The sequence below is a fragment of the Polyangiaceae bacterium genome, assembly GCA_015075635.1.
Lineage (GTDB): Bacteria > Myxococcota_A > Polyangia > Polyangiales > Polyangiaceae > JADJKB01.
The window spans coordinates 3,139,540-3,193,970 of the sequence record JABTUA010000001.1 but is presented as its reverse complement, the minus strand read 5'-3'; the positions used below and the strand labels follow the sequence as shown (position 1 = coordinate 3,193,970).

The 54,431-nt window shown below is 71.1% G+C and carries 63 protein-coding genes, 2 tRNA genes and 3 pseudogenes (2 of these 68 only partly in view); 45 read left to right on the top strand and 23 right to left on the bottom strand.

Annotated elements, in window-relative coordinates; all coding sequences use genetic code 11:
* Positions 1-1,898: the 3' portion of a hypothetical protein gene (locus tag HS104_14560; protein ID MBE7481190.1), read on the top strand. Its footprint begins 307 nt before the window's first position; only the last 1,898 of its 2,205 coding nucleotides appear in the window; its start codon lies off the left edge, out of view; the stop codon is at positions 1,896-1,898.
* Between the two features lie 46 nt (positions 1,899-1,944).
* Here the strand turns inward: HS104_14560 and HS104_14555 are convergent, their stop codons facing one another.
* The 5 genes from HS104_14555 to HS104_14535 are packed head-to-tail and all read right to left on the bottom strand — an operon-like array spanning position 1,945 to position 4,753.
* A complete protein-coding gene (locus HS104_14555; protein MBE7481189.1) occupies positions 1,945-2,316 on the bottom strand; it encodes a hypothetical protein in 372 nt (123 codons plus the stop codon).
* Positions 2,317-2,354: 38 nt separating this feature from the next.
* On the bottom strand, positions 2,355-3,188 hold the full coding sequence (locus HS104_14550; protein ID MBE7481188.1) for a DUF4349 domain-containing protein: 834 nt from the start codon (positions 3,186-3,188) through the stop codon (positions 2,355-2,357).
* Between the two features lie 40 nt (positions 3,189-3,228).
* On the bottom strand, positions 3,229-4,011 hold the full coding sequence (locus HS104_14545) for an enoyl-CoA hydratase/isomerase family protein (protein MBE7481187.1): 783 nt from the start codon (positions 4,009-4,011) through the stop codon (positions 3,229-3,231).
* Positions 4,012-4,028: 17 nt separating this feature from the next.
* Positions 4,029-4,451: a hypothetical protein gene (locus tag HS104_14540; protein MBE7481186.1), complete on the bottom strand. Its 423-nt coding sequence runs from the start codon at positions 4,449-4,451 to the stop codon at positions 4,029-4,031.
* Positions 4,448-4,753 (bottom strand): hypothetical protein, encoded by a 306-nt coding sequence (locus tag HS104_14535; protein ID MBE7481185.1) that lies wholly within the window; start codon positions 4,751-4,753, stop codon positions 4,448-4,450. Before HS104_14535 ends, HS104_14540 begins: the two co-directional genes overlap by 4 nt.
* Before the next feature lie 44 nt (positions 4,754-4,797).
* Between HS104_14535 and amrA the strand changes: the two genes are divergently transcribed.
* The 13 genes and pseudogenes from amrA (at position 4,798) to HS104_14470 (ending at position 15,718) form a co-directional block, all read left to right on the top strand.
* A complete protein-coding gene (amrA, locus tag HS104_14530; GenBank protein ID MBE7481184.1) occupies positions 4,798-5,334 on the top strand; it encodes an AmmeMemoRadiSam system protein A in 537 nt (178 codons plus the stop codon).
* A gap of 59 nt (positions 5,335-5,393) precedes the next feature.
* Complete coding sequence (locus tag HS104_14525; GenBank protein MBE7481183.1) at positions 5,394-6,386, top strand: Spy/CpxP family protein refolding chaperone; 993 nt, start codon at positions 5,394-5,396, stop codon at positions 6,384-6,386.
* Positions 6,387-6,451: 65 nt separating this feature from the next.
* The gene (locus HS104_14520; protein MBE7481182.1) at positions 6,452-7,000 is read left to right on the top strand and encodes an RNA polymerase sigma factor; all 549 of its coding nucleotides are present in this window, start codon (positions 6,452-6,454) and stop codon (positions 6,998-7,000) included.
* Positions 6,987-7,253, top strand: coding sequence for a hypothetical protein (locus HS104_14515; GenBank protein ID MBE7481181.1), 267 nt, complete (start codon positions 6,987-6,989; stop codon positions 7,251-7,253). The genes HS104_14520 and HS104_14515 overlap by 14 nt, the downstream gene beginning before the upstream one ends.
* On the top strand, positions 7,250-7,663 hold the full coding sequence (locus HS104_14510) for a hypothetical protein (GenBank protein ID MBE7481180.1): 414 nt from the start codon (positions 7,250-7,252) through the stop codon (positions 7,661-7,663). The genes HS104_14515 and HS104_14510 overlap by 4 nt, the downstream gene beginning before the upstream one ends.
* Before the next feature lie 37 nt (positions 7,664-7,700).
* Positions 7,701-8,648 carry an efflux RND transporter periplasmic adaptor subunit gene (locus HS104_14505; GenBank protein MBE7481179.1) on the top strand — a complete coding sequence of 316 codons (948 nt, stop codon included), beginning with the start codon at positions 7,701-7,703 and terminating at the stop codon, positions 8,646-8,648.
* Positions 8,645-9,022, top strand: coding sequence for a hypothetical protein (locus tag HS104_14500; GenBank protein ID MBE7481178.1), 378 nt, complete (start codon positions 8,645-8,647; stop codon positions 9,020-9,022). The genes HS104_14505 and HS104_14500 overlap by 4 nt, the downstream gene beginning before the upstream one ends.
* Positions 9,019-9,792 carry an ABC transporter ATP-binding protein gene (locus HS104_14495; protein ID MBE7481177.1) on the top strand — a complete coding sequence of 258 codons (774 nt, stop codon included), beginning with the start codon at positions 9,019-9,021 and terminating at the stop codon, positions 9,790-9,792. Before HS104_14500 ends, HS104_14495 begins: the two co-directional genes overlap by 4 nt.
* Positions 9,789-10,995: pseudogene (locus HS104_14490) on the top strand (ABC transporter permease). Before HS104_14495 ends, HS104_14490 begins: the two are co-directional and overlap by 4 nt.
* Positions 10,988-12,484 carry a TolC family protein gene (locus HS104_14485; GenBank protein MBE7481176.1) on the top strand — a complete coding sequence of 499 codons (1,497 nt, stop codon included), beginning with the start codon at positions 10,988-10,990 and terminating at the stop codon, positions 12,482-12,484. Before HS104_14490 ends, HS104_14485 begins: the two are co-directional and overlap by 8 nt.
* 52 nt (positions 12,485-12,536) lie before the next feature.
* Positions 12,537-14,147, top strand: a complete 1,611-nt coding sequence (gene murJ / locus HS104_14480; GenBank protein MBE7481175.1) for a murein biosynthesis integral membrane protein MurJ — start codon at positions 12,537-12,539, stop codon at positions 14,145-14,147.
* 33 nt (positions 14,148-14,180) lie between these two features.
* On the top strand, positions 14,181-14,822 hold the full coding sequence (gene ysxC, locus HS104_14475; protein ID MBE7481174.1) for a ribosome biogenesis GTP-binding protein YsxC: 642 nt from the start codon (positions 14,181-14,183) through the stop codon (positions 14,820-14,822).
* A gap of 32 nt (positions 14,823-14,854) precedes the next feature.
* The gene (locus HS104_14470) at positions 14,855-15,718 is read left to right on the top strand and encodes an endonuclease/exonuclease/phosphatase family protein (protein MBE7481173.1); all 864 of its coding nucleotides are present in this window, start codon (positions 14,855-14,857) and stop codon (positions 15,716-15,718) included.
* Here HS104_14470 and HS104_14465 read toward each other — a convergent pair.
* Complete coding sequence (locus HS104_14465; GenBank protein ID MBE7481172.1) at positions 15,702-16,418, bottom strand: hypothetical protein; 717 nt, start codon at positions 16,416-16,418, stop codon at positions 15,702-15,704. The genes HS104_14470 and HS104_14465 overlap by 17 nt on opposite strands.
* Positions 16,419-16,565: 147 nt before the next feature.
* Here HS104_14465 and HS104_14460 point away from each other — a divergent pair.
* Positions 16,566-16,637 (top strand) — tRNA-Val (locus HS104_14460).
* A gap of 4 nt (positions 16,638-16,641) precedes the next feature.
* Here the strand turns inward: HS104_14460 and HS104_14455 are convergent.
* Genes HS104_14455 through tsaB form a run of 6 tightly spaced genes read right to left on the bottom strand, consistent with a single transcriptional unit; the run spans position 16,642 to position 20,627 of the window.
* Entirely contained in the window at positions 16,642-17,163 is a 522-nt protein-coding gene (locus tag HS104_14455) for a hypothetical protein (protein MBE7481171.1), read from the bottom strand.
* A gap of 18 nt (positions 17,164-17,181) precedes the next feature.
* A complete protein-coding gene (recO, locus tag HS104_14450; protein MBE7481170.1) occupies positions 17,182-17,892 on the bottom strand; it encodes a DNA repair protein RecO in 711 nt (236 codons plus the stop codon).
* A 23-nt stretch (positions 17,893-17,915) separates the two neighbouring features.
* Entirely contained in the window at positions 17,916-18,347 is a 432-nt protein-coding gene (locus HS104_14445) for a helix-turn-helix domain-containing protein (protein ID MBE7481169.1), read from the bottom strand.
* A gap of 14 nt (positions 18,348-18,361) precedes the next feature.
* On the bottom strand, positions 18,362-19,162 hold the full coding sequence (locus tag HS104_14440; protein MBE7481168.1) for a tetratricopeptide repeat protein: 801 nt from the start codon (positions 19,160-19,162) through the stop codon (positions 18,362-18,364).
* A gap of 53 nt (positions 19,163-19,215) precedes the next feature.
* Positions 19,216-19,923 (bottom strand): Crp/Fnr family transcriptional regulator, encoded by a 708-nt coding sequence (locus HS104_14435; GenBank protein ID MBE7481167.1) that lies wholly within the window; start codon positions 19,921-19,923, stop codon positions 19,216-19,218.
* 38 nt (positions 19,924-19,961) lie between these two features.
* Positions 19,962-20,627, bottom strand: coding sequence for a tRNA (adenosine(37)-N6)-threonylcarbamoyltransferase complex dimerization subunit type 1 TsaB (tsaB, locus tag HS104_14430; GenBank protein ID MBE7481166.1), 666 nt, complete (start codon positions 20,625-20,627; stop codon positions 19,962-19,964).
* Between the two features lie 51 nt (positions 20,628-20,678).
* Between tsaB and HS104_14425 the strand changes: the two genes are divergently transcribed.
* From HS104_14425 to HS104_14340, 18 genes are all read left to right on the top strand, one after another.
* Positions 20,679-22,289 (top strand): aminotransferase class V-fold PLP-dependent enzyme, encoded by a 1,611-nt coding sequence (locus HS104_14425; protein ID MBE7481165.1) that lies wholly within the window; start codon positions 20,679-20,681, stop codon positions 22,287-22,289.
* 15 nt (positions 22,290-22,304) lie between these two features.
* Positions 22,305-22,976, top strand: a complete 672-nt coding sequence (locus HS104_14420; GenBank protein MBE7481164.1) for a hypothetical protein — start codon at positions 22,305-22,307, stop codon at positions 22,974-22,976.
* A 68-nt stretch (positions 22,977-23,044) separates the two neighbouring features.
* Positions 23,045-24,976, top strand: a complete 1,932-nt coding sequence (locus HS104_14415) for a PAS domain S-box protein (protein MBE7481163.1) — start codon at positions 23,045-23,047, stop codon at positions 24,974-24,976.
* A 58-nt stretch (positions 24,977-25,034) separates the two neighbouring features.
* Positions 25,035-25,802, top strand: a complete 768-nt coding sequence (locus HS104_14410; protein MBE7481162.1) for a 1-acyl-sn-glycerol-3-phosphate acyltransferase — start codon at positions 25,035-25,037, stop codon at positions 25,800-25,802.
* A gap of 106 nt (positions 25,803-25,908) precedes the next feature.
* On the top strand, positions 25,909-26,088 hold the full coding sequence (locus tag HS104_14405) for a hypothetical protein (protein ID MBE7481161.1): 180 nt from the start codon (positions 25,909-25,911) through the stop codon (positions 26,086-26,088).
* A gap of 9 nt (positions 26,089-26,097) precedes the next feature.
* The gene (locus tag HS104_14400) at positions 26,098-26,697 is read left to right on the top strand and encodes a hypothetical protein (GenBank protein MBE7481160.1); all 600 of its coding nucleotides are present in this window, start codon (positions 26,098-26,100) and stop codon (positions 26,695-26,697) included.
* 158 nt (positions 26,698-26,855) lie between these two features.
* Positions 26,856-26,999: a hypothetical protein gene (locus tag HS104_14395; GenBank protein ID MBE7481159.1), complete on the top strand. Its 144-nt coding sequence runs from the start codon at positions 26,856-26,858 to the stop codon at positions 26,997-26,999.
* A gap of 366 nt (positions 27,000-27,365) precedes the next feature.
* Positions 27,366-27,731, top strand: coding sequence for a hypothetical protein (locus HS104_14390; protein MBE7481158.1), 366 nt, complete (start codon positions 27,366-27,368; stop codon positions 27,729-27,731).
* A complete protein-coding gene (locus HS104_14385) occupies positions 27,728-28,093 on the top strand; it encodes a hypothetical protein (protein MBE7481157.1) in 366 nt (121 codons plus the stop codon). Before HS104_14390 ends, HS104_14385 begins: the two co-directional genes overlap by 4 nt.
* A 167-nt stretch (positions 28,094-28,260) precedes the next feature.
* Entirely contained in the window at positions 28,261-28,611 is a 351-nt protein-coding gene (locus HS104_14380; GenBank protein MBE7481156.1) for a hypothetical protein, read from the top strand.
* Positions 28,608-29,579, top strand: a complete 972-nt coding sequence (locus tag HS104_14375; GenBank protein ID MBE7481155.1) for a hypothetical protein — start codon at positions 28,608-28,610, stop codon at positions 29,577-29,579. The genes HS104_14380 and HS104_14375 overlap by 4 nt, the downstream gene beginning before the upstream one ends.
* On the top strand, positions 29,579-30,850 hold the full coding sequence (locus tag HS104_14370) for a hypothetical protein (protein MBE7481154.1): 1,272 nt from the start codon (positions 29,579-29,581) through the stop codon (positions 30,848-30,850). Before HS104_14375 ends, HS104_14370 begins: the two co-directional genes overlap by 1 nt.
* Positions 30,851-31,291: 441 nt before the next feature.
* Positions 31,292-31,849, top strand: a complete 558-nt coding sequence (locus tag HS104_14365; GenBank protein MBE7481153.1) for a hypothetical protein — start codon at positions 31,292-31,294, stop codon at positions 31,847-31,849.
* The gene (gene terL, locus HS104_14360; GenBank protein ID MBE7481152.1) at positions 31,846-33,258 is read left to right on the top strand and encodes a phage terminase large subunit; all 1,413 of its coding nucleotides are present in this window, start codon (positions 31,846-31,848) and stop codon (positions 33,256-33,258) included. Before HS104_14365 ends, terL begins: the two co-directional genes overlap by 4 nt.
* 27 nt (positions 33,259-33,285) lie before the next feature.
* Positions 33,286-34,341: an HK97 family phage prohead protease gene (locus HS104_14355; protein MBE7481151.1), complete on the top strand. Its 1,056-nt coding sequence runs from the start codon at positions 33,286-33,288 to the stop codon at positions 34,339-34,341.
* Positions 34,342-34,365: 24 nt separating this feature from the next.
* Positions 34,366-34,995 (top strand): hypothetical protein, encoded by a 630-nt coding sequence (locus tag HS104_14350; protein ID MBE7481150.1) that lies wholly within the window; start codon positions 34,366-34,368, stop codon positions 34,993-34,995.
* 276 nt (positions 34,996-35,271) lie between these two features.
* The gene (locus HS104_14345) at positions 35,272-36,111 is read left to right on the top strand and encodes a hypothetical protein (GenBank protein ID MBE7481149.1); all 840 of its coding nucleotides are present in this window, start codon (positions 35,272-35,274) and stop codon (positions 36,109-36,111) included.
* A 136-nt stretch (positions 36,112-36,247) separates the two neighbouring features.
* Positions 36,248-36,682: a hypothetical protein gene (locus HS104_14340; GenBank protein ID MBE7481148.1), complete on the top strand. Its 435-nt coding sequence runs from the start codon at positions 36,248-36,250 to the stop codon at positions 36,680-36,682.
* 418 nt (positions 36,683-37,100) lie between these two features.
* On the opposite strand, the gene HS104_14335 is transcribed toward HS104_14340, so the two are convergent.
* Entirely contained in the window at positions 37,101-37,595 is a 495-nt protein-coding gene (locus tag HS104_14335; protein ID MBE7481147.1) for a hypothetical protein, read from the bottom strand.
* Positions 37,596-37,730: 135 nt separating this feature from the next.
* Between HS104_14335 and HS104_14330 the strand changes: the two genes are divergently transcribed.
* From HS104_14330 to HS104_14310, 5 genes are all read left to right on the top strand, one after another.
* Positions 37,731-37,895 (top strand): ribbon-helix-helix protein, CopG family, encoded by a 165-nt coding sequence (locus HS104_14330; GenBank protein ID MBE7481146.1) that lies wholly within the window; start codon positions 37,731-37,733, stop codon positions 37,893-37,895.
* Between the two features lie 66 nt (positions 37,896-37,961).
* Positions 37,962-38,354: a hypothetical protein gene (locus HS104_14325; protein ID MBE7481145.1), complete on the top strand. Its 393-nt coding sequence runs from the start codon at positions 37,962-37,964 to the stop codon at positions 38,352-38,354.
* Entirely contained in the window at positions 38,351-38,632 is a 282-nt protein-coding gene (locus HS104_14320; GenBank protein ID MBE7481144.1) for a hypothetical protein, read from the top strand. The genes HS104_14325 and HS104_14320 overlap by 4 nt, the downstream gene beginning before the upstream one ends.
* Entirely contained in the window at positions 38,629-38,826 is a 198-nt protein-coding gene (locus HS104_14315) for a hypothetical protein (GenBank protein ID MBE7481143.1), read from the top strand. Before HS104_14320 ends, HS104_14315 begins: the two co-directional genes overlap by 4 nt.
* On the top strand, positions 38,819-39,022 hold the full coding sequence (locus HS104_14310; GenBank protein MBE7481142.1) for a hypothetical protein: 204 nt from the start codon (positions 38,819-38,821) through the stop codon (positions 39,020-39,022). Before HS104_14315 ends, HS104_14310 begins: the two co-directional genes overlap by 8 nt.
* Before the next feature lie 9 nt (positions 39,023-39,031).
* On the opposite strand, the gene HS104_14305 is transcribed toward HS104_14310, so the two are convergent.
* The gene (locus HS104_14305; GenBank protein MBE7481141.1) at positions 39,032-39,178 is read right to left on the bottom strand and encodes a hypothetical protein; all 147 of its coding nucleotides are present in this window, start codon (positions 39,176-39,178) and stop codon (positions 39,032-39,034) included.
* Between HS104_14305 and HS104_14300 the strand changes: the two genes are divergently transcribed.
* Entirely contained in the window at positions 39,177-39,644 is a 468-nt protein-coding gene (locus HS104_14300) for a hypothetical protein (GenBank protein ID MBE7481140.1), read from the top strand. The genes HS104_14305 and HS104_14300 overlap by 2 nt on opposite strands.
* Positions 39,595-40,794: pseudogene (locus HS104_14295) on the top strand (site-specific integrase). Before HS104_14300 ends, HS104_14295 begins: the two are co-directional and overlap by 50 nt.
* A gap of 202 nt (positions 40,795-40,996) precedes the next feature.
* Here HS104_14295 and HS104_14290 read toward each other — a convergent pair.
* The 3 genes from HS104_14290 to HS104_14280 all read right to left on the bottom strand — a co-directional run bounded on the left by HS104_14290 (position 40,997) and on the right by HS104_14280 (position 42,505).
* Positions 40,997-41,074: transfer RNA gene (locus HS104_14290), tRNA-Pro, on the bottom strand.
* Between the two features lie 68 nt (positions 41,075-41,142).
* Positions 41,143-41,661 (bottom strand): hypothetical protein, encoded by a 519-nt coding sequence (locus tag HS104_14285; GenBank protein MBE7481139.1) that lies wholly within the window; start codon positions 41,659-41,661, stop codon positions 41,143-41,145.
* Positions 41,662-41,671: 10 nt separating this feature from the next.
* Positions 41,672-42,505, bottom strand: coding sequence for a PhnD/SsuA/transferrin family substrate-binding protein (locus HS104_14280; protein ID MBE7481138.1), 834 nt, complete (start codon positions 42,503-42,505; stop codon positions 41,672-41,674).
* A gap of 43 nt (positions 42,506-42,548) precedes the next feature.
* On the opposite strand from HS104_14280, the gene gorA reads away from it, so the two are divergent.
* Complete coding sequence (gorA, locus tag HS104_14275; GenBank protein ID MBE7481137.1) at positions 42,549-43,895, top strand: glutathione-disulfide reductase; 1,347 nt, start codon at positions 42,549-42,551, stop codon at positions 43,893-43,895.
* Between the two features lie 334 nt (positions 43,896-44,229).
* Positions 44,230-45,030, top strand: coding sequence for a dioxygenase (locus HS104_14270; GenBank protein ID MBE7481136.1), 801 nt, complete (start codon positions 44,230-44,232; stop codon positions 45,028-45,030).
* Here the strand turns inward: HS104_14270 and HS104_14265 are convergent.
* The gene (locus HS104_14265; protein ID MBE7481135.1) at positions 45,002-46,183 is read right to left on the bottom strand and encodes an MFS transporter; all 1,182 of its coding nucleotides are present in this window, start codon (positions 46,181-46,183) and stop codon (positions 45,002-45,004) included. The genes HS104_14270 and HS104_14265 overlap by 29 nt on opposite strands.
* Before the next feature lie 288 nt (positions 46,184-46,471).
* On the opposite strand from HS104_14265, the gene HS104_14260 reads away from it, so the two are divergent.
* The gene (locus HS104_14260; GenBank protein MBE7481134.1) at positions 46,472-49,168 is read left to right on the top strand and encodes a hypothetical protein; all 2,697 of its coding nucleotides are present in this window, start codon (positions 46,472-46,474) and stop codon (positions 49,166-49,168) included.
* 3 nt (positions 49,169-49,171) lie between these two features.
* Here the strand turns inward: HS104_14260 and HS104_14255 are convergent, their stop codons facing one another.
* From HS104_14255 to HS104_14235, 5 genes and pseudogenes are all read right to left on the bottom strand, one after another.
* The gene (locus HS104_14255) at positions 49,172-49,498 is read right to left on the bottom strand and encodes a hypothetical protein (GenBank protein ID MBE7481133.1); all 327 of its coding nucleotides are present in this window, start codon (positions 49,496-49,498) and stop codon (positions 49,172-49,174) included.
* Positions 49,499-49,501: 3 nt separating this feature from the next.
* The gene (locus tag HS104_14250; GenBank protein MBE7481132.1) at positions 49,502-50,095 is read right to left on the bottom strand and encodes a class I SAM-dependent methyltransferase; all 594 of its coding nucleotides are present in this window, start codon (positions 50,093-50,095) and stop codon (positions 49,502-49,504) included.
* Between the two features lie 116 nt (positions 50,096-50,211).
* Positions 50,212-50,961, bottom strand: a complete 750-nt coding sequence (gene sfsA, locus HS104_14245; GenBank protein MBE7481131.1) for a DNA/RNA nuclease SfsA — start codon at positions 50,959-50,961, stop codon at positions 50,212-50,214.
* On the bottom strand, positions 50,958-52,088 hold the full coding sequence (locus HS104_14240; GenBank protein ID MBE7481130.1) for a DTW domain-containing protein: 1,131 nt from the start codon (positions 52,086-52,088) through the stop codon (positions 50,958-50,960). Before HS104_14240 ends, sfsA begins: the two co-directional genes overlap by 4 nt.
* Positions 52,089-52,948: 860 nt before the next feature.
* Positions 52,949-53,836: pseudogene (locus tag HS104_14235) on the bottom strand (serine/threonine protein kinase).
* A gap of 85 nt (positions 53,837-53,921) precedes the next feature.
* Between HS104_14235 and HS104_14230 the strand changes: the two are divergent.
* Both HS104_14230 and HS104_14225 read left to right on the top strand, forming a co-directional pair.
* The gene (locus HS104_14230) at positions 53,922-54,323 is read left to right on the top strand and encodes a TerB family tellurite resistance protein (GenBank protein ID MBE7481129.1); all 402 of its coding nucleotides are present in this window, start codon (positions 53,922-53,924) and stop codon (positions 54,321-54,323) included.
* Positions 54,324-54,327: 4 nt separating this feature from the next.
* Positions 54,328-54,431, top strand: the 5' end (the start) of a protein-coding gene (locus tag HS104_14225) for a hypothetical protein (GenBank protein ID MBE7481128.1). Its footprint extends 331 nt past the window's final position; only the first 104 of its 435 coding nucleotides appear in the window; its start codon is at positions 54,328-54,330; its stop codon lies beyond the right edge, outside the window.

The following is a 54,431-nucleotide window of genomic DNA, read 5'->3' as shown; positions in this document are numbered from 1 at the left end:
CGCGGAGCTGGGACGAGGCCGTGGAGTGGAGCGCGAGCGCGCGCATCGTGGACGTCGATCCGGCGTCGCCCCTCAGCGGCAAGCGTTACCCGGCGCTCGCCAAGCCGTTGCCCACGCTGGGCGCTGTCGCGGTGATCCCGGTGCCCGGAGTGGTCTTGCCCCCCGGTGTGCGACATGCCGTCGTTCTGACCACCGGGGCGCGCACGCTGGAACGCGCGCCGCTCGTGCCTTCGCCGGCGCTCGACGCGATCTTGGCCGGGGCGCGCGTCACGCACGGCGAGCGGCTCTACGGGGAAGCCATCGACGAGCTCGTGGCGAGCGGCGCGCTCGCCGAGCGCGACGAGCTGGCGGGGCTCGCGGTGTTCCGCACTTCGGCCCGCGTGCGCGAGCTGCCCGAGCTCCGCGAGCGCCTGCGCGAGCTGCCGGAGCCCGAGCTGCTGCTCGGACCGAGCGCCGCGCCCTACACCGTGAAGGTGTTCGGCGTGGCGAGCCCGGTGACCCTGGGAGATTGGCTGGGAGAACCCGACAAGGACGAGCACGGACGCGAGTGGCCCGGGGGCGACAATCCGGGTGGCATCGCCCACGCCGAGATCGCGGTGATCGCCCACGGCGCCTTCGTGGCGCCGAGCTTCCTCGATCCGAAGTCGCGCCGCTTCGAGAAGGACGCGGGCGGGCACTACCTGCTCGCGGACGCGCACGCGACCATCCCCGTGACGCTGGTGATCCCCAAGCAGCCGGCGCCGCCCGGGGGCTACCCGGTGGTGGTGAACGGCCATGGCCTCTCCAACGATCGCGGCAGCATGCTCTCCGTGGCGAACGAGCTGTGCCGCGCGGGCTTCGCGGTGATCGGCATCGACGACGTGCTGCACGGCGCCCGCGGCGGCGTGCTGGACCAGAAGAACAACTACGCCGGCGGCTACAAGGGCCCCGACGGAATTCCGGACGAAAAACCGCTGCCGCTCAAGTTCTTCGCTGGCTTCTCGGACTTCGTCATCGTGCGCGACAATTTCCGCCAGACGGTGCTCGATCAAACCAGCCTGGTGCGCCTGATCCAGAGCTCGAAGCTGGATCTGTCGCCGCTCGCCGCGGCGGCCGGCGGCGTGACGCCGAAGCTGGACCCCGGGCGCATCTACTGGAGCGGCGGATCGCTGGGCGGGATCATGGGCACGATGACCCTGGCGGTGGAGCCGGAGATCCGCGGCGCGGCGCTCCAGGTCCCCGGCGCTTCGTTCGTGCAGCTCATCACCACCAGCTCCGCCAAGGTCGCGCCGCTGGTCACCACGATCGCGAGCGGGAGCTTCGGCATCCGGGGCGACGAGGTCCTCGACGAGTTCCACCCGGTGGGCACGCTCTTGGCCACGATCACCGAGGCCGGCGACCCCATCGGCTATGCGCCGCACGTGATGCGGGACTCGATCTCGGGGCGCGCCACGCCGGACGTGATGATCACCTACGCAGTCGGCGACGAGGTCTTGCCCAACATCGCCACCATCGCGCTGATGCGCGCGCTGGGCGTCGAGATCGCGACTCCGGCGCTGGTGGACGTGCCGGGCATCGCCACCCGAGCGAGCCCGGTGAGCCAGAACGTGGACGGCCACGCGGCGGTCGCGGTGCAATACGCCCCGGCGAACCACGGCCTGGGCTACGTGCGCTGGGACACCCGCGAGTTCTTGCCCGGCGTGCCGCTCGCCGGTGACCCGCGCTTTCCGCCGCTCCCCGCCGCGTTCCAGATCGAGATGCCGATCCGCGAGCACGCGAGCCAGCTCGCCGCGTTCTTCGCCAGCGCCAACGCTGGCATCGCCGTGGTGGAAGTGACGGCGCCGCCGCGCGCCGACTTCGACGGCGACGGCGTGCTGGACGCATTGGACGCCGACCCCACCAGCCCGAAGGAGCACTAGCCTCGACCCGAGCGGGCGTCGAGGTGCGCGAGTCGACTCGAGCAACCTAGGGCGTCGGCAAGTCGAGCTCGACGTCGTAGACCCAGCGCTCGCAGCGCGCGGGTCGCTCGATCTCGACGCTGGTGGACGCGCCGCCGCGCTCGGCGCGGAGCTCCCAGGTGCCGTGGGGCAGCGCCATGGTGGCGCAGGTGAAGAGCCGGCGCTCCCGGTCCCGGTCGCGGGCCAGCACCGGCTCGCCGCAGAGCTCTGCCCCGGTCAGCTCGTCCCGGAGGCGGACCGTCAAATAGCCCGGGCAGTCGTAGCTGATGACGGCGCCGGCCCCCATGACCGCCAGCGTGGCCCCCACCAGCCCGGCGTTGCAGCCCCCGAGCCCGAGGCCGAGGAGCGCGAGAAACGGGAGACGGGCGCGACCGGCCACTAGCTGGATGAGTCGCGCGGCGGGGCGCTCGGGATCGGTCAGGCCCGCGCGCGCTGGAGCCGGCGGAGCGCGAGTCGCCCCATCAGGTAGAGCGGCAAGAACACCAAGAGCGCGACCGGCAAAAGCACGCCGAGCAGGCGGATCCCACCGACCACGATCCCGGCGCCCACGTTGACCGCGTCGGCGGAGGCCCGCTTGGCGGCGCGGCCGAAGGCGCTGGGCGAGACGGCCAGCAGCGGCCGCTCTCCCTGGAAGGTGACCGTGACCGTCGACAACGCGATCTGGTGATCCAGCAGCCGCTTCTTGCCTTCGAGCTTCTCGATCTCGCCGCGCACGTCGGCCAGCTGCTTCTGCACGGCGAGCAGGTCCTCGACCCGGCTCGCGCCCTTGGCGATCTCGAGGTAGCGTTCTTCGAGCTGCTTCTGCGTCTTGATCCGCGCCTCGACGTCCACCCACTCGTCGGTCACGTCGCGACTCTGGATGCTCTCGCTGCCCACGTGCTTGCCCAGGCGGCGCAGGGCGTCCAGGGCCGCGTCGAGCCGGTCGCTCGAGACGCGCAACACGACCCGCACGCTGCCCGGCTCGGCGCCGTCGTCGCTGCGGGTCGAGAGCGCCTCGCTGGAGGCCAGATATCCGCCGTGCTCTTCGGCGATCTTGCCCGCTTCGCGCTGCGCGTCGGCGGGCGAGGCCACCGTCATGCCGAGCTCGGCGTTCCGGATCAGCTTGCGCACGACCTTGCTCGGATCGGCGCCGGGCTCGGCTGCCGCGGCGGCCGGGGCCGGAGGGGCCGCGCCGGCGTCCGCGCCCTTGCTGCAAGCGGCGGCGGACACGGCCAGGGCGAGGAGCGCGGGAAGCAGGACGAGTTTCTGCATGGCTCGCTCCCGACAACGCCGCCCGGGGGCGGGCCTTACATCAGCTCCCGACGAACACCGGCCTGCGCCCCTCGCGGAACGCCGCCACGGCCTCCCTCAGATCCGCCGTGGTGAAGTCCAGCGCCTGACAGGCCGCCTCGCGCTCGAGGGCCGCGTCGAGCGCGCCGAGCAGCGGGGCGGCCAGCGTCTCCTTCACCTGCGCCACCGCCACCGGCGCGGCGCTCGTCAGCTCGGCGGTGAGCTCGGCGACGCGCGCGTCGAGCTCGGCGCGGGGCACGGCGAGGTTCACCAGACCGATGCGCTCGGCCTCGCTGCCCGTGATCAGCCGGCCCGTCAGGAGCAGCTCCGCCGCCTTGGCGGGCCCGACCAGGCGCGGCAGGAGCAAGCTCGCGCCCATGCCCGGGTGCAGGCCGATGCGGACGAAGTTCGCGCCGAGCTTGGCTTCGCTCGCCGCGAGCCGGAGATCGCAGGCCATCGCCAGGCACAGGCCCGCGCCCACCGTCGCCCCGTGCAGCACGGCGACGCTGGGCACGGCGAGGCGGCTGACCGAGAGGAAGCTCGAGTAGAAGCCGACCATCTCGCGCCGGTTCTGCTCCGGAGACTTCTTGGAGTTCTCTTCGATCAGCGAGAAGTCACCGCCGGCGCAGAACGCGCGGCCTTCGCCCACGACCAGCACCACCCGCGGCTCGGCAGAGGCGTTCAGCGTGGCGACCGCTTCGCTCACCAGCCGCCCCATCTCCGCGGTCATCGCGTTCTGCTTGTCGGGACGAGCGAGCACGATGCGGGAGACCGGACCGACTTCGACGCGGACGGGTGAGCTCATGGTCCGGTCGTTATAGATCAGAGTTCCGGCGGTGGCGGCGCCGGCGGCGGGTAGACGCTGCCGGGCGGCGGGGGGTAGGTCGAGCTCGCCGGCGGCGCGGGCACTGCGTATCCCGCGAGCGGCGGCGCGGCGGGCGCGCCCGGCTCGGCGCACACGACGGTGACCGACTGCGGGGAGTAGATGTACGACGTCACCAGGTTCAGAAACGAGTGCAGAGGATCGGTCTCGGTCCGGACCTCGGCCCAGCCCGCCGGGCAGACGCGGTCCACCGGGTGCGGGCCGCTGGCCTCGATGAGCCCCCCGACCCAGCCGCTGTGCCAGCGGTGGTCGTATGCCTCCGGCGCCTGCGCCGGCGGATGTCCGGAGCGCACCACGGTGCGGAAGCAGCCGCTCAGCGAGAGCGCGCCGAGCACGAGCAGCGCACGCCGTAGCGCTATCACCGCTTCACCCCCCTGGCCTCGCAGATGATGGCGACCTTGCGCGGCGTGTAGATGCCGAGGGTGACGATGCTGACGGCCAAGGTGAACACGTCCTCGCCGATCCAGACCTCGTGGGCACGGGCGGTCGCGCAATGATCGCGCACGTCCAGCTCCGCTTCACCGACCGCGCCGATCAGGTAGAAGTGCGCCCACTTGGTCTTCTCTTCGCCGGCCGGGACGCTCGGATCTCGAAACGTCGCCGCGCAGCCCGTGGACAAGAGCAGCGCCGAGAGACCCAGGAAGGCGCGCAGACGTTGCGGCATGCTTGGGGAAACTACCACCGTTCCGTCGTGGCATACTCCTCGCCGTGAGCGCGCTCGAGGAGCTCAGTCGCGAGCTGCCGGCCCTGGCCCGGCGCGCGATCGCCCTGTACTTGGAGTCCGGGCACTGGCTCGAGGCCCGGCGCGCAGGCGCGCCCGCGGCGGGTGTGTTCGTCACGCTTCGCAACGCGGACGGCAGTCTGCGCGGCTGCATCGGGTCGATTGCGCCGGCGGAGCCCGACGTGTTCGCGGAGACGGCCCGGAGCGCGGTGCTCGCCGCCACGCGGGATCCCCGCTTCCCGCCGCTGCGGCCGGAGGAGCTCGCGTCCCTGTCCATCGAGGTCAGCGTGCTCGCCCCCGACGAGCCGGTCGAAGGGCTGGGTGACCTCGATCCCAAGCGCTACGGCGTGATCGTGCGGGATCGGCTCGGGCGCCGCGGGCTCCTGCTCCCCGACATCGAGGGGGTGGACGACCCGTCGACGCAGGTGGCCATCGCCCGGCAGAAGGCCGGTATCTCGGCCAACGAGCCGGTACTTTTGTCGCGCTTTCGCGTGACCAAGGCCCTGGAGCACCCCCGGTCGTAGGGGAGGCGCGATCTGCCGCGTCGAACTCGGCGACACGGAAATTCCCCGAGGTATCCCCGATGACGCACAAGACCCTTCGAAGCCACCTCTTCCTGAGCGGCGTGGCGCTGCTCGCGCTCGCCGCCTGCTCCCAGGAGGTGCCCACCGACAAGATCCCCGAGCCCGCCGAGCAGCAGGCACGAGAGCTCGTGCCCGAGGCGCCCACCGCCGAGGCGCCCAAGCCCGAGGCGCGCGGCCATTTCCGCAAGGGACCGCACGGCGGCCCCGCGTTCCTGCTGCACGCGGCGCTGAAGGAGCTCGAGCTCCGGCCCGACCAGAAGAAAACCGTGGAGGCCCTGGCCGCGGATCTGAAGTCGGCTCATCCCTTCGACTCCCCCGCTCACAAGGACTTCCAGAAGGCGCTCGCCGCCGGCGTGCGCGCGGGCAAGCTCGAGCCGAGCGCGCTCGCCCCGCACTACGCCGCCATCGAGAAGAGCGCGACCGAGACCAGCCAGAAGGTGCACGAGGCGCTGAACGAGCTGCACCGGACCTTGGACGCCGAGCAGCGCAAGGCGCTGGTCGCTGCGCTCGAAGCGCGCCTCGAGCATGGCCCGAAGCGCTTCGGCCCGCCGGATCCCGGCGACGCACCGCTCGGCGCTGCCTGTGCCGGTGATCCGGACGAGCAATGCGCGCACGGCGACGGGCCAAAGGGCAAGCGCGGCTTCCGCGGCCCCGGCGGCCCCGGCTTCGGTCTGCTGAAGGACCTCGACCTGAGCGAGACCCAACGCGAGAAGCTGCGTGCGGCGCGCGCGCAAGGAGAGCCAGAGCGCGGCGCCATGAAGCAGGAGATGCAGAAGAGGGGTGAGCACATGAAGCAGCTGCTCACCGCCTTCGCCACGGACAGCTTCGACGCCAAGGCGCTGATGGGCTCGGCGGACGTCGCGCGGCACGCGCGGCAGGGCGCCGAGGCTCGCGTCAAACACCTGGAGACGCTGCTCGGCGTGCTCGAGCCGAGCCAGCGCGACAAGCTCGCCACCCGGGTGGAAGCCGGCCCGGGCCGGCGGAAACACTGAGGAACGCGGCGGGCGGGAGCGCTGGTCGCCCCGCCCGCGCCTTTCGACGAGTATGACCCAGGACCGTGTCCGATCCCGATCTCAGCCTCGTGGCCCAGCGGGTCCGTGCCGGCGACCGCGCCGCGTTTCGGAGCCTGGTCGAGCACACGGCGGGGGATCTGTTTCGGCTCGCGGCGCGGCTCCTGGGCAACGGCGCCGACGCCGACGAGGTGCTTCAGGACGCTTACCTCAAGGTCTTTCGGGCGCTCTCCGACGGCCAGTTCGACGGTCGCTCAGCGGTCCGCACCTGGCTCTATCGGGTGGTCACCAACACCGCCTTGGACGCGTTACGGCGGCGGGCGGTGCGCCCAGCGGGGGACGATCGAGAGCTGGAGGCGGCCCGCATCGATCCTGGCGAGGGGGCGGAGGCGCACGTGGCGCTGTCCGAGCTGGGACGCTGGCTGGACGAGCTTCCGCCGGATCAACGCGCTGCGCTGGTACTGTGCAGCGTGGAGGGTCTGACCAATGCGGAGGCCGCGGCAGTGCTGGGCGTGAGCGAGGGCGCGGTGGAGCAGCGCCTGGTGCGGGCTCGAGCGGCGCTCCGACGCAGGCGAGGCAACGATGACGACCTCTGACGAACACGATGCGGCGCTCGCGCGCCTCGCGGAACGAACCGCGGCGCTCCGGCCACCGGGCGGCTTCACCGATCGGGTGATGGCCCGGGTCGAGCGCGAGACCAAGGAGCGCGAGCCGTGGGCGGCTCGCGGCGTGGTGCTCGGCCTGCTGGCGGCGGCCGCGGCGATCTCGATCTGGGTGTCGAGCGCGGCGCAGCGCGAGCTGGACGGCGAAGCGCTCTCGTCCTTCGACGTGGTGGAGCTCGAGCAATGAACCGGCAGAAGCTCGGCGCAGTCCTGGCGCTGGTCGCCGCCTTTGGCCTGGGCGCGGTGGCCGGCGGCTTCGGCACCAAGAGCTACCTCTTGCACCGCTTCGCCGAGCGTTTGCACGGGCCGCCCGGCAAGGCGCGCATGGGCTTCCGCATGGAGGCCATGGCGCGGGCGCTGGACCTGGACTCCGCACAGCGCGAGAAGGTGCAACAGATCCTGGACAAACACGAGGACGCGCGCCGCCGCGCCTTCGAGCGCTGCGAGCCCGAGCACCGGGCGCTGCGCGCGAAGATCGACGCCGAGATCCGCGAGGTCTTGACGGAGGAGCAGCGCGCCAAGCATGACAAGCTGCGCCGCCGCTACGGCGGACCACCCGGGGAGGGACCACCACCACCGCCGCCTCCGCCTCCCTGAGCCGTCCAGTCGTTCCCCGTTCCCCGAGGTCTTTCGCGTGCAAGCCCCCAACGCCACAGGTGATCCCCAAGTCCTCGCGCAGCTCGGCGTGGGCAAGAGCCGCAAGGTCAGGCGCTGGCTCTGGCGCGTGCTCGCCCTGCTCTTGGTGGGCGCCATCGTCGCCGGCGTGCTGATCTGGCGCGCCCGCACCAAGGGCGCCACGACCGAGAGCTTCGTGACCGCGCCCGTCGAGCTCGGCAGTCTGCGCGAGACCGTGACCGCAACCGGCACGCTTTCGCCGCTCGATGCGGTCGAGGTCGGGGCCGAGGTCACGGGCCGCGTGCTCAAGGTGCACGTGGACGTGAACGACCAGGTCAAGGTCGGGCAGGTGTTGGTCGAGATCGACCAGGAGCAGCTGAACGCCCGGGTCGAGGAGTCCCAGGCGCAGCTCAGCGCCGCCTCGTCGTCGGCGCGCAACGCGAGGGCCAGCGTGAAGGAGGCCGAGCTCAAGGCGCAGCGTATCCGCGAGCTGAACAAGCGCGGGCTGGCGTCGGCGCAGGAGCTGGAGACCGCGGAGGCCACCCTCGAGCGCGCCAAGGCCTCGGTCGGCAGCGCCTCCGCCCAGGTCACCGTGGCGCGCGCCGGCCTCAAGTCCGCCAAGACCAGCCAAGGCAAGGCGGTGATCAAGTCGCCGATCGACGGCATCGTGCTCGCGCGCAGCGTCGAGCCCGGTCAGACCGTGACCTCCGGCTTCCAGACGCCGGTCTTGTTCACCCTGGCCCGCGACATCACGCAGATGCAGCTCAAGGTGGACGTGGACGAAGCCGACGTGGGCAAGGTCAAGGACGGGCAGCCGGCGACCTTCGTCGTCGACGCCCACCCCGCCGCCAGTTTCGCTCGAAGGTGGTGCGGCTCAACAACCTGCCCAAGGCGGGCACCACGGTCATCACCTACGAGGGGTTGCTCACGGTGGACAACTCGGAACGCTTGCTGCGCCCGGGCATGACCGCGACGGCGACCATCGTCACGCAACAGGTCAAGGATGCGCTCACGGTGCCGAACGCGGCCTTGCGCTTCCGCCCGAAGAGCGCGGCGGCTGGCGGGACTTCCCGCGGCGCCGCGCTGCCGGTGCCGGGGCTCGGCGGTCCGACCCGGGGCTTCGGCCGCGGCGGCGGCGGCCGGCCTCGCGCGGCCGGCTCGGCCGAGGCGGGAACGGCGCCGCGTCCCAACCGGGATGGGGTGTACGTCGTCCGCGACGGCAAGCCGGTCCGCGTGGCCGTGGAGATCGGCGTCAGCGACGGCAAGCGCACGGAGGTGAAGTCCGCCGAGCTCAGCCAGGGCGCCGAGGTGATCACCGACATCGCGGAGACCAAGAAATGAGCGCCGCGCCCGAGCTCGGCGCGGACAACGCGGTCGTCGAGTTTCGCCAGGTCTTCAAGATCTACGGGGCTGGTGACACCGAGGTGCGGGCGCTGGACGGCGTGGACATGCGCATCGAGCGCGGAGAGTTCGTGGCCATCATGGGCTCGAGCGGCTCGGGGAAGTCCACGGCGATGAACATCATCGGCTGCCTCGACGCGCCGACCAGCGGGCAGTACCTGTTCCGAGGCGTGGACGTCGGCTCGCTCGAGCAGGATCAGCGCGCGCTCCTGCGCCGGCACTACGTCGGCTTCGTGTTCCAGGGCTACAACCTGCTGGCGCGGACCACCGCCCTCGAGAACGTCGAGCTGCCGCTGGTCTACCGCCGCGTGCCGATGCGCGAGCGCCACGAGAAGGCGATGGAGGCGCTCTCGGCGGTGGGGCTGGCGGATCGCGCGGACCACACGCCGGCGGAGCTCTCCGGCGGACAGCAGCAGCGCGTGGCCATCGCCCGCGCGCTGGTCTCGACCCCGTCGCTGCTCCTGGCCGACGAGCCCACCGGCAACCTCGACTCGTCGCGCAAGCACGAGATCATGGAGCTGCTCGTACGCCTGAACCAGGAGCGCGGCATCACCATCGCCATGGTCACCCACGAGCCGGACATGGGGCACTACGTGTCGCGGGTGGTGATGTTCAAGGACGGGCGTATCGTGGACCAGGGGCGCCCCGAGAACGTGGAGTACGCTGGGCCCATCTCCAAGCGACCACTGTCGCAGCGAGGCCAGACATGATCCGCATCACGCTGGTGATGGCGCTGCGTCAGATCCGCCGGAACACCCTGCGCTCGTTCCTGACCATGCTCGGCATCGTGATCGGCGTCGGCGCGGTGATCGCGCTGGTGACCATCGGCGAGGGGGCGACCGCGAAGGTCACCGCCGACATCAGCAAGCTCGGCAACAACCTCCTGATCGTGCAGCCCGGCGGCATGCGCCGCTCGAGCGGCTTCCAGAGCGCGGGTGGCTTCACCAAGGACGACGTGGAGGCCATCCGCCGCGACGTGCCCGGCGCGGAGAAGATCGCGCCGACCGCCGGCAAGCAGTCGCTGGCGGTCTGGGGCAATCGCAACTGGCGCACCAGCGTGACGGGCACCACGGCGGAGTACTTGGACGTTCGCGCCTACACGCTGGCCGATGGGCGCTCCTTCACCGAGGGCGAGATCAGCGCCGGACAGCCGCTGTGTCTGCTCGGCGCCTCGGTCAAGAAGGAGCTGTTCGGCACCGACGCGGCGGTCGGCGAGACCATCCGTGTGGACAAGCTGTCGTGCGAGGTGATCGGCGTGCTCGGCGCGAAGGGCCAGTCGGGCATGGGCCAGGACCAGGACGACGTGGTCCTGGTCCCGCTCCGAGCCGCGCAGCGCCGCCTGGTCGGTAGCAACGACGTCAGCTCGATCTTCATCACCGTCGCGGAGGACCGCAGCACGACCCGGGTGAAGGAGCAGATCGAGGAGCTGTTGCGCGAAAGGCGGCAGGTCGCGGCTGGCGCCGAGGACGACTTCAACGTGCGGGACATGGCGGAGATCGCCGAGACCGTGACCAGCGCCACCGGCGCGCTCACCGCCTCTGCTCGGCGCCATCGCGGCCGTGAGCCTGCTCGTCGGTGGCATCGGCATCATGAACATCATGCTGGTCAACGTCACCGAGCGTACGCGCGAGATCGGCATCCGTTTGGCCATCGGCGCCATGGCGCGCGAGGTGCTCCTGCAGTTCCTGGTCGAGGCGGTGGTGCTCAGCATGATCGGTGGCGTGTTCGGCATCGGCGCCGGGCTCCTGGGCTCCTGGGCCGCGACGCGCGCGCTCAAGGTCCCGTTCGTGGTCTCGCCCGACATCTTGCTCGTCGCGTTCCTGTTCTCCGCCGTGATCGGCGTGTTGTTCGGTTACCTCCCGGCGCACAAGGCTGCGCGGCTCAACCCCATCGAGGCCCTGCGTCATGAGTGAACCCCGGAATCGGCTGGCGACCATCCTCACCGTCTTGGCCCTCGGCGCGTTCGCCGCGCCGGGGCGCGCCCAGCCGGCGGGGGCCAGCCCCCGGCGCATCGACGTGAACACCGCCGTGGCCGAGGCGCTGGCGCAGAACCCCTCGCGCCAGGCCTCGGAGATCGACGTGGAGCGCGCGCGGCAGAACGTGCTGGCGGAGCAGGGCCGGTACTCCTACGTCTTTCAGGCCGACGCGGGCTTCACCTACCAGAAGAACCCTCGGCTCGGCGCCGGCGACACGGTCAGCTCCTCGACCTCGCGCACCTACACCGTGGGCTCGGCGCTCCGGCGGACCTGGCCAATGGGCACGAGCGCGGAGCTGCGCCTGCAAGGCGAGCGCTTCGAGAGCGAGAGCTCTGCCGCCGCGCTGGGCGGCGGCACCAGCACCGGGTACGGCGTCAGCGGCCGGGCGTCGCTCAGCCAGCCGCTCCTGCGCGGCGCGGGCACCCGGATCGGCGAGGCAGAGCTGCGCGCGCGCCCGCGTGAGCAAGAACTCGCGGACAAGTCCCGCGACCGCGTGAAGAGCGAGCTGGTGCGGGACGTCGTGCTCTCGTACTGGGAGCTCTGGTACACCGAGGAGGCGAGCCGCATCGAGCGCTCGGCCCTCGCCCTCGCCAAGCAGCAGGAGGCGGACGCGAAGGCCCGCGTCGAGCAGGGAGCCGCTGCGGAGACCGACGTGCTCACGTTCTCGACCCGGGTGGCCCAGCTCGAGGAGTCGGTGGTCGGCGCCGATCTGAACCAGCGCCAGCGCGCGCTCGCCTTGGCGCGGCTGATGGGCAACCCGGATCCGGATCGGGACCTCGGCGCCCTGGCGAGCGGTCCGCCCAAGGCCGGCCCGAGCGCCACGCGGGCCGACGTCGAGGCCGCGCTCAAGAGCGGCTCGGTGGAGCTCGCGGAGCTCGAAGCGCAGGTGAAGCTCGCGCGGACCCGCGCCGAGGTCGCTGGTGAGTCCACGCGCCCGCGCCTCGACCTCGAGGGGTACCTGGAGTCGCAGGGCGTGAGCGAGCGCGTCCCGCGGGCGGCAGCCCGCGCCGGGCAGCTCAACTGGGTGACGGCCCACGTCGGACTGGTGTTCGAGCTGCCCCTCGACGACTCGCGGCGCAACGCCGAGAAGCGCTCGGCGTTGCTCGCGGCCCGAGCCGCGGAGCACAACCTGAAGGCCACTCGAGACCGCATCACCGCGGAGGCGTCGCTGGCGGTGACCAACGAGAGCGCTGCCTCACGCCGCGTGACGCTGGCGGAGAGGACGCTGGCCGTCGCGGAGAAGGCCCACGCCGCCGAGAAGGCCCGCTTCGAGCTCGGCCAGTCGTTGCCCATCCAGGTCCAGCAGGCCGAGGACGAGCTCCGGCGCGCGCGCCTCCGGGTAGCGCGGGCGCGGGTGGATCTGGTGCAGGAGCAGACCCTCGTGCTGCACATGGCTGGTCGGCTGCTGGACCACTACCGGGTCTGACCAGCCCCTCAGACTTTGCCCGGCTCGGGTCCCTGGTGCTACTCGGCCTGGGATGGCCGGCGATGGGCCCAGCTCGGCCGAGGCGGAGCGCAAGAAGATCACCGGTCGCGCCGGCATCGTGGCCGCGGGCACGTTGTTCAGCCGGATCCTCGGGCTGGTGCGCGACCAAGTGCTGGCGGCGGTGTTCAGCCGCGCGGCCACCGACGCGTTCTTCGTCGCGTTCACCATCCCGAACGTGCTGCGCCAGCTCCTCGCAGAGGGTGCGGTCCAGAACGCCGTGCTACCGGTCCTGGCCAAGACTCGCGAGCAAGAGGGCGACGAGGCTGCGCGCCGCTTGTTCCGGGCCATGCGCGGCCTCTCGCTCCTGATCCTGACGGTCGTGACCATCGCCGGCGTCGTCCTGGCGCCCCAGCTGGTGGACCTGTTCGCCGCCGGCTTCCGCGCGCACGAGGGGCAATACGAGCGCACCGTGACGCTGACCCGCTGGGTATTCCCTTACATCTTCTTCATGGGGACGGCGGCCCTGGGCGTGGCGGCGCTCAACGTCAACCAGCGCTTCGTGGCGACCAGCTTCGCGCCCGCGCTCTTGAACGTCGCATTCGTGGTGTGCGCGCTCGCGTTGCCGGATCTGGTCGGCGCGAAGGGACACGATCGCACGCTGGCGCTCGCTGCCGGTGTGCTGCTCGGTGGCGCGCTCCAGGTCGTGGCGCAGTGGCCGAGCCTGCGCGCCATCGGCTACTTCACGGCGCCCAGTCTCGAGCTCGCGCTGCCCGGCGTGCGCGAGGCGCTCCGCCGCATGGGCCCGGTGCTGCTGGGCCTCGGGGTCTACTACGTGGACGTGGTGCTCGCGCGCCGCTTCCTCTCGGACCTCGGCGTCGGCGCCCAGAGCTACTTCGGCTGGGCGCTGCGTCTCTGCGACTTCCCGCAGGGCATCTTCGTGATGGCGCTCCAGAGCGCGACCTTGCCCAGCCTCGCGCTCCTGGTCGCGCGCGGCGATCGCGCGGAGGTGGCGAAGACCTTCGCGTACGGCATGAAGCTGGCGCTGTTCGTGGCGCTCCCCGCCAGCGTGCTATTCGTCGCGCTGGCGGAGCCGGTGGTGGCCTTGATCTTCCAGCGCGGGCAGTTCGACGCGGAGTCCACCCGCGAGACCGCCAAGGCCCTGGCCGCCCAGGGGCTCGGCATCTGGATGGTCGCCGCGGTGCGCCAGCTGGTGGGCGTCTACTACGCGCTCGGCGACACTCGCACGCCGGTAGTGGTGGCGGCGCTCGATCTCGCAGTGTTCGTGACGCTGGCGCTCTCGCTCAGGGGCTTGCTGGGGCACGTCGGCATCAGCCTGGCGGTGAGCGGCGCCAGCGCAGCGCAGATGCTCCTGCTCTGGTTCGGGCTCGGCAAGCGGCTCGGCGACACCCGGCTCGGGGAGATCGCCCGCTCTGCCGGCAAGACCCTGGTTGCGACGGCGCCGGCGGCGGCGGCCGGCCTGGGCGTGGCGAAGGCGCTGGCGGTGCCGCCCGGCGCAGGTGCGATCCGGAGCCTGGTCCCTGGTCTCGCCGCGGTGTGCGTCTACGGCGCGGTCTTCCTGATCGCGGCCTGGTTCGTCAAGAGCGACGAGCTCCGCGGCCTGGTTGCGAGCCTTCGCCGGAGGCGACGCGGTCAGGGAGCTTGATTTGTCGAGCCGAAGCGGCAAGCTCGGGCCGCCATGAGCCCCGCCGCCGACGAAGCACGCGTCAAGAGCGCAGAGTTCTCGGCCGCCGCAGCGGGGGTCGGCGAGCTGCCGCCGCCGCTCTCGGTCGAGGTGGCCTTCGCCGGGCGCTCGAACGTCGGCAAGAGCAGCCTGCTCAACTGCCTGATCTCGCGGCGCAACCTGGTGCGGGTCAGCGGCACGCCCGGCTGCACCCGCAAGATCGGCTTCTACGCTGCGGAGCTCGCCGACGGCGCCCGCGTGACGCTGGTGGATCTGCCCGGCTACGGCTTCGCGCGTCGGAGCAAGAGCGAACGCGACGCCTGGGCTCAGCTCATCGAAGGCTACCTGCTCGGGCGGGCGACGCTCCGGGTCGTGGTGGCGATCGTCGACGTGCGGCGGGGTCTCGAGCCGGACGACCGGGACCTGCTCGAGATGGTCGCGTCCAAGCCGCGGGTCTCGCGGCCGCCGCTGACGACGCTGGTCGTCGCGACGAAGCTGGACAAGCTGCCGCTCTCGAAGCAGAAGCTCGAGCTCGCGAAGGTGCGGAAGGCAGCCGGCCTGCCGGTGCTCGGGTTCTCCGCCGAGACGGCCTTCGGGCGCGACGAGCTGTGGCAGCGGATCCGCACGGCCGCGGGCATCGGCAAGTCCGCGGCTTGAATCGCTCGAGCCGAGTGCAACACTCGGAGGCGATGTCGCGCTGGCTCCTCCTGGTGACCGCGCTCGCGCTGGGCGCGAGCGGCTGCGCATCGCCGCCGCTCGCGCCGCGCTCCGCCGCGCCGGGTGCGCCGACCCTCTCCGTCGCGAGCTACAACGTCGAGGCTGGCCGACACGACGACCGGAGCGTGATCGAGGCCATCGGGGCGGGGGACGCGGACGTGGTCTGCCTGCAGGAGACCACGCCGGAGTTCGAGCCGGTGCTCAGGAGTCGCTACGGCGCGCGCTACCCCCACCAGCGCTACCAGCACAACGCCCCACGCTTCGGGCCCGGGGGTCTGGCGGTGCTGTCGCGCTTCCCGGTGGTCGACCGCGGCCATCGTCCTTCGCCCAACCGCTGGCACCCGGCCTGGCACGTCGAGATCGAGACCCCGAACGGCCCGATCCAGATCTTGCTGGTGCACCTGCGCGCCAAGATGGGCGGGCGCAGCAACGACCTCGCCGCGTTGCTCACCCTGCGCGGTGACCACCTGGACGAGATCCGGCACTTCATGCGCTGGACGTCGCCCGACGTGCCGACACTGGTGGTCGGCGACTTCAACGAGGAGAGCGATGGCGCGGCGATCCGCTGGCTCGAGGCTCGCGGCTTCCAGAACGCGCTGCCTTTGTTCCGGCCCGGCGCGCACACCTGGCGCTACCCCATGCTCGGCCTGGAGGTGCGCCAGCGGCTCGATCACATCCTGTTCGACCGCGGCTTTCTGCCCCTGGACGCGCGGGTACTCCCCCGCGGCTCCTCCGATCACCTGCCGGTGGTCGCGAGGTTTCAGGTGGCGACGCGCGATCCACGCTGGGCGTGGCGCGGCGCCCGGCGAGACGTCGCGCTCAGGGAGCTACCGTGAACGCCTCGGCCTCTTCCAGCTGCCGCCCGCAGTCGCCGTAGAGCGCGAACTTGTGCGGCGTGGCGGGGATCTCGAAGCGCCAGGCGGGACCGGCCTTGGCGCGGTAGTACTCGATGCGTGCCATGCGATTGCGCGGGGCGCCGTTCTTGATGGCGTGCGCCCACACCTCGGCGAAGCCGCAGCGTGGCGGCTCCGGCAGCGGATCGAGGAGCTGAGTCGGGCACGGGTAGTCCGTCACGTCCGGATCCGCCACCAACCCTTCTTTCTTCAGGTGCACGGTCTGCTTGCCGCAGTAGTGCCGGCGCGGCAAGGTCCCCGGCTCGCGTGCCGGCTGTGGTCCTTCGCCCTCCAAGCTCTGGAAGGTGTAACGCGCGCGACCGGAGACGTCGTTCAGGTCGATGGTGCCGTCGCTCTTCACGCCCTCGGCCCAGATGTTGCGCAGGAGGTTGCGACGGGTCACGGCCCGCGCGCCGCCGAGCGAGCCGACCACGTCCACGGCGTTGGGGAAGCCCACGATGCCGCCGGTGGTCGGGGGCGCCGGGGGCTCGGCGACCTCCGGGCGCGAGGCGCGCTTCGCCCAGAGCGAGAGCGCGACACTGAGGACGAAGGCGACCACCACGATCATCAGGCCCACCACGCGGTCGCGGCTGCGTCGGGCCTCGATCTCCGCGAGGAGCGCTCTCGTGTCCGGCTCGGTCATTTCGGGGGGCGTCCCTATATCATGAAGTCCCGCGCGGCTCCGCCAAGTGCCGCGCCCGCTTGCCCTTCCGGCCCGAGCGCGCTATCTACCGCGGCTCCTCGGGCCGAGCAGCTCGGGGTCGAGCCGGGCACCGAGCGTGGCCGGATCGGGCGCATAACTCAGCGGTAGAGTGCGTCCTTCACACGGACGAAGTCGCAGGTTCAATCCCTGCTGCGCCCACAAGTCAGCCGCCGAACAGCTCCGCGTGGACCTCGTCCAGGATGTCCTGGGACTCCGCACGCGGGATCTCGAACACGCTCGACAGCGCCTCGATGGCCGCCGCCTCGGCGTGGGCGACGTGGTCGTCCACGAAGGCGACCCCCGCCGCCAGACGAAACGCGAACGCCCTGGAGTCGGACGACTGAATGCGCTGCGCGCAGGCGTCGAGCCGCGCGCGCCAGCCGTCGCGAGCGAGCTTCTCGTTGAAGCGATCGAGCAGAACCTGCAAGTCGAGGCCCTTCACGTGGTGCATGTCCACGACGGCCTGGAAGCTCGCGGCCAGCTGCTCGAGCTCGTCTTTCTGCACGACCCCGTCCACGGCGGCCATCAGGAACATCGTCTCGAGGATGGCCTCGAACTCGGCGGCCTGTGCCTTGGCCTTGTCGTCCAGGAGCTCTCCCGGACGAAAGCTGCGCGCGAGGGCGTGCGCGGCCTCACCGGCCGTGACGCCGGTGGCGATCTTGCGGATTCGAGCTTCGAGTGCCATGGGCGGAGCGTACCACGGTCAATCGAAGCCCAAGTGCGCGCGGAAGCCCTGATCCACCAGCTCGAGCGCCAGCTCCAGATCCGCGGGCAGGAGCGCGCCGCCCTGGCCGGCGGCGGCGCGGGTCATGCGCGCGCGCGCGGGCCCCGGGATGCGCCGGCGGGCGCCGCCGCAGGACCGGCAGACCAGGCCGCCGCGGCCCACGTCCACCAGGGCCGCGCGGTCTTCGGGGCAGACTTTTCCGCACGAAACGCAGCGCACGAGGTCGAGCCCCCAGCCGAACGCCGCGAGCAACGCGAGCCCGGCCTCGCCGAGCTCCATGCGGGGCGCGACCTCGGGGCTCGCGTCGTCGAGGCGCGTCAGCAAGGTGTCGAGCACGCGCCACACCTCGGGCTCGGCGGTACGCGGCGGTGACGCGCGCCGGACCCAACCGAGCGCCCGCCCCGCGGCCTCCATGCGCTCGAGGCTCCCGAGGATGCGCGTGCGCGCGGTCTCGATCTTCGCCTCGCGGAGCGACAAGAGCTCGGAGCTCGCGCGCTCGTCCAGACTGACGACGAGCGTGTGCATCGGTTCGATCGCGCCGCCGAAGCGACGTTGACTCTTGCGAGCGCCACGCCCGAGAGCGCTCAGCTTACCCAGGCGTTCGGTGAAGAACGTGAGCACCAGATCGCTCTCGCCATAGTCCACACGGCGTACCAGGAGCGCGCGCGTGACGTGAGTCTTGGTGGCGATGCGGGCGCGCGCGGCCGCCACGGTCAGGCGCGGACCGCGATCGCGGACAGGCGGCTCAGCTCCTGCGGCATGTCGTCTCCGCGGGGCTTCAGCACGATGCTGAGCGCGAGCGTGAACAGGATCAGGAGCAGCACGAAGGCCAGCGCGACGCCGTAGCGCTTGCTCCGCGCGGGTTTGACCGCGGGATTGCCCGAAGAGAGCGGGAGCGGCGTGACCCAGGCAACGCGCCGGCTCGCCGTGTAGCGCGCCAGCACGTCCTCCGCCGGCAGACCGACGGCGCGTGCGTAGGACTTGAGGAAGCCGCGCACGAACACCTCGCCCGGCAGCTCGTCGAAGCGATCGGACTCGATGCGCTCGACGCTGGACATCGGCACGCGCGTCGCACGGCTGATCTCCTCTGCGCTCATCCGCTTCTCCAAGCGGTGGCGGCGCAGGAGCTGTCCCACGGTCTCCATGGCGAGACGGGAGCCTACTTGAGATTCGCCAGGATGGAGCTGCATTCTTTACCCGCGGCCGAGGTGGGCAGGAGCTCCTTGCACTTGCGCAGGTCCTCCTCCGCTTCGCCGCCGCGGCCGAGCTTCACCAGCACGCGACCCCGCCCGAGGTAGGCGTCCTGTAGCCCCTTGCACGCCGGGGCCTCGGTGGCGAGCGCACGCCCGTAGGCCTCGAGCGCCTCGGTGAGCTGCTTCTTCTTCTCGTGCGCGGTGCCGAGGCGGAAGTTGCCCACGCAGAACAGCGGCTGCGCGGCGACGCTGCGCGACAGGGCGTCGATGGCCGCGTCCAGCCTGCCCTTCTCCAGGTACGCCCAGCCGAGATTTCCCCAAGCATTTTCGGGGGTCTGGTACAGCATGTCCTCGGACAGCGGCTTCAGCACGGCGATCGCGTCGTCGTACTTCTTGGCGTGGATGAGCACCACGCCCAGCGTGTTCTTCGCCTCGCGGAAGTCCTCCTTCGCCTTCAGCGACGCACGGGCATACTTCTCGGCTTCGCCGAGCCTGCATTCGTCGGTGCCGGTGCTGCACAGGGCGAGGTAGATCAGGGCGACCAGGTGGGCTGCCTCGAAGTTGTCCTCGTTCAGATCCAGGGCCTTGAGCGCGTGATCGAGGGCCTGGCGCGGATTCTTCTGACGTAGGAACGCGTCGCGGGCGATGTCGTACTCCGACTCGCTCATCCTCTCCGGGTCCCCGCTCCCCGGGGTGTTCGAGCCCTTCCCGGTACAAGCGCCGACCGCGAGCAGGATCCCCAAGGCGGCAGCGTGCGAGAGCTTCATCCGGCGCCGGCGATAGCGCACGGCCAGAACCGAGTCAACGCGGCGCCCAGAACCTAGGTGCCGGAGATCGCAGAAGTCTTCTGGAGGCCCTCCTCGTCGCCGAGGATTTGGTCTCGGACCCCGAGCAGTCCGTAGAGCTCCCTCAAGGCGCCGGGGTCGGGCAGAACCACGTTCTCGTCCACGATCTGCACGTAGCCGCGGTCTCGGAGCTGCTGCACGATGCGCTTGACGCTGTCGACATCCAGGCCGACCCGCGCCGAGAGCTCCAGCGGGGAGACCGCGATTTCGACCGGCCCGTCGCCGTTGCCGGCGGCAGCGGCCTGCTGGGCCAGCTTGATCAGCGAGACCACCACCTTGGAGTGGGAATCCCGCAGCATCAGCACTTCGATCTGGTCCTCCGCGTCGCGAAGGCGTCGAATCAGCTGCTGAAGGACCCGACTGCCGACCGCGGCGTTGCTCGCCAGCACCTGCTGAAAGGTCGAGTGATCCAGCGCCAGGGCCAGACCGTCCGCCAGGGCGACGGCGGTGGAGTTGTGGGGTGCCCCCCGGACCAGGGCCGACTCCCCGAACAGGTCACCCGGCCGGAGCACCCGGAGGCTGCGCTCGACCGAGCCGATCTGCTTGATCAACCGGACTCGCCCTTGCTGCAGCAGGTAGGCCTCCACGGCCGGCGAGCCGTCCCGGAACAGGACGTCGCCCGCGGAAAACGGCCGGCCGAAGCGTGCGAGCAGCCTCTCCTGCTGTTCTTCGGGGCTGGCCACGGCGGCCAGTCTGCCAGCGGGACCGGGGCGAGGGAAGGTCAGTCTTGAAACGGCGAGGGGGGGAGCGCTTGGGGCGTTGCCCCGGAGTCGCGGACGTAGAGCGGCTCTGGAATCGACTCGGCGGGCTCGAGCTCGGCCGCGAGCACGGCGACCCCACGCGCGTCCGGTAGGTCGGTGCTCTCGGAGCGGTACGCGGGCTCGGCGCCCAGCTCGGCCGCGACCTCCCCCAGGAACAGGGCGCCCGGGAAGCGAGCCCCGAGCAGGCGGAGGGCGTCCGCGCGGGGCAGGGCCTCGGCTTCGGACAGCGCAGCGCCGCTAGCGCTGAAGGCCTGCGCGAACACCTCCTGTCGTCGGGCGTCGAGCAGCGCCACGCGGATCGGGCCCGCTTCAGGCGGACAGGCCCGGGCCATTGCGGCGAGGGAGCCCACGCCGACCCACGGGATCTCGAGGCCGAGGGCGATGCCTTGGGCAAAGGCGATGCCGACGCGCAGCCCGGTGAAGCTCCCCGGGCCCATCCCGACGCCGACGCGCTCGAGGCTCTTCTTCGACCAGCCCGCTTCGGACAAGAGCTCGTCGAGCAGGGGACGCAGGCGCTCGGCGTGGGCGGCTTGCTCGGAGTGGGACCGGGCCGCGACGACCCGCGGTCCTTCCGCGAGCGCCACGGATCCGCGACGGGACGACGTCTCGATGCAGAGCAGACGCATCGCTCGACACGCTTACCAGAGCGCGGGCTCCCGCGCTATGACGCGCCTCCCATGCCGGCGGAGAGCAGGTTCGACCATTTCGCGAAGAGCTTCCTGGGACTCGGGCGCAAGGACCGCGTGCTCGGGGGAGGCAGCGAGCGCCGCGTCTATCTGGACACGACCGCGACGGCGCTGATGCCGGAGGTGGTGTGGCGAGGGCTCGAGGACTACTTCCAGGTCGCCTGCGCCAACAGCCACACCGAGGCGCACCGCGCCGGTCGCGACACCACCCGCGCCATCGAGGACAGTCGAGACGCCATCGGTCGCTTGGTCGGCTACCAGCCGGAGCGCGACGTGGTGTTGTTCACGGCGAACGGCGCCACCGGGGCTGCGAACTTCCTGGCGCGCGCGCTGTTTCCGTCGGAGCTCCGCTCGGTGCTCAAGCGCTTTCCAGCGGGACCGCCGCCCGAGCTCCTGCGCGCGCTCGGCGCTGGGTTGAGTGACAGCGGTCGCGCCGTGCTCGACGAGATGGTGGCTCGACCCCTGGTGGTCGTGACCACGATGGAGCACCACTCGAACCTGATCCCTTGGATGGAGGCGGTGGGTCACCACAACCTCCGCGCCGCGCGCGTGGATCCGGTGACGGGCGCGTTGGACCTCGCGGATCTGGAGCGCATCCTGGAGCAAGAGGGCCAGCGTGTGCGTCTGGTCGCGGTGACCGGCGTCTCGAACGTCACCGGCATCGTGAACCCCGTGCACCAGATCGCCCGACAGGCCCACGCCGTCGGCGCGCAGATCCTGGTGGACGGCGCGCAGTGGGTGCCTCACGCGCGCGTCGAGATGCACTCGGCGGATCCGGCTGCCTCCCTCGACTACCTGGTGCTCTCGGGGCACAAGCTCTACGCACCAGGCAGCCGCGGCGCGCTGATCGGCAGCCTGGAGACGCTGAGCGGGCGACGCTGCGTCACGGACGTGGGCGGTGGCATGGTCGAGTACGTCACCCTGCAGGACTTCGAGCTGAAGGACGACGTGACGGCCCGGGAGGAGGCCGGGACTCCCAACATCCCCGGCTCCATCGCCATGGGTCTGGTGGCCGAGGCTCTCTTGCTCATCGGCATGGACGAGGTGGCGGAGCGAGAGCACCGGCTGACCGAGAAGCTGGTGCGGCGGCTCGAGCGTGTGCCCGGCATCCGCATCTACGGCAGCACCGATCTCGAACGCTACCCGCGCGCCGGCGTGGTGTCGTTCAACATCCAGGGGCTGCACCACGGGCTGGTTGCGGCCTACCTGAACGACTTCCACGACATCGCGGTTCGGGACGGTTGCTTCTGCGCGCACCCGTACGTCAAGGCCCTGCTCAGGGTCGACGATCAGACCGAGGCCTGCTACCGCCAGGAGATGCTGTGTGGCGACCGGCGCAACGTGCCCGGCATGGTGCGCGCGTCGCTCGGCGTCTACTCGACCGAGGACGACGTCGAGGCGTTGGGCTCCGCCCTGGAACAGCTGGTGCAGCGCGCCGACGAGATGGTCAGGCGCTACTTCGGCGATCGGGATGGCACGTTCCGGCTGAGCGACGCCCCGCCGCTTCCCGGGAACTTCACCGTGGCGGACGAGGTCGAGCGCTGGCTCGGGGCCAAACTGCCGGCAGAGGCCCGCGGGGCGGGCGCCGTCGCCGGAGCCTGACGTAGACTCGGGCCAATGGCCCACTGGCAACACCGTCCCGAGCCCGCCTGGGAGAAGTTCTCCTTCAAACAACCCTACGCCCGCGGTCTCGGGCGCTTGCGCGACGAGGTGCTCGCGAAGACCGACTTCGACCCCGCGGTGCTCTGGCAGTGGGGCACGATGCAGGCCATGGCGCTGATCGAGCTCTTGAAGTCGGCCGAGGCGCGCTTCGGTGCCGAGGGTCAGGAGCTGGTCTACGCGGCGCTGCACAAGGTCGGCCACGACGTCGGGCGGCAGATCTTGGACGGCTTCGAGTGGCCCGAGGGCCTGACCGAGGCCGAGTTCGTCTCGTTCTACGCCACCGTGATCAACCGCATCGCCTACGCCTCGCTCGAGGAGCCGCGCATCGACGGCGCCGAGCGGGTCAGCTTCGACATCGTGTGGTGCCCGCACCAGGACCACTACGGCGCCTTCGACTGTCGAGTGCAGCGCTACTTCGTCCAGGGCATGATCGACGCGGCGCGCGAGGTGTCGGAGCGCTTCGGCTTCGACGTGCGCTTCGACTCGACCATCCCGGCCGGCGCGCCGACCTGTCACTTCACCCTGTGGAAGGCCACGGACGACGAGCGCAGCGCATGGGCCGACACCACGCGCTTGATCAACGAGAAGGCGCTCGCGCGCTCGAAGCGCGAGCGTCCCGGGACGTAAAGGCTTTTCCCGATTCGCTCCGCGTGGCTGGCGGCCCGAGCGGCGCTAGCGTAGAAGATCCCACCAGCATGGCAGTCGGTGGCGATGACGACCGGCTCGAGTACCTGCAGCGCTTGCCGGTGGGGCTCTACCGCACCACGCCGAGCGGAGAGTTCCTGTACGCGAACGACGAGCTTTGCCGCATGCTCGGCTATGCGTCCACCGCCGAGCTCCTGGAGCTCGATGCGCGCGAGCTCTACCTGGACCCGGCCGATCGCGAGCGCTGGCAGGCGGCGGTCCAGAGCGAGGGCAGGGTCACCGACTTCGACGTGCAGAAGCGGCGCGCCGACGGCGGCGTGGTGTGGCTGCGCGACAACGCGCGGGCGCTCACCGACGAGCGCGGCGAAGTCATCGCCTACGAAGGCGCGGTGGTGGACGTCACCGCGCAGCACCGAGCCGAAGAGGAGCTGCGCGCGAGCGAGGCCCGCTACCGGGCGCTGGTGGACGCCATCCCCGACGCCATCTTCCGCTTCGACGCCGACGGCAGGTGCGCCGACGCCCAGCTCGGGGCGCTGTTCCGCCTGTTCCCGCCGGCGCCCCGCTGCGTCGGCTCCCCGCTCGAAGAGCTCTTCGACCCCGACCTCGCGGCCGCCTGCCGCGCGGCGGCGGCGAAGTGCCACGACGGCGGGCCGGTGACGCTGGAGCACGCCTCCAGCGGACCGCGCGGCGACGCCTTCTTCGACGTCTGCGTCTCGGCCAGCGATGGGGGCGGGGCGCTGGTGTTGATCCGCGACGCGAGCGCCGCTCGCCGCTTCCGCGAGTGGATGGTGCGCAGCGAGCGCCTGGCGTCGGTCGGGGGGCTGGCCACCAGCACGGCCCACGAGATCAGCAACCCGCTCACCGCCGTCGTCGCCAACACGGACTTCGCCCGCGATCTGGTGTCGGCGTGCCGCGCGGAGTCCGAGCTTTTGCTCGACACCGCCGCCGGCAAGCGTTTGCACCAGCGCCTGGGCGAGGTGGCGCGCGCGCTGGAGGAAGCGCTTCAGGGGGCAAGCGGGATCTCCGACGCGGTCCAGGCGCTCAAGTCCGTCGCCGGCCCGGTCGACGACGTGCCCACCTCGGTCATCCTCGAGGCCACGCTGGAGACGGCGCTTCGGGTAGTGCGGAACCACATCCGCCACCGCGCCGAGCTGGTCAAGCAGATCGCGCGCTTGCCGCCGGTGTGGGGCAACGCCACGCGGCTCGAGGACGTGTTCGTGAGCCTGCTGGTCAACGCCGCGGAGTCCATCGAACCAGGGCGCGCCGACCAGAACGAGATCCACGTCCGCGCCCACGAGGCCGCCGACGGACGCGTGGTCGTCGAGGTCAGCGACACCGGCGCCGGCATCGCGCCCGCAGACGTGCCGCACGTGTTCGAGGCCTTCCACGCCGCCAAGCCCTCGAGCATCGGCAGCGGGATGGGGCTCTCCATGTGCCGCACCATCGTGTCCTCCTTCGGTGGCGAGATCGACGTCGTCAGCACCCCCGGGGTGGGCACCACCTTCCGGGTGGCGTTGCTCTCCGCCAAGAGCGCGCCGGCGCCTCGCCCGACGGTGCCCGTGCAGCGCCTGGGCTCGGGTCGCGGGCGGGTGGCCATCGTGGACGACGAGGCCATGGTGGGCAGCGCGCTCGAGCGCATGCTGAGCGGCCACCACGATCTGTTCGTCACCCAGTCGGCGCAGGCGATCCTCGACGAGCTCGAGCGCGGCGAGCGCTTCGACGTGATCCTGTGCGACGTGATGATGCCCGTGCTGACCGGGGTCGAGCTCCACAAGATCGTCGCCGAGCGGCACCCGGAGCAGGCGGCCGCCGTCATGTTCATCAGCGGTGGTGTATTCACGGACGAGATGCGTCGCTATCTCGCCGAGCTCCCCAACGTGACCTTGGACAAGCCGGTGACCGTCGGAAAGCTGCTCCGGGCCGTGGCCGAGCAAGTGGCTCGCAGCCGAAGCGCGGCGCCGGCCGCGGTCGAGGCGGGCTGACGGCCGTCATGCGTCGCGGTCTTCTCGCGCTCTCTTGGCCGCGCTAGGTCACCCGCCCATGCAGCCCTCGTCGCGCGAGATCGCCTCGCTCCGCCTGCAGAGGCTCTTGGGTTGGCTCGCCTTCCCCTGCGTGAGCTCCGCGGCCATCTTCTACTTGCGGGTCGTGCGCGGCAATCGCGTGAAGGACATGCCCGAGCTCCGGCGGCGCTTCCGGCAGGTCGCCCGCAGCGAGCGTCCGATCCTGATCTGCCCGAACCACCTGACGATGGTCGACTCGTTCTTCGTCCACTGGGCGCTGTGCTCGCCGCTCGACTATCTTCGCCACTACCGCCTGTTTGCCTGGAACGTGCCTGCCACGGAGAACTTCCAGCGCGGCGCGCTGCTCAAGCTGATGTCTTACCTGGGCAAGACGGTGCCCATCGACCGCGCCGGCAGCCCCGCGCACCACAGCGCGGTGCTGGCCAAGCTCGCGCACCTGCTCCGGCAGGGCGACCTGGTCACGATCTTCCCCGAGGCCGGGCGCAGCCGTAGCGGCCGCGTCGACGCGGAGCACGTCCGCTACGGTGTCGGCCGCCTGCTCAAGGACGTGCCGGACGCGCTCGTGGTGTGCGTCTACCAGCGCGGCGAACGCCAGGAGAGCTGGGGCTTCCAGCCCGCCCGCGGCGACCGCATCCACGTGGACTTCGAGCTGTGCGAGCCCAAGACGAGCTTCCGCGGGCTGCGCGCCAGCCGCGATCTGTCCCGTCAGGTGATCGATCGCATCAAGGCGATGGAGGACCGCTACTTCGCCGAGCAGGAGAGAAATGGTCGGGGCGCCGGGATTTGAACCCGGGACCCCCAGACCCCCAGGCGAGTCCGAAAACGCAGCCACGCCCGAGCATCGGGAGATCGGCGATCCGAGATCGCACGAGACCGCACGGCTTCGGAGCGCCGTGGGGCCATCCGGGGGCGATCCGGAGCTGTCCGAAGACGACTTGATCCAGGCGATCGGGCTCGCCACGAAGGCGCGCCAGTGGACCCTGGTGACCAAGCTCGGGGCCCAGCTCGAGGCGCTGCAGCACCGGGCCAGCGTCGTCGATCTGGGAGTGGAGCGCACAAGGCGCGGGAAGTAGGCTGGGGCCATGGCCAAGCCCAAGAAACCGCGGGCACCGGGCGAGGCGCTGGTTCGAGCGGCTCTGAAGCAGGCTGGCCTTCCGCCGCCGAAGCCCGCCGCGCCGCCGCCGCCGCGGAACGCCCTCGCTGACCGCGCCGACGCGCTCGCGGTGCTGCTTTCGGTCAAGGCGGACCAGCTCCGGAGCCGGCGCCTTGGCGACGCCCAGCGGGCAGAGGTCAAGGCCTGCGTCGAGCGTGCCTGGGGCGCGTTCTACGGCTGGGACGCGGACAGGGTGCGCCGGATGGTCCTGATCGAAGCGGTGGCCCACGCGGCCGCAGAGCAGAGTCAGGCCCTCGAGCTGCGCGACGCCGACCCCCGCTGGCGAAACGTCGAGGCCGACGTCCAGCACATCGTTTCCCAGATGGCGGGCATCGAGCCTCGCGCCGAGATTGGACCCGCCGTCGAGGCATGGATGCGTGGGCGCCGCGTTCGCGCCAAGAGCACCATGCCGAAGATGTGGGATGCGCTCGCCAGGCTTGTGCACGCCGCCGGTCTCGGGCGCGTGAAGGCTGTTTCGCTGCGCGTCGACTGGCAGAAGTGGCGTAGCAAGAGCGCGTCCCGAGTGTAGCTCGCGCGTCTACACACAGAGTCGTTGCGAGAGCTGATCTCGCATTGCGCGAACGTGTGTCCAGGCATCACGCTGGGCTCATGGCTCACAACGAACAACGACAGCGTGTGCAACGCGGGACTCGCGCGCCGGAGGTTCTCCGGGTTCGGGTCGCGCGATTGGTCGACGAGCTCGGGGCGCGCGGCGCCGCCCAGCGCCTGAAGCTGAGCCGGCAGGCCACGATCGCGATCGTGGCTGACCAGCCCGTGCTGCCGGGGACGATCGCTCTGGCCGAGCGGAGCCTTGGGATCGAAGCGGCCTGACAAAAGCGCAAACGCCGCGGCCTTTGCGGGGAGCGCGGCGTTTGCAGACCGACGAGACCAGATGAAAGTAGCTCACGAAGAGACGAACGACAAGGCCCGCCGGCGCGTGCTCAAGGACGGCCCCGCGCTCATGCCCGCGACGGTCTCGCAGTTGACGAGTGAGGCCGTGCTCGGAATCCCGGGCCGGCGCTTTCGCGAGTGGGTTGCCGCTGAACGAGTCGCACACCGCCGAATCGGAAAGCTGGTGGTGGTCGAGCTGACCGTGGCGCTTCGCGCGCTCCGCGCTGAACAAGACGAGCCGCGTGAAGAGAGCGGAGCCGCAGCGCTCCGACGTCGCGCAGGCCTCCGAGCCGTTGGAGGTTCCAGGTGAGCCTGCTCAACAAGGCCGCTGCGCTCCTGGCGCGGGCCACGCACCGGAACACGCCGACCGAAGAGGCGCGCACGACTGCGGTGCTGCTCGCCCGGCTGATCGTCGATCGCGGGCTCGAGATCCACGAGGCCGGTGTGGCCGACGAGCTCCGCGCCGTGCGCGTCGAGCTCGCGAGTCTACGCGCTAGCGCGGGACAGGACGCCGCAGCCCAATTCGCGGACTCACTGCGCATCACGTCGAAGCTCACGCAGAGCTGCAAGGCGTGCGGTGACGACGTCGACGAAGGCGCGCGATGCCAATGGGTGCGCGGCCACGGCGTCTTTCACTTGCGATGCTGGCAGCGGCAGCGGAGGGCAGCATGAGCGGCGACATGGAGCACATCGTCGCGGCGATCCCGCGGCCGGATGGCGGCGAGCTGCGCGTGCTGCGCCGCACGTTCCGCGGCAGCGCGCCGTTCACACAGCTCCACCGGTACTACCTCGACGAAGAGACCGACGAGCTCAAGCCAGGCAAGCAGTGCGTCACGCTGCGCGATGACCAGCTCGGCGCAGTGATCGACGCGCTCGGCAAAATCGCGCGCAAGGTCGGGACGCCGGCGCCGGCCGGTAGACCTCAGTCGCCACGCCGCCAGACCTCGCTCCCGCACGTGCCGCGCTCTGCGGCGGAACCGGAGCGGACCGCAGCAGAAGAAGCAGAGCTCCGCGAGCTGGAGGCAATTTTCTGATGCTTGTTGGAGTTGATCTGTCTAGTCGCGGCCTCGGGCTCGTCGCCCTGCCGCCGGCTTGGGATCTGGCGTGGCCTCGCATCGTGACGGCGCGGCTCAGCGAGCCCATGCGCCGAGGCGCGACCGAAGCAGAACAGATCGCGAGGCGCGCGCGGCTTGCTGACGGCGTGCTCCGATTCTGTGACCGCGTGCATGCCACGTCGGTCTGGATCGAGGGCTACCCTTTGAGCGGCCGCGTCCACGGTCTCTCGGGGCTCTGTGAGCTCGGCGGAGTCGTACGGGACCGCCTCGCCCACGTGGGCCTCGACGTGCGGACCGCTCCGCTCTCGACCGCGCGCAAGCTCGTGCTCGGCCGGCTGCCACGCGCCGAAGTGAAGTGGATCACACACGAGGTGTTGCGCTCGGTCGGCGCGCCCGCATCGTGGACGGGTGACGAGCTCGACGCCTTCGTTGCGGCGAACTTCGGCGCGAGCGAGCTCGGGGTGTGCTGCATCGCTTGTCCGGAGGTGGCGGCATGACCGAGATCACGGTGCTGCGCGATCGCTACGTCCGCGGCTGGCCGGCGCATGACGATGGCGAGCGTGCCTACGTGCTCGAACTCGGCACAGCGCTGGAGCGCCCTTACTCCACCGATGCGCACTTGACCGCGTACCGGACGCCGAATGGTAGGCGGCTCACCCGCGATGCACTCGATCGCGGTGTCGCTGTCGAGATGACGGCGGTCCTGTTCGACCTCGACGGGCCCGACCACCAGGCCACGCCCGAGTGGCGCCGTGAGACGCGCGAGCGTGTCCAGGCTCTCGCGACCGAGCACCCGTCGCCCTACTACTACGAGACCCGCGGGGGGGCGCGTCTGGTGTACATCCAGGCCGAGCCCACGGTCATCCGCACACACGACGACGCGCGCGCCTGGCGCCAGCAGATCGCCGTCGCCGTCGCGTACCTCGAGCGCCGTTTCGGGCTCGTCGCCGATCCGGGCTGCTCGGACTGGCAGCGGCTCTACCGCCTGCCGTGCGCGACGCGCGAGCCCGGCGGCCTGCCGGAGAATCTCCCGACCTGGGGAGACTCCCAGGCGATCGGAGCGCTCGAGATCCGCGCGACACACGACGACGTGGACACGGCCCGACGCGCGTCGAAAGCGTTCCGCGAGCCTCGGGTGCGCAACATCGAGAGCACGAGCGCGTGCGACGGGTTCGGGGTGCTCTACTGGGCGCTCCGCTTGCGCAACGACGTGATCGACGACCGGTCCAGCGGCGTGTACGTCGTGCGTTGTCCGCGCGAGCGCGAGCACACCACGGGCTCGACGGGTGACGGCTCGACGCTGCTCTACCTGCCGGACCGCCCCGGCGACGAGATCGGTCACGTGCACTGCCTGCACGGGCACTGCGCCGACATGACGCCGAAGCGGTGGCTCGCCGAATTCAGCGCGACCGAGCTTGCAACGGCGCGAGAGCGTGCCGGCGTCGCGAACCGGAGGGCCGCCTGATGGGCGTCGTGCAATTCCCGCGCGAGCAGCGCAGCAACGGAGCGGAGGCTCCCCCGCCGATGGACGACGACTGGAACCCGACCGACGCGGACGCCCCCGACGCACCGCCGCCCGAGAGCGAGCAGGCGCCGCGACCCGTGCGACCACCGCTGACGCCCTCGAGCATCGTCGCGACCTGGCGCACCGAAGGCCCCTTGCTCCGCGTGCCCACCGGGATAGCGCCGCTCGATGCGCTGTGCCGGGGCGGGCTGCCGGTCCCGTGGCGTGTCGTCATCGTGGGCGCTCCCAGCGCGGGCAAGACGGCGGTCGGGACCATCGCCGCCGACACGTTGGCGCGGAGCGCCGCGGACTCGGGTCTCTGCGTCGGCATTCTCGCCGTCGACGAAGAGCCCGAGGACCTCACGGTCAGGCTTGCCCAGATCGCAGGGTTCACGGTCGCCCAGCTCGAGCTCCGAGATCCCGAAGTGCTCGAGGACGTCGAGGCCGCCTTGTCCGGGCTCCGCGTGCGCTTCTACGACGCCACCCACACGATCGAGTCGGCCGCATCGGACCTGGCGCGCTGGTGCGAGGAGGAGCGGCGGCGAGGCATGTTGATGGTCGACTCGATGCAGGCCGCAATGTCGTCGGCGGCCGTCACGGCCAAGACGCCGCGCGAGATGGTCGAGGGCAACGTGCGCGCGATTCGCTGGGCCGTTTCCCACCACAGGCTACTCGTGGTCGCGACCAGCGAGGCAAACCGCGGGAGCTACCGGAGCGAGGACGCCGCCGACACCACGAACGACCTGGCCGCCGGCGCCGAGTCGAGGGCCATCGAATTCGGGGCGCAGACGCTCCTGATGCTCCGAACCCCGAAGGACGAGCCCGAGGTGATTCACGTGCGAGTGGCCAAGAACCGCCGGGCCGACCGGGGCGAATTCTGGCTCAGGCTCGACCGCGACCGACACACCGTGAAGGAGTGCAGCGACCCGGACGCCGATCCGGCGACGGCAAACGACCGCCGAGAGCAGCGCCGCGCCGCGGTCCGGGCTGACGTGCTCAGGGACGCCGAGACGCTCGCCGCCGTGCTCGTGCGCCACCCCGAGGGGTTGGGCGAGCTGGCGCTCCGGGCCGAGCTCAAGGCCGCCGGACACGGCTGGGGGCCCGAACGACTGGGCGCCGCCCGGGTAGCTCTCGCGGCCGGACACAAGGGCGTCCGACTGGTCGAGAGCCGGGGCGAACGAGGGCGACGATTGCAGCGACTCGAGAGGGTCGATGGAGGCTCCGATGCGTGAGGCTGTCGCTGGTGTCCGACACGGTGTCCGACACCCCCGCGTGTGTGTGTGTCGCGCTACCTATGGGGTAGCGACACATTCACACTGCACACGTTCGAGATGGGTGAGGGTGTCGCGACAGGGTCGCCGAAACCTCCCGGGCATCATTCCCCGGAAGTTCCTGGGGAGCCTCCGCCGCGCCCTGGGCGCCGCCGGCAGGTCTCCCGCGGGTCAAGGCGCGTGCATGCGCGCGCGAGGCGCCGTCGAGCTCGTGTCGGACGCTGCTCGATGCCGGCACGCCGAGGTGGCCAGCGCGCCGATCGCGGTGCATCGGACTTCCAGGATTGGGCGGTCGAGCCAGATTGCCGCAGATCTCGCCTTTCGTCTCACCCATCGCCCCACGACCGCCCCCGCCGTCGATCACTTCGCGGACTTGACCCGCCCCGCCCTGGGAGGTGCCTCGTGACCTGGCGCAGCGCCCATGGTGCCGCCGCTGCCGCCGGCAGGCTCACCGTGCTCGAAACGACGCCGGCCGACGAGCTCCCGCCCGCTACGGGCTCCGACCCCGCCCGACAGGACCGAGACGCGGCGGGCCGCTTCGTGCCCGGCAACCGCTGGGGGCGGCTTGCGCGCGCCAAGGCGGGCCCAGGCGGCGCTTTGGCTGGGCTCGACGCCAAGGCCGCCCCCGAGTGGCGCGCGGCCCGCACGTGGGCCAAGAGGGCCGCTGCGCACCGCATCCGAGAGCTGACCGAGCTGCACGGCGGAGACCTGTCGGCCGGCGTGTGCATGCTCATCGTCGACGCTGCCGACCTTCGCGCCGACGCGCGCTACCTGTCCGCTCGAGCTCGAGCCGACGCGAACCCCGAGCTGAGCCGCATCGCCGCCGGGCTCCTCGCCAGCGCCCGCCAGGCCGAGCGTGACGCGTGGGAGCTCGCGAGCCGGGAGGCGGCGGCCCGGTCGACGACCAGGCGCAACGTTCGCCGCTGGCTCCGACCGAAGCCCGAGGAGTCCAAGCCGTGACCGAGGCCTTCATCCCGCTCTTGGACTTCGTGCCCGAGGTCTCGCCGCGCTTCCGGTCGCCTCGGCACCTGGGCGCCATCGCCGACGTGTTCCAGCGCATCGCCCGCGGCGAGCAAGTGCAGGTGGTCGTCTCGGTCCCGCCCCGGTTCGGCAAGAGCGAGCTCCTGTTGCACGGCTCGGCGTGGCTGCTCGCCCAAGACCCCACGCTGCAGGTCATCTATGCGAGCTACGGCCAACGGGTCGCCGAGAAGAAGTCCCGGCGGGCCCGGGAGCTGGCGCGTCGGGCCGGCGTGGAGCTCGCGGACGATGCCAAGGCCCGCGCGGACTGGCGCACGACCGAAGACGATGGCGGCATGTTCGCCACGAGCATCGAGGGCGCCATCACGAGCGAGGGTGCTCACGTCCTGGTGTGTGACGACTTGACCAAGGGCCGAGCCGAGGCCGAGTCAGCGACGATGCGGGAGCGTGCGCGGGGCTGGCTGCTCTCGGATGCCCTGACGCGGCTCGAGCCGAACGGCTCCGTCATCGTGAACATGACGCGCTGGCATCCCGAGGACCCGGCCGGCGTGGCCATCGGTCTCGGCTTCGAGGTCATCAACCTGACGGCCATCACGCCCGAGGGTGAGTCGCTCTGGCCCGAGCGCTGGCCGCTCAAGCGCTTGCTCGAGATCCGCGAGACCCTCGGGGGCGAGGACGGCTACGAGTGGCAGTCGCTCTACATGGGCAACCCCCGCGGCCGTGGCTCGCGCGTCTTCGGTGACGTTGCGTTCTCCGACGAGCTGCCGAAGAAGTTCGACGCCATCTCAATCGGCCTCGACTTCGCCTACTCCACCCGCACCAGCGCGGACTTCTCCGTGGCCGTCGTGCTCGGTCGCGCCGAGGGCCTCTACCACGTGCTCGACGTTGTGCGCGTGCATGAGGAGCCTCGCGACTTCCGAGACCGCGTGCGGAACCTGGTCACGACGCACCCGGGCGCGCGCGCGGCGGCCTATGCGGCGGCAACGGAGATGGGCGGCGTGGAGTTCGTTCGCGACGGCGGCATTCACGTCGAGGGCCACGTGGCGAAGCTCGACAAGTTCAGCCGAGCGATCCCCGTCGCGGCGGCCTGGAACACCGGCAAGATCCTGCTCCCCCGCTCGGCGCCCTGGCTCGACGCGTTCGTGTCGGAGCTCTGCGGCTTCACCGGCGTCAAGGATCGCCACGACGACCAGGTCGACGCGCTGGCCGCCGCCTTCGATGCGGTCGTGCTCGGCAAGGCGATGCCGATCCCGCCCCAGCCTTCCGGCGGCGATGCACGCTCGCACGCGGTCCCGTTCGGCGGCCTCTTCGGCGCAACCGCCGGCGATGAGCTCGCGGCGCCATCGAACACCCGAAGCACGGGCAGCCCTTGGGACGGCTCGAGCTTCTGACAGATCACCCCAGCAAGGACACGCACCATGACGACACTACTGCACCGCACCCACCTACTCGAGCGCGCCAGCGACGCCGCAGATCGCAGCGTGCGCGTGGTCGCATCGACCGCGGCGATCGATTCCTACGACGAGATCGTGGATCAAGACTGGAACCTCGATCGGTACCGCAAGAACCCGGTCGTCCTGTACGCCCACAACGCGGTTGGCCTGCTCGGGCCGCTCAAGGCCGAGGACACGCTCCCGATCGGTCACGCCTCCGACGTCGCCGTGGTCGGCGGGCAGCTCGAGGCCACGATCCGCTTCGCGTCAGCCGCAGCGAACCCGATGGCCGAGAAGGTCTATCAGGGCGTTCGCGAGAAGACGATCCGAGGCGTCTCGGTTGGCTTCCGCCCACGCGGGCGCGTTGCCGAGACACGCGACGGCCGCGAGATCGTTCGGCTCCGTTCCCCCGAGCTGTTCGAGATCTCGATCTGCCCCATCGGCGCCAACCCCGAGGCGGTCATCCGCGCGCTCAGGCTCGCCAACGCGCTGCCCAAGCCCGCCCGCACGGCGCCGGTGAGCGCGGAGAGCATGCTGGCCAACATCCCGCCGAGGCTCCGCGCCGAAGCCGAGAGCATCCTGCGCCGAGAGCAGCCCGAGGCGTTCGCCGAGTGCTCGCACGAGTTCACCATGGGCGAGTGCCCGACGTGGGGCTGTAGCCATCACCACATGACGGCCGAGCGCCGCGCCCACGCTGCCGAGCTCCGGCGGGGCTGGACCCCGAAGCCCTCGACGCCGGCGCCAGCGCCCGAGCGTGAGCGTGAGCTGTCGCTGCTCGAGCTCTGCGCCGAGCCGTTGCCCGAGCCCGACGCCGACGTGCTCGCGGTCCTGAGCGCCGGCTGTTCGCCGGCACCGGCGGAGCCCCAGGAGATGCGCAGAGCGCACGAGCCTGATGGCCTGGCGGCGCTGGCGCTCGAGGACATCGACGCGCCAACCGAGCCCGACGCGGCACCCGCCGACCTGGCCGACATGGCGAACGACGGCGACGTGATTCCCCCGACTCCGATCGACGACACCGACATCCCCGACGACGCCGCCTGACGCGGCAGACAAGGACCATTGACGATGAACGATTCCAAGTTGACCCCACTCGGCGCTGCCATGGCGCACGCTGCCGACACTCTCGCGGCCCTCGACGGCGCACGCGCCGAGCTCGCCAAGGCCGAGGCGCAGGCCGAGCCCGCGCGCAAGGCCCTGTCGGACCTGCAGGCGGAGTTCCACGCGACCGGCAACGCCGAGCTCGTCGCCGAGATCACGAAGGCCGAGCAGGCGGTAGCACTCCAGGGACGCTTCCACGATCGCGCCATCTCGCTGGTGGCGGAGGCAGAGCGCGCCGAGGCCGAGGCGAAGCGCAGCGTTCTGCAGGCCGAGCACGCCGAAGCCCTCGAGGCCCTCTCGCCCGCTCGCATCGACGCCGACCTGGCTCCCTTCGTCGATCGCCTGGTCGCTGCGAACCGCGAGCGCTTCGAGGTGTTCGTGGCCGTCCAGGAATTCGGCGACGAGTGGCGTGCGCGCTGGCGGCGTGCGGCCGAGCTCGCTCGCCAGATCGGCGCCGTGCCTCCGCGCGAGGACCAGGCGCACACGGCGAGCGCGCGCGTGATCCGGCAGGCCGGGGAGCGGCTCAAGGCCGACGTGCCCGTCCACGTGACGAGGGAGCCACGTCGCTACAACGCGCTGATCGAGGCGATGCGATGATCGACTCAGGCGGCACGTTATCGGTGACGTGCGCTCGCGAAGTCGTGCGAGCAGGGGTTCCTGGTGCATCACCGGTCGAGCCCCGCGCCGAGGCGCACTTTTTGGAGCAGCTTGTCCCTGGGCGCCATCGTGGCGGCGCCGTGCTGTGCAGGCCGCGTCCATGGCTGCACGGCTTTCCAATGCCCCAAGCAGTGGCGAGCTCCCGCGGTTGGCCGGCCGTTCCCGGATCCGCGCGGTCGAGCTCGCGCACTGCACTTCTTCCGCCGAGGTGAGTAGATGATCGGCCTCTTCGATCCCCTGCTGAGCCCCGCTGAGTGGTTCGATCGTGACATCACGCTCGACTTCTCGGTCGAGTACATCGGCGGGAGCGTGAACGGCGACGCGAGCGCGGCGCTGCCTTCGGTCACGGTTGCGCCACTCGCTGGCACTGCGATGGGAGTGGCGCAAGCCCCGGCCGAGCTCGCCACGGTGGCCGCCTCCGCTCCCGATGCCACCGCGTCCGGCGCTGCCGACGCCGGTGCGACGCTGCCGAGCGTGACGTGCTCCACAGTGGCCTGCGAAGCGACCGGCGGAGCGGAAGCGCTGGCAGCCCTCGCGACCGCCACGGCGTCATGCTGCGACGCGGGCGCGATCGGAGGGGCTACCGCGCAAGCCGAGCTCGGCATCATCGCCGCGACGGCTCCGGAGGCGACAGCCGAGGGGACTTCGCCCCCGGTCGAGGACGGCAACGCGATCGGCGCCCTGCCGCTGGTCCGTATCAAGCCGGCGCCCACGTGGTGGGCCGCTGTCGGCCAGGGCAGTGCCGCCGCCGCCGCCGCACTCGTGACCGTGCTGGCGACCCCAGCACAGGCGAGCGCACGGATCCACGTGAGCGCCGCTGTTGAGCTCCCCCAGGTCGACGCCGGCGCGCCCGCCGCCCAGGCCGAGGGCGGTACTGCCGCCAGCATTGCCCCGAGCCTCCCCGACGTGCGCGTCACCGCGCCCGAGGCCGTCGCCCGTGCCACCGACCAGATCGGGCGCGCCACCGTCACGCACTCCCTGCAGTGGCAGGCCCAGGTCACGCACTCGCTGGCCTGGTGCTGCACGGTCACCCACCACCGATTGGCCGAACCATGACGACACGGATTCCCACCAACCTGCGCGCCGAGCTCATCAAAGCCGGCGTGCTCCGCCCGCGCGCCGAGCACACGCTGCGCCCACTGCGGGACCACGGCTGCCGGCACCTGAGCGACGAGCTCGAGCGTTTCGTGACATGGCGCGCACGGCGCGCAGGAAGGATTTCGCGGTAATGCAACGTGTTCGCAACTATTCCGTCTACATCGGCGGCAAACGCATCGCGTCCGCCACCGGGTCTGAGTACGCCATCGAGAACGGCAACGAGCCTGTCTACGCCGACGGGGAGATCATCGCATTCTGGGAAGGAATTCCCCGCTGCACGTTGACACTGCACGCAATCGTCCCGTTCTTTGCTGGCACCACGCTTCGGATCTTGGAGGCACTCCTGAGTAGCGAGTGGGTCACGCTGGGCTTGCGCCAGGTGGAGGGGCGTCACCACATTTTTCGCGCTCAGTGCGTGAAGGTCGCCTACTCGTCGCAATCGGCGAACGGCACACTGACCGGCTCCTACGATTTCGTCGGAGAGAAACCCACTCTCATCCGCGGCACATCGGATGACGCTAGCGCGTGAGCCCGCCGAGCTCTGGGCCGTCGTGGCGCCCTCCGGCATCACCGCGACGTTCGACGCCGAAGCCCAGGCGCGCGTCCATGTGGCGAGCTTCGATCCGGACATCCGAGAGCGGCTCGAGGTGGCGCGCTACGTGAGGGAAGAAGCCGGGCCGGGGCGCCGAGGCGCCAAGACGGAGGCAGGGATTCCAACGGATTCCGTGGTGTTGTCGGCGGCATCAGGTGCCGTTGTTGCTAACACCTGTAGCGAGCCCTACAGTTGCAAGGTCCAGCGCGATGGCCGGCTTCGGCCGGCAGGGCCACCCACCACCCCGCAAGGGGATCGCGGTTCCAGTCGAGCAAGCTACGGCCCTCGGCGGACGTGGGTGACATCGCCAAGGGCCCTCGGAAGAGCGCGGAAGCGGGAGACCGAGGGCCTTTTCCTATTCGGGTGGCCACGGCGACGCCTTGGGCTTGCCAGCAAGCGCTCGGGCGAAGTCCGCCACGCTCATTGGATAGCAGGTCCGAACGAAGAAGAGATCGGCCTCCCTCCCTGGCGCTACCACAACGGCCAGGCGCGCGCCGGAGTCAAGGGTCGGCGGACCAACCAGCAGAGCGCCGCTCGCAATCTTGGCGCGCAACACCCGGACCGGGGCCCGCACAGTCGGCAGGACTTGATCCATGAGACGCGCGCGTTGCTTCGAGAACACCCGCGTCTCGCCCGACACGCCCGGGCGCCGAACCAGCTTTTCTGGCGGTGGAGTGCGCCCAGCGATGACCTCTTCGGTGAACAGGTGGATCTCCTCTTGGTTGAACCGAAGGACCAGCGTCCGATCGCCGACAACAACCGAGTGATCTCCGACCAGCCGCTCCGCGTAGTACGCCCGCGCCTCTTCCAAGGTCTCGATCAGCTCGGAGCGGATCACCACATAGGACACGCCGACCGTAGGCTATCACGCCCGCAAAGGCGGAACGATTCCACGCGTTTGGGCGATGGGTGACGGGTGGGGGTTGCGTGAACGTATTACAGCGTATATAACGGGTAACACATGGCGCCTGAAACACTGTTCACGATGCGACTAGACGACGAGGATCGAGCGCTGCTCGAGGCGTGCGTGGCCCGCGAGAAGCTCAGCAAGAGCGACATCATGCGGCGCGCGCTTCGAGCGTACGCAGAGACCATCGGCGCGAAGCCTGCCGAAGTGAAGAAGCCCAGGCGCCCGAAGCCGAAACGCTGACGCAACCGAAACGGCCCCCGCGGTGCTCGAAACACCCGAGGGCCAGGCCCACAAGGAGAACCCCTCATGAGCACACCGAACATCGCACGACCCCCCGTTTTGGACCAGCTCGCCGCCGAGCGCACCACCCTCACGGCCGATCCCGACCGTGACGGCGGGCTCATTCCGCTCGGGATGGTCTGCTCGCGCGCAATTCTGGACGCCGAGTCCCCCGACAACCCCGAGGGCGCCGCGTTGACCGCCATCACGCGCGAGCTCCGCGGCATCCGCGCCGCGCTCGAGCTTGTGGCGTGCGCCGGTGACAGCGTCTCCACCGCCGACGTGGACGCCATCCACGACCAGATCATCAGCCTGGCCCGGCGCGCCGAATGGATGCACGAGTACGCGTCGCGCCTGAAGAGCGCGCAGGCGCGCGTGTTCCCCTACGCGGACGCGGAGACCAGCAAGGTGCCGTCATGAGTGCCGCGGCCTTCGTCGAGGACTTCCGCGTCGCCGCCGACATGGCCGAGCGAACGGACGGTATCGGATTCGAGTTGCGGCGGGCGCGTGAGGCGCTGGCCGAGGTGCTCGGACTCGCGTACGAGGTCCACCAGGGGCACGTGGTCCCCACGCTGATGCACTTCGCGGAGCCGCTCGGGCGCGCTGCGATGGCCATCGATGGGATCGAGACGCTCCTGGCTGAGCTCAACGAGAAAGCCCAGCGCTTGGCCGACGACGAAAGCAAGGTGCCGTCATGAGCGCCCAGATCATCTCGCTGGCTTCGTACCGCGCGGCACGCCAGGCGGAGCTCGAGGCGAGCACCCCCGAGCCCCGGGAGTGTCCGCACTGCGGCCGCCGTATCCCGATCCGCCGTCGCGCGAACGCGAAGTACTGTTGTAACCTCTGCCGCGAGCTCGCCGCCAAAGAGCGGCGTGAGGTGAGCCATGGCTGACCGCACCGACGTTGCCGTTGCCGTGGCCTTGGCGTCCACCGCGGGCCGGGAGCTGCTCTGCGCCATCGCCGAGAGCCCCAGGGCAAGGCGTGCCGCCGAGACGTTCGCTGCCGCGCTCCTGACCGCCACCAGCGCGGCCGAGCTCGAGCAGCGGGGACAGGTCGTCGCGATCGGGAAGGGAGGCCACCGTGGCTAGCTGGCTTCGCTACAGGCCGCACGCGTCCACCATCACCGGCGGGAGAGGCAACCGGAGGTTCAGGCCTGGCAAGTAGGAGAACACACCCAGGGCGCGGCGCGTGCCGCCCGGTCCCGCTTCGCACGCGGGGGCGCCCTCCGAGGAGATCGAGACCATGGACGACCACGAGTGGTTCACCCCCGACGGGCGGACGCCGAACAACAGCACCGACCAAGAGAAATTCATTCACGGTTTCAGCTACCACCGGGGACAGCTCAGGGGTTTGTTCTACCGTTTTGTGAGCCGCGCCCACCACCACGATTTGCTGATCAAGAACGCCGTTCTCGAGCAGTTCCTGGTGCACGCGCGTGTCTTGATGGACGCATTTTTTGAACCTCCAAGGGAGGTGAAGCGCGATGACGACCTGACGGTCGCGGTTATCGACGGCTTTGAGCGACTGGCGTTGCCGGATGTTGCCGCACGGTGGCGCGTCGCCGTCCACAAGCGAGCAGCGCACCTGACGAAAGTCGAGAAGGTCACTTGGGAGTTGTCTAGTGTCTTCGGGTTTCTCGAAGGACGCATGGCGGAGCTGGATGCTCACCTCGCGAAGGGACAGGGCGATGCCGAACCCAACCCGCGGTGAAGTCCGATTCGTTGCAGGCTGCTGGCAGACCCGCGTCACGCTGCGCGCGAAGCTCCGCTTGACCGTGCGGCTTCCGACCTGTCGCACCGAAGCCGAGGCCACCGAGCGATCCGAGCTCGTCGCCGAGCAGGCGCGCCGTCTTCGCGTCGCCGGTCACGCCGAGAGCAGGGCAGCCCGCACGCTGCTCGAGGAGCTCGGGGCGGGCAGAAGCCGAGCCGCGATCCGGGATGCGCTGCAAGTGATCGCCGAGCTCTGCGGCGGCCAGGTCGACGCCGTCCAGACCTCGGACGGCCCGACGTTCGAGCGCGTCGCCGGCATGTGGACCGGGGGCGAGTTCTTCAAGCTCTTCCCGGGCCAGGTGAGAAAGACCGGGGACGATGCCCTCGACCTGGCGCGCCGCCGCTTGCTCAAGCCCGCGTTCGACGTCGTGCGGCACTTGCCGATCGTGGACGTGACCCGAGCCGACTGCGACGCGGTCATGCGGCAGATCCCGCTGCCGCCGGGCAAGGACGAGCACAACGCCAGCACGCTGCGCCAGTACGCTTTGCTCATGACCCGCGTGTTGAACCTGGCCGAGCTCGCCGGCTACATCGACCGAAGCCCGATCCCGCGTGGCTGGCTGCCGGCGCCGGCGGCCCGAAAGCGCTTCCCGATCCTGTACCCTGCCGAGGACCGGACTTTGCTCGGTTGCGCCGCCGTGCCGCTCACCTGGCGCGTCTTCTACGGGTTCCTACACCGCGAGGGCATGCGCCGGAGCGAAGCGGCGGAGCTGCGCTGGGCCGACCTGGACCTCGAGCACGGCACGGTCAGCCTGGACGAGAACAAGACCGACCACCCGCGCATGTGGAAGCTCGGGCCCGGTGTCGCGGCGGCCCTGCAGCGCTGGCGCGACCAGCGCGAGGCCGAGCCCGGGGACTTCGTGTTCATCGACGACAACGGCGGCCCGCTGCGCCTCGACCACATGGCGGATCGCGTGCGCGCCCACCTGGCCAGCGCCGAGCTCACGCGCGCCGACCTGACGTCGGACGGGCCGAACAAGGGCCCCTTCGGGACGCACTGCTTCCGGCGGAGCTTCGTGACGCGTGCGCTGGCGCTCGGGCAGAACGAGGATTGGGTGCGCCTGCGGACCGGGCACACGAGCGACGAGCTCTTGCGCTACCGCCAGGCCGCGCGCGCGCTGGTCGAGCTCGAGATGGCCGACGTCGACCCCCTCGACCAGGCCGTGCCCGAGCTCCGAGACCCCGACGCCAAGCCCGCTGTGCCGCCGGTGTCGGCGAGGGCGCCGAGAGCGCCGCGCCCCCCCCGAGCGGGCCGTGGGAGGCGTTCTCATCGCCCCACGATGGCCCCACCAATGGTCGGGGCGCCGGGATTTGAACCCGGGACCCCCAGACCCCCAGTCTGGTGCGCTATCCAGGCTGCGCTACGCCCCGAACCCCCTCGTTTGGCGCGAGGGTTCGCGGAAGGTAGACCGTTCCGGGAGGATTGCAAGGGCTAATCTCTAGCGTCCGCGCTCCTGCCGGATCAGCAGCGAGCACTCGACCAGCGCCCCCACGAAGAGCGTGAGCGGACCGAACCAGAACAGCGTCTGCCAGCTGTCCGTGCCAGCCGCCGACCGGACGGTGCCCCAAGAGGTCAGCGCGAGCGCGAGGACGAGCCTGGCGACCAGGCCCGATGCGCCGAGCAACAGACTACCCGCCGCGGCGTGCACCAAGAAGGGCGAGACCAGCGCCACCGCCGCGGCGCCGACGGCCAGGTGGCTCGCGAGGACGTCGTGATCGCTCAGCGTCGCGAGCACCGGGGACAGCCAGGCGACGGCCGACACGGCGATGGCGGTCCATGCGCCCCGTGCGACTCGGGGGCTCGAGTGGTGCTTCGCGTCGCGGTAGGCGGCCAGCGCGGACTCGGCCCGCTCGAGCTTCTGACCGAGGCTCGCCTTGGCGCGCACCTCGCCTTGCAGGCGCTCCTCGGCGTCGGCGAGGGCGGCGCGCAAGGCTACGCTGTCGTCGCGGTAGCTCACGGCCGATCGCTCACCGGGTCGGGAAGGTCGTGGTGCGGATCAGGTAGCGCTCGAGCGCGCGCAGGTGGGCGAGCTGCGCGGGATCCGCCGGGACGAAGCGCCGCGCGCGGAAGAGGGCCCGCCCGGCCTCGAGCAGGGCAGGGGACGGCGACTCGCAGAGCGCGGTGGAGAGCGCGTGGACGGTGCCTTGATCCAGCGTCGAGGACGCCGCGAGCACGTCCGACGGGATGGGCCCCGCGCGCTTCAGCACCTCCACCTCGGCGCTCCCCCAGCCCGCGCCCTCGATGGCCCCGCTCGCGTCCAGGTGCAGGTAGGTCGCGCCGACCGCGCGGTCGTCGTCGAGCACCGCTCGCACCACGGCGTCGTGGGTGCGCGCGAAGCTCTGGCTGGCGAAGCCATGCTCCACGTCGAAACCTTCGGCGCGGAGCGCCGCGCGCATCACCAGGAACCCCGAGGCGCTGTCCTCGTCCACCCAGACCGCGCGGGCCCGGTGCAGGTTGGACACCGAGTGCAGGGGCGAGCCCGCGCGCACGAACAGCGCGGACCAATACCAGGCGCTCTCGCCGCGCTCGGGCAGCGCCACGGGGCTGACCTCGGCGCGCAGCGCGGCCAGGGCGACGACCGGGGAGAGCCAGGCCAGATCGACCTCCCCGGCCTTGAGCCGGTAGAGCAGGCGGTCGTAGCGCGGCGCCGCGTAGGCCACGATGTCGAGGCCGGTGGCGCTCGACAGCTCGCCGCAGAAGCGATCGAGCTCCGCGCGGGTCGGGCCGTCGCTCGGCTCCTCTCGCCGCTTGCTCCGGCGCCCGAGCTCGGACAGCGCGACGCCCAGGCGGATACGAGACACGGCCGGCAGCATACACGGCTTCGTCGTACTACGCTGCGCTCGCATGAACAGCTGGGACTACCTGGTCGTCGGTGGCGGCAGCGGGGGCATCGCGTCGGCGCGGCGCGCCGCCGAGCACGGCGCGCGCGTCGCGCTGATCGAGGCCGCGCGGCTCGGCGGCACCTGCGTCAACGTGGGTTGTGTACCCAAGAAGATCATGTGGAACACCGCCGCCATCGCCGACGCGCTGGGGGACGCCGGCGATTTCGGCTTCGACGTGGACGTCGCCGGCTTCGACTGGGCCAAGATGAAGGCCGGGCGCGACGCCTACGTGGAGCGCCTGAACGGCATCTACGCCAAGAACCTCGAGCGCTCCGGCGTGTCGCGCATCAGCGGGCGCGCGCGCTTCGTCGAGCCGCGCGTGCTCGAGGTCGGCGGCGAGCGGCATGGCGCCGAGCACGTGCTGCTCGCCACCGGCGGGCGCCCGCGCGTCCCGGACGTGCCTGGCGCCGAGCTCGGCATCACCTCCGACGGCTTCTTCGAGCTCACGGCCTTGCCGCGGCGGGTGGCCATCGTGGGTGCGGGCTACATCGCCGCGGAGCTCGCCGGCATGCTGACCTCCCTCGGGGCCGAGGTCACGCTCCTGCTCCGCCACGAGGAGCTGCTGCGCCGCTTCGACGTATCGCTGCGCGAGACCTTGATGCGGGAGATGGCCGCCCAGGGCATCAACGTGATGAGCTGCATCCACCTGAGCCGCGTCGAACGATCGGCGGACGGCAGCTTGAGCCTGTGCAGCTCTACGGGGGAGGAGCTCTCCGGCCTCGACGCGCTGATCTGGGCGGTCGGGCGCGACCCGAACACCGAGGGGCTCGGCTTGGCCGCGGCCGGCGTGGAGTGTGACGCCGAGGGTCATGTGCGCGTGGACGAGTGGCAGGACACCAGCGCCGAGGGGGTCCATGCCGTGGGCGACGTCACCGGGAAGTGGCCGCTCACGCCGGTGGCCATCGCGGCCGGGAGGCGGCTCGCGGATCGCCTGTTCGGCAACGTGCCGGATGCGCGCCTCGAGTACGAGAACATCCCGAGCGTGGTGTTCAGCCATCCCCCGATCGGCACCGTGGGCCTGACGGAGGACGAGGCGCGGGACAAATGGGGCGACTCGGTGAAGATCTTCTCTTCGCGCTTCACCAACCTCTACCACGCGCTCACCAAGCGCCGGACGTCGAGCGTGGTGAAGCTCGTGACGGTCGGTCCGAGGCAGGAGGTCGTCGGCGTGCACGTGATCGGCATCGGCGCCGACGAGCTGATCCAGGGCTTCGCAGTGGCGGTGCGCATGGGCGCGACCAAGGCCGACTTCGATCGTACCGTGGCCATCCATCCGACCGCCGCCGAAGAGGTCGTGACGCTGAAGTGAGGGGTATCCCTAGTTCGCGCTCCGCTGGCGGCAGCAAACGCCACACGACGCTTCCGTTCGGTCAAAACGGCCAGCGCCGGTCCCGGCCGGTGTTCGCACTCACGCATCAGTGGCGGATCGAGATCTGATCATGACCAGCCGGTACAGGTGATTCCAGTGCCTGCGAGTCCGGAGGGGCTGGACGGTCCTCCGCGGTCGCCTAAGCTTCTCGGGCATGCCGCCGCGGTCCCCCCAGCTGACGCGTCGCCGCTTCGGTGGCGGGCTCCTGCTCGGCACGCTGGGGCTCGGAGCGCTGGCGCTCGCTGCGCGCCGGCCGAACGAACAGAAGGACACCATGCCGAAGAGCGAAGGCTCCCCCACACCCGCGGGTCGGACGCCCGTCGGGTTCCTCGCCCACGGAGCGCCGACCTTGGCTCTGGACGCCGAGCGCGGCGCGGACTTCCGGCGCTGGGGTGAGGCGCTCGGCAAGCCGCGGGCCCTGCTGGTGGTGAGCGCGCACTGGGAGGGCGCGCCGGTGAGCATCGGAACCACCGAGCGGCGCGAGCTGATGTACGACTTCTCCGGCTTTCCGCACGCGCTCTACCAGGTGCGCTACCCGTCGCCGGGCGCGGCGGAGCTCGGGGAGCGAGTCGCGGGCCTGCTCGGCGCGGGTGTGCGGCGCGAGCCGACCCGAGCGCTGGACCACGGGGTCTGGGTGCCGCTCGTGCACATGTTCCCGAACGCCGACGTGCCGGTGCTGCAGATCTCGATGCCCAGCGCGCTGGGCTCGAAGGAGCTCTTCGCGCTCGGGCAACGCCTGGCGCCGCTCAGGGACGAAGGCGTGCTGATCTTGGGCAGCGGAAACCTGACCCACAATCTCCGCCGCTTGGATTGGCGCGGCAGCGGTGGGACCCCCGCGTGGGCCTCGGAGTTCGACTCCTGGATCGCCGACGTGCTGATGCGGCAGGACTTCGACACGCTCGTCGACTACCGGACGAAGGCTCCGGCGCTCGCCGAGAACCACCCGACCGAGGAGCACCTGCAGCCGGTCCTGGTGGTCGCGGGCGCGGCGGCGTCGGGCGCGGCGGCCGTCAGCTTTCCGGTGCAAGGCTTCGAGTACGGCAGCCTCAGCCGCCGCTCGGTGCAGCTCGGCTGACCGGGCGAGGCGGCGAGAGCAGCGCGAGCACGCCGAGCGCAACCACGGCGAGGGCCGCCCCGAGCGCGAACGTCGCCCGCGGCCCGACGCGCCACCAGACGAGCCCGGCGAGCGCGCTCGCCGGCAGAGCCGTGAGCCCGACCACGCCGTGGAACCAACCGAAGGCCGCGCCGCGCCGCGTGCTGGGCGCGAGCTCGGCCACCAGCGCCCGCTCGGTGGGCTCGACGAAGCCGAAGTACAGCGCGTAGGCGATCAAGAGCAGCGCGATGCCGAAGCGGGAGGTCGTGAGCGTGAGCGCTGCGTAGGTGAGCGCGTAGAGGAGCCAGCCGGCCATCAGCAGGCGGCGCTTGTCGAAGCGGTCCGCGATCGGACCGCCGAGCAGCACCGCCACGGTGCGCACCACGTTGTGCGCGGCCCAGACCAGCGCGATGGTGGGCGCACCCATCCCGGCGTGCCCGAGGTAGAGCAGCAGGAACATGTCGCTCGAGTTGCCCAGCGTGAACAGCGCGACGGCGAAGAGCACACGCCGGAAGGGGGAGCCGAGCGCCCCGCCGGCAGCGGCGATCGTCCCCGCGCTGGGGAGCTCGCGTCGCGCCTCCCGCACCCCGAACGCCAGCACCAGGACCACCAAGAGGCCCGGCAGCGCTGCCCAGAGGAAGACCTCACGCGTGGAGAAGCCCAGGGCGAGCAGCCCCGCCGCGGCCAGCGGCCCGAGCACCGCACCGGCGTTGTCCATCGCGCGGTGCAGGCCGAACGCGCGGCCGCGGAGCTCGGGCGGAGTCTGGTCCGCGATCAGCGCGTCGCGCGGCGCGGTGCGCAAACCCTTGCCCACTCGGTCGAGCAGGCGGAGCGCGATCACCAGGGGCCAGATCAGGGCCAGGCCGATCAGCGGTCGCGTGAGCCCGGACAGCGAGTAGCCGGCAACGACCAGCGGCTTCCTCTTGGGGAAGTAGTCCGCCAGCCGCCCACTAGCGATCTTGAGCAGCGACGCGGTCGCCTCCGCCGCGCCCTCCATCGCGCCGAGGCCGAGCGCGCCCGCCCCCAGCGTCACGGCGAGGTAAGCCGGAAGCAGCGGGTAGATCATGTCGCTGGAGAGATCGGTGAGCAGGCTGGCCAGCCCGAGCACGATTACGGTCCGCGGCAGACGAGCCACGGCCGGAGATTAGCGCCTCTCGACTTTTTCCGAGCAACGCGTTCTGACTGGACTTTCGCCGTCTTGGCATGGCAGATCGCGAAGTGCCACTGAGGCCAAGACCCACGACAATGCCGGCGAGGCCGGCGCGCTCCCGCCGTCAGGTGGGACTTTTCGCCTAGCGCTTCCTGACCGCGTCTCGACAAGAACCCCGAAGAGAGCAGGGCGCCGCGGCAAACGCAGGGCGCGATAGGCCGAAACCCGAGTCTGAGCCGCGATACTTGTCTCGGTCCCTGGGTCATTCCTAGCATGCGATTAGCCCTCATCGTCGTCCCGTCCGTTGCCAAGGCTGCCGCGACGGCACGCCGTGTCTCCTTGCTCGCCGATCGTCTCGTGGACCGTCTGGCGGAGCCCGACGCGGCATTTCGCGTCGAAGTGCTCGAAGCGCGCGGGCGTCTCGGCGAGCGCATCGCCGGGCTCTTGCGCGAGAGCGGGAGCCGCGGTCCCACCCTCGTCTTCGTCTCGTCGGACATGTCCCTCGACGACGACGACGGCCCGGCGCTCGAGCTGGCGGGCGGCGCGCGGCTGCCGCTCTCCGAGCTGCGCTCCACGCTCGCTGCGGCGGCCGATGACGTCCTCTTGGTGCTGGACGTGAAGCACGCGCTGGACCCCGACGACCCCACGCTGTCCGCGACGCTGCTCGACGCCGCGCACGCCGCCATCGAGCCCAAGGAGAGCGGGATCTCCCTCTTGGTCGGCGCGCGGCCAGAGGAAGACGACGGCCCGACCACCTCGCCGTTCGCGCGGGCGCTCCTCGGGGCGTTGGATCAGGCGCGGGCGCGCCTGTCGCGCTCCGGGGTCGTGACGGCCGACGCGCTCTACCAGGTGATGCGAAAGGACGAGCAGCGCTTCCACGAGATCCCGGCCGCCGGCTGGTTCCGCGGACGCGCCGAGTTCCCGGTGCTCGTGCAGCAGAGTGTGGTGGTCGGCGGCGCCGAGTCTGGTCCGCCCTCCCGCGGCAGCGGGCGCCCGCAGTCCACCAAGAGCGTGCGGCCGTCCATCCCGCCGGGCGCGCGCACGCCCGCGGTGGAGGAGGCCTGGAAGCTCGGTAACGGCGCGGCGAGCGCCGGGCGCCACGCGGACGCCATCGAGCACTACAAGAAGGCGCTCTTGCTCCTGGGCCAGAGGCCCGAACGGGCCGAGCTCTACTACCGCATCGGCAAGGCCAAGGAAGAGCTCGGCAGCGGCGGCGAGGCCCTCCACAACTACGACAAGGCCCTGGGTATCGAGCCCCTGCACCACGACGCCTTCGCGCACGCGCGGAAGCTGTTGCTGGCGAGCCGCGACTTTGCCCGGCTGGAGACGCTGCTGCGCCGTCGCGTGGACGCGCGCGGCGACGCCGACGCGAAGGTCAAGGAGCTCGCGAGCATCGCCAGCGTCTGGACCGACGAAGCGAAGGAGCCGGCCAGAGCCATCCCCGCGCTGGAGCAGTGGGTGCGCCTGCGCGAGGATGCCGAGGGGCTGGAGTTGCTGGTCGGGGCGCTCAGCGCCGCGGGGCGACACGCCGGCGCCAACGAGGCGCGCAAGCGACTTGCCAAGCTCCACGCCGACGACGCGCCGAAGCGCGCGCGGGTGCTGCTCGCGGCCGCGCAGACCGCCGCCGCGCACCTGCCTGGTGGCGGCGATGCCCTCCCGCTGGCGCGCGAGGCGCTGGACGCCGACCCCAGCGTGTTCGAGGCGCTGGAAGTGGCGGCCACTGCCCTGGGCACGCGCCGGCGCTGGCGCGAGCTCGCAGAGCTGTACGAGCGCGTGCTCGAGCGCACCAAGGACGACGTGGTCGCCTGGGATCTCGGCAAGAAGCTCGGCATGCTCTGCCGCGACGAGCTCGACGACCTGCCGGGCGCGCTCGGCGCCTTCGCCGCCGCCGCGAGGCGGAACCCCGCGGACGTGGAGCTGCACTTCTGGGTCGCGGAGCTGTGCGAGGCCTCGAAGGACTACGCCGGATCCGCCGCCCAGATGCGCGTCGCTGCATTCGCGGCCGCCGATCGCACCGATATCTACCGGCGCGCGCTGTGGTGCTTCGAGAAGACCGGCGAGACGGACGCGGCCTGGAACGCCGCCTGCGTGCTCGACGAGCTCGGCGACGCCGACATCAACGAGTCGCTGCTCGCCGACACCCACCGCCCGGAGGGCTTGCTCACCGCGCGCGGGAGCTTCGGAGAAGAGGACTGGGCGTGCCTCCGGCCCGAGCGCGACGAGCCGCTCGAGCGCATTCTTCGTTTGGTGACGCCGGCGGCCATCGAGCTTCGCCTGCGGGACCTCACGCAGGCGGGGCTCTTGCCCACGCTCTCCGAGGCCACGCTGCAGAACCCGGCGGGGACCACCACGTTGATGCGCAGTTTGTCCTGGACCGCGCGGCTGCTCGGCACGGAGGTGCCGGCCGTCCACGTGCTGCCGACGGTGGAGGGTGAGCTGTCTCCGCTCCCGCTCGACGTGGCAACCACGGCCGCCAGCCGCAACGTAGCCAGCGGTCTCGAGCTGCCGGAGCTGGCGTTTTTGTGGGCCCGCGTCCTCGGCTACCTGCGCCCCGAGCACCGCCTGCTGATCTTCTACCCGACTGCGCTCGACGTCGCGAAGCTGCTGCTCGGGTCGCTCGCTGCGGCAGGGGTCGAAGAGGCCGAGGGAGACGCCGCGCTGGTGGCGGACGGCGTCGCCGAGTTGATCGACGAAGAGCTCTTGGGCGAGCTCGGGGAGGCCGCCGCCGCCCTCAGCAAGAAGCGCCTCAGGACGCGCGTCGGCAAATACGTGCGGAGCGTGCACGCGGCGGCAGGCCGGGCCGGCCTGGTTGCCTGCGGGGACGTGGCCCGGGCCGTGGCGCTGGTCCGGCGCTTCCCGCTGGTCGCTGGACCGTCGGAGGCGGAGCAGATCGCCGATCTGCGCGCGTTCTCGGTCAGCGCCGAGCACTGCCGGATCCGCGAGCACCTGGGCGTGGCGGTACGAGGTTGAAGCTCAGCGGCTCGAGGTCGGGGCCGCCGACGCGGCGGGCGCTGCACCGCCCTCGAGGCTGCAGCCGTAGTCCCCGACCAGGTAATACGCACGGCGGCAGCTGACGCTCACCAACCCCGAGCCGCTCACCTGGAAGTCGAAGCTCTGCCCGATGGGGTTCTTGGCCTCGCGGGTCATGCGGGGCGCCGAGTCCTTGGGCGTCTTGGCCAAGGACTGCGCCATCTGTCGCACCTCGGAGTTGTCGGCGAACACGTTGTAGAGGCCCAGCGCCGACAGCCCGAGCAGCACGACGGGGATCAGAGCCCTGAGCGGTCCTCTTCCTTCGGCCATGGATCAACCCGACATCTCGAGCTCGAAGAACGGGATCTCCCGCTCTTTGCTCCACCAGAGCCCGCAACCCACGTTGATGAAGTGTTTGTTCAAGATGCCGCGATAGTACGAGCCGTTGCGGATGTGGATGTCCGCGTCGGTGCGCGTCTGATCGCAGCGCTCGCGCAAGTCGAGCCGAGTGGTCACCTCCAGGTAGACCAAGCCCTTGCTCATGGCGGCGATGTTCGCCACGGCCGGCGCCACGTCCGGATCCGGCAGGTATTGCAGCACGCCCTGGCACACGATCAGATCGTGCTTCTTGCGGTCGCGCCAGCGCGCGATGTCCCGGTGCGAGAAGCCGTACTTCTTGCACATCGCCTGGCTGACCTCGGTCCCCGTGTAGGCGACACCCTTGACGTTCTTCTCGATCCAACGTTTCCAGTGGCCGACGCCGGCGCCGATGTCGAGGACGCTCTTGACCTCGATGCTGTTGTAGCGCGCGAACGCGAACACGAACTCCGCCAGCGCGGCGTGCTCCTCCTGGGAGGTCACGCGGGTCTTCGGGTCTTCGTAGAAGCGATGGTAGTAGGCTTCATCGAAGCGCCGGAAACGGTCCATGCGCGGCAGTCTACCGCGTTGCCTCGGCGGGCGGATAGCCCAAGAACCCGCAAAATTTCGCGGTTCCGGCCCAGCCCCGGCGGCCGACTAGCCTCGCAGGCCCGTGCGCGCGCGCGTCACGACAGGCGCTTCAAGAGCTCGGTGTCGTAGGGCTCGAGATCGACCGGCAGCTCACGCTCGACGCGATAGCCCAGGAGCGTCGGCTCGATCTCGAGCGCGCGGAAGCGCACGCCGGCGCGGGAGGCTCGGCGCGCCGCTCGGGCCAGGAGCGGGTCGTGCAGGTCGGAGGGACGCACGCCCCGCGCGCCCGTGCGTTGCACCGTGAAGATCACGCTGGCCGAGTGACTCTGCCGCGTGAGGGTCGCCAGCTCGTCGAGGTGGCGCCGGCCGCGCTCGCTCGGAGCGTCGGGAAAGTATCCGAAGCCGTCCGGGTAGACCAGGTGACAGTTCTTCACCTCGACGAAGTGCTGGCGCGACTTGGTCGACAAGTGAAAGTCGACGCGAGAGCGCTCGGCGTAGGGGTACTCGCGCCGGAGCTCGGAGTAGCGCCGCAAGCCGGGCAGGACCTTGGCCTCCAGCGCCGCGCCGACGAGGCGGTTCGCCATGAGGGTGTTCACACCGAGCAGGGTGCCGTCGAGCTCGAGCAGCTCCCAGGTGTACGCGAGCTTGCGTTCGGGCCGGGCAGGGGAGAGGTACACGCGGCGGCCTGCTTCGATCAGCCCCTCCATGCGCCCGGTGTTGACGCAGTGGGCGACGACCTCGCGTCCATCGTCCAGGCGCACGTCGGCGAAGAAGCGCTGCCGGCGGCCGAGCAAGCGGCCGGGGACGAGCGGCACGGCGTGAGGCACGAAGGCGAGCGGGCTCACGGGGCGAGCCCCGCGCGCTCGCGCAACGCGAGCGCCACCGCGACGGCGTTGCCTAGGCGCTCCGCCGCGCGGCCGCGGACCGGGACGGGCGAGGGGCGAAGGCCTGCTCGCGCGAGCACGCTCTCGAGCGCGCCCGGGGCGCGCTCGACGGCGTTGGACCAGAGGGACTTCAGGCTCAGGCCGTGCCCTTCGAGGCCTGCCGCCCCCAGGGCGTCGAGGGTGCTCTGATTCCAGGCCACGATCAGATCGCGCGGACGCCGAAAGCCGTCCCAGGCCGCGCGGAGGCCCGCGAGATCGTCGCCGCCCGCGAGGTCCGCTTCGCGGAGCTTCATGTGGAACAGGCCGCCGGGGGTGGGCCCTCGCACGATGCGGTCGAAGCGCTCGCCGCTCTTCGGGCGCACCGCGGCGAGCTGCACCAAAGCCCGCACACCGGGTGGCCCCGGCGCCGTCTCCGCGTACACCAGCGTGAGGTCTTCCCAGCGCTCGCTGACGGCGCGGGCGACTCCCCGCGCGCCGCTCGCGCGGCGAAGCTTCGCGCGGCGCGGTCCGGCGCGGCGCACGACGTACTCGACCTGGTCATCGATCATCGAGTCGAAGGCGCCGAGCAACCGTTCGAGCCCTGCCGTCTCGGGCTCGAGGACGCCGAGCGCAGCGACCACGGCCTCTACCGTGGAGAGACACTCGGCGCGCGGCTCGCGGCGGATGCGATAGCGGCTCGGCGTCGTGTCGCGGAGCTTCACCCGTGGAACGTCATCGAGCCAGCCGAGATCCCGCGCCAGCGTGTGCGCGTGGTGCCAGGTCCCGTCGAGCACGATCAGCTGGTCGGGCCGCTCGTCGGGCCCGAGGCTCTCGAGCGCGCGGGCGTCAGGCGAAGGATAGAGCAGCGCGGCGTTCGGCGACGGGCGCGGCAGCGCGCCGCTCGGTCCATTCAGGAAGATCACGTCGAGTCGCAGCTTGGCCAGGCCGAGCGCCAGCAGGCGCGCCGTGCCGATGGCGTGCCGACGCTCGCGCGGGTGTTGCAGCAGCCAGATGGCGGTCTGGTTGTCGATCCGCGGTACTCGCGCGCACACGCAGGTCACCTGCGGCTTCAGACAGGCGTAGCAGTAAGCCCGCTCGGGGAGGCTCATTTCGGCTTCTTCTTGTCGCCGCTCTTGCCCCGCTCGTCGTTGCCTTTGCCTTTGCCCTTGTCCTCGCTGGGCTTCGCGGGCGGCGGGGCAGCGGTAGTGGTCGGCGTGGGCGCGGGCGGCGCCTTGGGGGCGGTCGCAGTCGAGCCCGGGGCCGGCGGCGGCGGGCTCGCGGCCTTGCCCGCCGGCGCACCGGTCGTCTTGGTGGTCGGCGCGGGTGGGGCAGTCGGCGCGGGCGGCGCAGTCGGCGCGGGCGGCGCAGGCGGCGCGGCCTGTGCCCCCTTGCTCGCCGGCGCCGCTCGTGGCGTTGCCGCAGTGGCGGCGGGCGCATCGGCTGTCGCGGGGGACGTCGGCTCGCTCTCGACGGCGCGCGCCGCGCTCTCGCCGGAGGCGCTCCCGCTCGGGGCCGTACCGGGCTCCGAGAGCGTGATGCTCGGCGACTCCGCGCCCACACCGGCAGCGGCGTCGGGCACGGACTCCCACGGCCTGAGCACCGCGAGGGCGACGCCGGCTGCGGCCAGGACCAAGACTCCGGTCGCAGCGAAGGCCAGGAGAGCCACGACTCCGCGCTGCTTCTCCGGCGGCGGGGTCCTCGCCGGCGCCTGCCCGAGCGATTGCGGCGGGAGCGAGGCGGGCACGGCGTCGCTGGCAAAGGCCGCGGGGGTGGCGGCGAAGCTGGCGGGAGCGGTGAGCGACGGCGGCGCGGTGTTCTCGTACGCGATGGCCAGGCCCGCGCTCTCCAGCGTGCGCTCGCGGACCGAATACGGCGCGCTGGTGGCGACCGTGGCGGCGTCGCGACCCGATGCCGCGCTGCTCGCGGAGACGACCTCGATGCGCGTCGCCTCCTCGGCGCGGCTGTTCGCCGCCAACGCGAAGGGTGGAACCTGGCCTCCGAGCACCGCCTGCACGTCCCGGCGCATGGTGGCCGCGTCCGGGTAGCGCGCCTCCTGAGAGAACGCGAGGGCGCGATCGACGATGGCGCACACGGCTCCGGGCACGTTGGGTGCGACGTCGGCGAGCCTCGGCGCGGGCTTGGTCGCCATCGCCACCAAGAGCTCCGCCTCGCTGGGCTCCTCGTGGATGCGCCGACCCGCCAGGGCGCGGAACAGCAGCGCGCCGAGCGCGAACAGATCGGTGCGGCCGTCCACCTTGCCGCGCCGTCCCAAAGCCTGCTCCGGCGCCATGTAGGGGATGGTGCCGAGGGCCAGGCCGGTGCGGGTCTTGAACTCCGAAGGCACGTCGTCGATCACGCGAGCGATGCCGAAGTCGAGGATCTTGACCTTGCCCTCCGTGGTCACGAACACGTTGTCGGGCTTGATGTCGCGGTGGATGACCCCCGCCTGGTGGGCCGCGCCGAGCGCGTCCAGGATCTGGTCGGCGAAGCCGAGCAAGTCTCTCACCGACAGCTCGCTCGCTCGCCCGAGCCGGGCGCTGAGCGGTTCCCCCTCGAGCAGCTCGACCACCAGGAACACGTCGGGGCCGTCGGCGTGATCGAGGATCTTGACCACGCTCGGGTGTCCGATGCGGTTGGCCACGTAGGCCTCGCGCAGGAAGCGCTCCTTGAGCTCGCGCCTGCGGGCCATCTCCGGGTGGAGGAGCTTGATCGCCGCTTGGCGGCCGGCCGGGTCGGTGGCCGCGTACACCGACGCCATGCCGCCGCTGCCGAGCAGCCGCCCGAGCTGCCAGCCGCCGCCGACGGCGTCGCCGCTCCGGTCCCCGCCGGTCTCGGTCTCCGTGGTGGTGGGCGCCATCTCCGAGGGCCGCTAGCTTAGCTCGGATTCGCGCCGGTTTTCTGCCATCGAGACCCGGGGTGGGAAATCACAGTAGGATTCGCCCATGACGCCGAGCGAGAAGAACATCGTCAAGTCTCTGGTCGCGGTCGCCTGGGCCGACGGCAAGGTCGAGCAACCGGAGTCCCACGTCATCGAGGGGCTGCTCGCCGGCTTCGATGCCAGCGACGAGGAGGAGAAGGAGCTCCTGGAGTACGCGAAGGAGAGGCGCACCCTCGAGAAGGACATCCCGCTGTCCGCGCTGGGCGAAGAGGAACGGGAGCTCCTGCTCGCCAACGCGGCGCTGCTCACTCACGCGGACGGCGAGCAGAGCGAGAGCGAGAAGGCCCTGCTCGACAAGCTGATCGATCTGCTCGGCTTCAGCAAGGAGACAGCCGAAGAGATCCTCGGCTCGGTGAAGGACGGCGCCCTGCGCCTGGGGAGCAACGTGCTCGAAGACGTGAAGTAGCTCGATGCTCGACAAGAACGAGCGCCAGTTCTTCGCGCAAGAGCACGCCCAGAGCGTGATTCAGACGCTCTCGGGCACCCTGGCCGGCGCGGGCATCCCGCTGACGCA

Bases quoted from the DNA above. Each gene is read 5' to 3' on its own strand.
- HS104_14410 (MBE7481162.1), top strand. From the start codon at position 25,035: ATGCAGCCCTCGTCGCGCGAGATCGCCTCGCTCCGCCTGCAGAGGCTC.
- HS104_14385 (MBE7481157.1), top strand. From the start codon at position 27,728: ATGAGCGGCGACATGGAGCACATCGTCGCGGCGATCCCGCGGCCGGAT.
- HS104_14495 (MBE7481177.1), top strand. From the start codon at position 9,019: ATGAGCGCCGCGCCCGAGCTCGGCGCGGACAACGCGGTCGTCGAGTTT.
- HS104_14425 (MBE7481165.1), top strand. From the start codon at position 20,679: ATGCCGGCGGAGAGCAGGTTCGACCATTTCGCGAAGAGCTTCCTGGGA.
- HS104_14400 (MBE7481160.1), top strand. From the start codon at position 26,098: ATGGCCAAGCCCAAGAAACCGCGGGCACCGGGCGAGGCGCTGGTTCGA.
- HS104_14535 (MBE7481185.1), bottom strand. From the start codon at position 4,753: ATGCCGCAACGTCTGCGCGCCTTCCTGGGTCTCTCGGCGCTGCTCTTG.
- HS104_14465 (MBE7481172.1), bottom strand. From the start codon at position 16,418: ATGACCGAGCCGGACACGAGAGCGCTCCTCGCGGAGATCGAGGCCCGA.
- HS104_14315 (MBE7481143.1), top strand. From the start codon at position 38,629: ATGAGCGCCCAGATCATCTCGCTGGCTTCGTACCGCGCGGCACGCCAG.
- HS104_14350 (MBE7481150.1), top strand. From the start codon at position 34,366: ATGAACGATTCCAAGTTGACCCCACTCGGCGCTGCCATGGCGCACGCT.
- HS104_14445 (MBE7481169.1), bottom strand. From the start codon at position 18,347: ATGGAGACCGTGGGACAGCTCCTGCGCCGCCACCGCTTGGAGAAGCGG.
- HS104_14320 (MBE7481144.1), top strand. From the start codon at position 38,351: ATGAGTGCCGCGGCCTTCGTCGAGGACTTCCGCGTCGCCGCCGACATG.
- gorA (MBE7481137.1), top strand. From the start codon at position 42,549: ATGAACAGCTGGGACTACCTGGTCGTCGGTGGCGGCAGCGGGGGCATC.
- HS104_14260 (MBE7481134.1), top strand. From the start codon at position 46,472: ATGCGATTAGCCCTCATCGTCGTCCCGTCCGTTGCCAAGGCTGCCGCG.
- HS104_14340 (MBE7481148.1), top strand. From the start codon at position 36,248: ATGGCGCGCACGGCGCGCAGGAAGGATTTCGCGGTAATGCAACGTGTT.
- HS104_14305 (MBE7481141.1), bottom strand. From the start codon at position 39,178: ATGGTCTCGATCTCCTCGGAGGGCGCCCCCGCGTGCGAAGCGGGACCG.
- HS104_14500 (MBE7481178.1), top strand. From the start codon at position 8,645: ATGACCGCGACGGCGACCATCGTCACGCAACAGGTCAAGGATGCGCTC.
- HS104_14255 (MBE7481133.1), bottom strand. From the start codon at position 49,498: ATGGCCGAAGGAAGAGGACCGCTCAGGGCTCTGATCCCCGTCGTGCTG.
- HS104_14250 (MBE7481132.1), bottom strand. From the start codon at position 50,095: ATGGACCGTTTCCGGCGCTTCGATGAAGCCTACTACCATCGCTTCTAC.
- HS104_14325 (MBE7481145.1), top strand. From the start codon at position 37,962: ATGAGCACACCGAACATCGCACGACCCCCCGTTTTGGACCAGCTCGCC.
- HS104_14525 (MBE7481183.1), top strand. From the start codon at position 5,394: ATGACGCACAAGACCCTTCGAAGCCACCTCTTCCTGAGCGGCGTGGCG.
- HS104_14485 (MBE7481176.1), top strand. From the start codon at position 10,988: ATGAGTGAACCCCGGAATCGGCTGGCGACCATCCTCACCGTCTTGGCC.
- HS104_14440 (MBE7481168.1), bottom strand. From the start codon at position 19,162: ATGAAGCTCTCGCACGCTGCCGCCTTGGGGATCCTGCTCGCGGTCGGC.
- HS104_14300 (MBE7481140.1), top strand. From the start codon at position 39,177: ATGGACGACCACGAGTGGTTCACCCCCGACGGGCGGACGCCGAACAAC.
- ysxC (MBE7481174.1), top strand. From the start codon at position 14,181: ATGAGCCCCGCCGCCGACGAAGCACGCGTCAAGAGCGCAGAGTTCTCG.
- HS104_14240 (MBE7481130.1), bottom strand. From the start codon at position 52,088: ATGAGCCTCCCCGAGCGGGCTTACTGCTACGCCTGTCTGAAGCCGCAG.
- HS104_14510 (MBE7481180.1), top strand. From the start codon at position 7,250: ATGAACCGGCAGAAGCTCGGCGCAGTCCTGGCGCTGGTCGCCGCCTTT.
- HS104_14230 (MBE7481129.1), top strand. From the start codon at position 53,922: ATGACGCCGAGCGAGAAGAACATCGTCAAGTCTCTGGTCGCGGTCGCC.
- HS104_14550 (MBE7481188.1), bottom strand. From the start codon at position 3,188: ATGCAGAAACTCGTCCTGCTTCCCGCGCTCCTCGCCCTGGCCGTGTCC.
- HS104_14270 (MBE7481136.1), top strand. From the start codon at position 44,230: ATGCCGAAGAGCGAAGGCTCCCCCACACCCGCGGGTCGGACGCCCGTC.
- HS104_14455 (MBE7481171.1), bottom strand. From the start codon at position 17,163: ATGGCACTCGAAGCTCGAATCCGCAAGATCGCCACCGGCGTCACGGCC.
- tsaB (MBE7481166.1), bottom strand. From the start codon at position 20,627: ATGCGTCTGCTCTGCATCGAGACGTCGTCCCGTCGCGGATCCGTGGCG.
- HS104_14415 (MBE7481163.1), top strand. From the start codon at position 23,045: ATGGCAGTCGGTGGCGATGACGACCGGCTCGAGTACCTGCAGCGCTTG.
- HS104_14345 (MBE7481149.1), top strand. From the start codon at position 35,272: ATGATCGGCCTCTTCGATCCCCTGCTGAGCCCCGCTGAGTGGTTCGAT.
- HS104_14375 (MBE7481155.1), top strand. From the start codon at position 28,608: ATGACCGAGATCACGGTGCTGCGCGATCGCTACGTCCGCGGCTGGCCG.
- HS104_14310 (MBE7481142.1), top strand. From the start codon at position 38,819: ATGGCTGACCGCACCGACGTTGCCGTTGCCGTGGCCTTGGCGTCCACC.
- murJ (MBE7481175.1), top strand. From the start codon at position 12,537: ATGGCCGGCGATGGGCCCAGCTCGGCCGAGGCGGAGCGCAAGAAGATC.
- HS104_14515 (MBE7481181.1), top strand. From the start codon at position 6,987: ATGACGACCTCTGACGAACACGATGCGGCGCTCGCGCGCCTCGCGGAA.
- HS104_14420 (MBE7481164.1), top strand. From the start codon at position 22,305: ATGGCCCACTGGCAACACCGTCCCGAGCCCGCCTGGGAGAAGTTCTCC.
- HS104_14330 (MBE7481146.1), top strand. From the start codon at position 37,731: ATGCGACTAGACGACGAGGATCGAGCGCTGCTCGAGGCGTGCGTGGCC.
- HS104_14370 (MBE7481154.1), top strand. From the start codon at position 29,579: ATGGGCGTCGTGCAATTCCCGCGCGAGCAGCGCAGCAACGGAGCGGAG.
- HS104_14545 (MBE7481187.1), bottom strand. From the start codon at position 4,011: ATGAGCTCACCCGTCCGCGTCGAAGTCGGTCCGGTCTCCCGCATCGTG.
- HS104_14470 (MBE7481173.1), top strand. From the start codon at position 14,855: ATGTCGCGCTGGCTCCTCCTGGTGACCGCGCTCGCGCTGGGCGCGAGC.
- HS104_14355 (MBE7481151.1), top strand. From the start codon at position 33,286: ATGACGACACTACTGCACCGCACCCACCTACTCGAGCGCGCCAGCGAC.